Source organism: Pseudomonas sp. R28(2017) (assembly GCF_002112505.1).
Lineage (GTDB): Bacteria > Pseudomonadota > Gammaproteobacteria > Pseudomonadales > Pseudomonadaceae > Aquipseudomonas.
This window is the reverse complement of sequence record NZ_NEHW01000013.1, coordinates 112,470-167,847: the sequence shown is the minus strand read 5'-3', so window position 1 is coordinate 167,847 and position 55,378 is coordinate 112,470. Positions and strand designations below refer to the sequence as shown.

The 55,378-nt window shown below is 61.2% G+C and carries 60 protein-coding genes and 1 tRNA gene (2 of these 61 only partly in view); 50 read left to right on the top strand and 11 right to left on the bottom strand.

The features are described 5' to 3' along the window. From rpoB to bfr, 36 genes are all read left to right on the top strand, one after another. Positions 1-3,028, top strand: the 3' portion of a protein-coding gene (gene rpoB, locus CAF78_RS21860) for a DNA-directed RNA polymerase subunit beta (protein ID WP_085673182.1). Its footprint begins 1,046 nt before the window's first position; 3,028 of the gene's 4,074 nt are visible here — the last part of the coding sequence; its start codon lies beyond the left edge, outside the window; it ends in the stop codon at positions 3,026-3,028. Between the two features lie 64 nt (positions 3,029-3,092). Continuing rightward, a complete protein-coding gene (gene rpoC, locus CAF78_RS21855) occupies positions 3,093-7,292 on the top strand; it encodes a DNA-directed RNA polymerase subunit beta' (protein WP_085673184.1) in 4,200 nt (1,399 codons plus the stop codon). Positions 7,293-7,503: 211 nt separating this feature from the next. After that, the gene (gene rpsL, locus CAF78_RS21850) at positions 7,504-7,875 is read left to right on the top strand and encodes a 30S ribosomal protein S12 (protein ID WP_003255492.1); all 372 of its coding nucleotides are present in this window, start codon (positions 7,504-7,506) and stop codon (positions 7,873-7,875) included. A gap of 106 nt (positions 7,876-7,981) precedes the next feature. Further along, positions 7,982-8,452, top strand: coding sequence for a 30S ribosomal protein S7 (rpsG, locus tag CAF78_RS21845; RefSeq protein WP_003246741.1), 471 nt, complete (start codon positions 7,982-7,984; stop codon positions 8,450-8,452). A 30-nt stretch (positions 8,453-8,482) separates the two neighbouring features. Then, positions 8,483-10,630, top strand: coding sequence for an elongation factor G (fusA, locus tag CAF78_RS21840; protein ID WP_085673186.1), 2,148 nt, complete (start codon positions 8,483-8,485; stop codon positions 10,628-10,630). 27 nt (positions 10,631-10,657) lie between these two features. Next, positions 10,658-11,851 carry an elongation factor Tu gene (gene tuf, locus CAF78_RS21835; RefSeq protein WP_010951775.1) on the top strand — a complete coding sequence of 398 codons (1,194 nt, stop codon included), beginning with the start codon at positions 10,658-10,660 and terminating at the stop codon, positions 11,849-11,851. A 141-nt stretch (positions 11,852-11,992) separates the two neighbouring features. After that, the gene (rpsJ, locus tag CAF78_RS21830) at positions 11,993-12,304 is read left to right on the top strand and encodes a 30S ribosomal protein S10 (protein WP_003186070.1); all 312 of its coding nucleotides are present in this window, start codon (positions 11,993-11,995) and stop codon (positions 12,302-12,304) included. A gap of 80 nt (positions 12,305-12,384) precedes the next feature. Next, complete coding sequence (rplC, locus tag CAF78_RS21825) at positions 12,385-13,020, top strand: 50S ribosomal protein L3 (RefSeq protein WP_027917847.1); 636 nt, start codon at positions 12,385-12,387, stop codon at positions 13,018-13,020. Between the two features lie 12 nt (positions 13,021-13,032). After that, a complete protein-coding gene (gene rplD, locus CAF78_RS21820) occupies positions 13,033-13,635 on the top strand; it encodes a 50S ribosomal protein L4 (RefSeq protein ID WP_060509677.1) in 603 nt (200 codons plus the stop codon). Then, entirely contained in the window at positions 13,632-13,931 is a 300-nt protein-coding gene (gene rplW, locus CAF78_RS21815) for a 50S ribosomal protein L23 (protein ID WP_003255484.1), read from the top strand. The genes rplD and rplW overlap by 4 nt, the downstream gene beginning before the upstream one ends. Positions 13,932-13,945: 14 nt before the next feature. Then, positions 13,946-14,770, top strand: a complete 825-nt coding sequence (gene rplB / locus CAF78_RS21810; RefSeq protein ID WP_003255483.1) for a 50S ribosomal protein L2 — start codon at positions 13,946-13,948, stop codon at positions 14,768-14,770. 16 nt (positions 14,771-14,786) lie between these two features. Continuing rightward, positions 14,787-15,062 (top strand): 30S ribosomal protein S19, encoded by a 276-nt coding sequence (gene rpsS / locus CAF78_RS21805; RefSeq protein ID WP_003255482.1) that lies wholly within the window; start codon positions 14,787-14,789, stop codon positions 15,060-15,062. An 11-nt stretch (positions 15,063-15,073) separates the two neighbouring features. Further along, entirely contained in the window at positions 15,074-15,406 is a 333-nt protein-coding gene (gene rplV, locus CAF78_RS21800) for a 50S ribosomal protein L22 (protein ID WP_003103908.1), read from the top strand. 13 nt (positions 15,407-15,419) lie between these two features. Next, a complete protein-coding gene (rpsC, locus tag CAF78_RS21795) occupies positions 15,420-16,106 on the top strand; it encodes a 30S ribosomal protein S3 (protein ID WP_003255481.1) in 687 nt (228 codons plus the stop codon). Between the two features lie 12 nt (positions 16,107-16,118). Continuing rightward, positions 16,119-16,532, top strand: coding sequence for a 50S ribosomal protein L16 (rplP, locus tag CAF78_RS21790; protein ID WP_003255479.1), 414 nt, complete (start codon positions 16,119-16,121; stop codon positions 16,530-16,532). Beyond that, positions 16,532-16,723 (top strand): 50S ribosomal protein L29, encoded by a 192-nt coding sequence (rpmC, locus tag CAF78_RS21785; RefSeq protein ID WP_002555481.1) that lies wholly within the window; start codon positions 16,532-16,534, stop codon positions 16,721-16,723. The genes rplP and rpmC overlap by 1 nt, the downstream gene beginning before the upstream one ends. A 2-nt stretch (positions 16,724-16,725) precedes the next feature. Next, entirely contained in the window at positions 16,726-16,992 is a 267-nt protein-coding gene (gene rpsQ / locus CAF78_RS21780; RefSeq protein WP_008089812.1) for a 30S ribosomal protein S17, read from the top strand. Positions 16,993-17,015: 23 nt separating this feature from the next. After that, complete coding sequence (gene rplN, locus CAF78_RS21775) at positions 17,016-17,384, top strand: 50S ribosomal protein L14 (protein WP_008089810.1); 369 nt, start codon at positions 17,016-17,018, stop codon at positions 17,382-17,384. Positions 17,385-17,395: 11 nt separating this feature from the next. After that, on the top strand, positions 17,396-17,710 hold the full coding sequence (gene rplX, locus CAF78_RS21770; RefSeq protein WP_003255476.1) for a 50S ribosomal protein L24: 315 nt from the start codon (positions 17,396-17,398) through the stop codon (positions 17,708-17,710). A gap of 20 nt (positions 17,711-17,730) precedes the next feature. Further along, complete coding sequence (gene rplE / locus CAF78_RS21765; protein WP_003255474.1) at positions 17,731-18,270, top strand: 50S ribosomal protein L5; 540 nt, start codon at positions 17,731-17,733, stop codon at positions 18,268-18,270. A 13-nt stretch (positions 18,271-18,283) separates the two neighbouring features. Further along, the gene (gene rpsN, locus CAF78_RS21760) at positions 18,284-18,589 is read left to right on the top strand and encodes a 30S ribosomal protein S14 (protein WP_003255472.1); all 306 of its coding nucleotides are present in this window, start codon (positions 18,284-18,286) and stop codon (positions 18,587-18,589) included. 209 nt (positions 18,590-18,798) lie between these two features. After that, a complete protein-coding gene (gene rpsH / locus CAF78_RS21755) occupies positions 18,799-19,191 on the top strand; it encodes a 30S ribosomal protein S8 (RefSeq protein WP_019097628.1) in 393 nt (130 codons plus the stop codon). 12 nt (positions 19,192-19,203) lie between these two features. Beyond that, entirely contained in the window at positions 19,204-19,737 is a 534-nt protein-coding gene (gene rplF / locus CAF78_RS21750; RefSeq protein ID WP_054887033.1) for a 50S ribosomal protein L6, read from the top strand. Between the two features lie 10 nt (positions 19,738-19,747). Then, complete coding sequence (gene rplR / locus CAF78_RS21745) at positions 19,748-20,098, top strand: 50S ribosomal protein L18 (RefSeq protein ID WP_003255467.1); 351 nt, start codon at positions 19,748-19,750, stop codon at positions 20,096-20,098. Positions 20,099-20,101: 3 nt separating this feature from the next. Next, positions 20,102-20,602: a 30S ribosomal protein S5 gene (gene rpsE / locus CAF78_RS21740; RefSeq protein ID WP_023382626.1), complete on the top strand. Its 501-nt coding sequence runs from the start codon at positions 20,102-20,104 to the stop codon at positions 20,600-20,602. A 2-nt stretch (positions 20,603-20,604) separates the two neighbouring features. After that, complete coding sequence (gene rpmD, locus CAF78_RS21735) at positions 20,605-20,781, top strand: 50S ribosomal protein L30 (protein WP_003255463.1); 177 nt, start codon at positions 20,605-20,607, stop codon at positions 20,779-20,781. Positions 20,782-20,784: 3 nt separating this feature from the next. Beyond that, positions 20,785-21,219 carry a 50S ribosomal protein L15 gene (gene rplO, locus CAF78_RS21730; protein ID WP_023382625.1) on the top strand — a complete coding sequence of 145 codons (435 nt, stop codon included), beginning with the start codon at positions 20,785-20,787 and terminating at the stop codon, positions 21,217-21,219. Further along, positions 21,220-22,551 (top strand): preprotein translocase subunit SecY, encoded by a 1,332-nt coding sequence (gene secY, locus CAF78_RS21725; protein ID WP_085677069.1) that lies wholly within the window; start codon positions 21,220-21,222, stop codon positions 22,549-22,551. A 28-nt stretch (positions 22,552-22,579) separates the two neighbouring features. Then, complete coding sequence (gene rpmJ, locus CAF78_RS21720) at positions 22,580-22,696, top strand: 50S ribosomal protein L36 (protein WP_002555468.1); 117 nt, start codon at positions 22,580-22,582, stop codon at positions 22,694-22,696. A 131-nt stretch (positions 22,697-22,827) separates the two neighbouring features. Then, positions 22,828-23,184 carry a 30S ribosomal protein S13 gene (rpsM, locus tag CAF78_RS21715; protein WP_003255457.1) on the top strand — a complete coding sequence of 119 codons (357 nt, stop codon included), beginning with the start codon at positions 22,828-22,830 and terminating at the stop codon, positions 23,182-23,184. 18 nt (positions 23,185-23,202) lie between these two features. Then, positions 23,203-23,592, top strand: coding sequence for a 30S ribosomal protein S11 (gene rpsK / locus CAF78_RS21710; RefSeq protein ID WP_003255454.1), 390 nt, complete (start codon positions 23,203-23,205; stop codon positions 23,590-23,592). Between the two features lie 15 nt (positions 23,593-23,607). After that, a complete protein-coding gene (gene rpsD / locus CAF78_RS21705; protein WP_027917844.1) occupies positions 23,608-24,228 on the top strand; it encodes a 30S ribosomal protein S4 in 621 nt (206 codons plus the stop codon). 22 nt (positions 24,229-24,250) lie between these two features. Continuing rightward, the gene (gene rpoA, locus CAF78_RS21700) at positions 24,251-25,252 is read left to right on the top strand and encodes a DNA-directed RNA polymerase subunit alpha (RefSeq protein WP_003255452.1); all 1,002 of its coding nucleotides are present in this window, start codon (positions 24,251-24,253) and stop codon (positions 25,250-25,252) included. Positions 25,253-25,294: 42 nt separating this feature from the next. Beyond that, positions 25,295-25,681, top strand: a complete 387-nt coding sequence (rplQ, locus tag CAF78_RS21695; protein ID WP_003255451.1) for a 50S ribosomal protein L17 — start codon at positions 25,295-25,297, stop codon at positions 25,679-25,681. Positions 25,682-25,853: 172 nt separating this feature from the next. Further along, positions 25,854-27,293, top strand: a complete 1,440-nt coding sequence (locus tag CAF78_RS21690; protein WP_085677070.1) for a catalase — start codon at positions 25,854-25,856, stop codon at positions 27,291-27,293. A 163-nt stretch (positions 27,294-27,456) separates the two neighbouring features. Continuing rightward, positions 27,457-27,921 (top strand): bacterioferritin, encoded by a 465-nt coding sequence (gene bfr, locus CAF78_RS21685; protein ID WP_003257116.1) that lies wholly within the window; start codon positions 27,457-27,459, stop codon positions 27,919-27,921. A 72-nt stretch (positions 27,922-27,993) separates the two neighbouring features. Here bfr and uvrA read toward each other — a convergent pair whose 3' ends face one another. After that, the gene (gene uvrA, locus CAF78_RS21680; protein WP_085677071.1) at positions 27,994-30,828 is read right to left on the bottom strand and encodes an excinuclease ABC subunit UvrA; all 2,835 of its coding nucleotides are present in this window, start codon (positions 30,826-30,828) and stop codon (positions 27,994-27,996) included. A gap of 129 nt (positions 30,829-30,957) precedes the next feature. Here uvrA and CAF78_RS21675 point away from each other — a divergent pair, with 129 nt between their 5' ends. The 9 genes from CAF78_RS21675 (at position 30,958) to CAF78_RS21630 (ending at position 42,486) form a co-directional block, all read left to right on the top strand. Then, complete coding sequence (locus tag CAF78_RS21675; protein ID WP_085677072.1) at positions 30,958-32,352, top strand: MFS transporter; 1,395 nt, start codon at positions 30,958-30,960, stop codon at positions 32,350-32,352. A 9-nt stretch (positions 32,353-32,361) separates the two neighbouring features. Further along, positions 32,362-32,904, top strand: a complete 543-nt coding sequence (locus tag CAF78_RS21670) for a single-stranded DNA-binding protein (RefSeq protein ID WP_085677073.1) — start codon at positions 32,362-32,364, stop codon at positions 32,902-32,904. A 374-nt stretch (positions 32,905-33,278) separates the two neighbouring features. Next, entirely contained in the window at positions 33,279-36,347 is a 3,069-nt protein-coding gene (fdnG, locus tag CAF78_RS21660; protein ID WP_139831425.1) for a formate dehydrogenase-N subunit alpha, read from the top strand. Then, positions 36,347-37,297 carry a formate dehydrogenase subunit beta gene (fdxH, locus tag CAF78_RS21655; RefSeq protein WP_079226352.1) on the top strand — a complete coding sequence of 317 codons (951 nt, stop codon included), beginning with the start codon at positions 36,347-36,349 and terminating at the stop codon, positions 37,295-37,297. The genes fdnG and fdxH overlap by 1 nt, the downstream gene beginning before the upstream one ends. After that, the gene (locus tag CAF78_RS21650; RefSeq protein WP_085677076.1) at positions 37,294-37,950 is read left to right on the top strand and encodes a formate dehydrogenase subunit gamma; all 657 of its coding nucleotides are present in this window, start codon (positions 37,294-37,296) and stop codon (positions 37,948-37,950) included. Before fdxH ends, CAF78_RS21650 begins: the two co-directional genes overlap by 4 nt. 4 nt (positions 37,951-37,954) lie before the next feature. After that, on the top strand, positions 37,955-38,875 hold the full coding sequence (gene fdhE, locus CAF78_RS21645) for a formate dehydrogenase accessory protein FdhE (protein ID WP_085677077.1): 921 nt from the start codon (positions 37,955-37,957) through the stop codon (positions 38,873-38,875). Positions 38,876-39,037: 162 nt separating this feature from the next. Continuing rightward, positions 39,038-40,465: an L-seryl-tRNA(Sec) selenium transferase gene (gene selA, locus CAF78_RS21640; RefSeq protein ID WP_085677078.1), complete on the top strand. Its 1,428-nt coding sequence runs from the start codon at positions 39,038-39,040 to the stop codon at positions 40,463-40,465. Next, positions 40,462-42,384 (top strand): selenocysteine-specific translation elongation factor, encoded by a 1,923-nt coding sequence (gene selB, locus CAF78_RS21635; protein WP_085677244.1) that lies wholly within the window; start codon positions 40,462-40,464, stop codon positions 42,382-42,384. The genes selA and selB overlap by 4 nt, the downstream gene beginning before the upstream one ends. 6 nt (positions 42,385-42,390) lie before the next feature. After that, positions 42,391-42,486, top strand: a tRNA-Sec gene (locus tag CAF78_RS21630). Positions 42,487-42,554: 68 nt separating this feature from the next. On the opposite strand, the gene CAF78_RS21625 is transcribed toward CAF78_RS21630, so the two are convergent. Both CAF78_RS21625 and CAF78_RS21620 read right to left on the bottom strand, forming a co-directional pair. Beyond that, positions 42,555-43,541, bottom strand: a complete 987-nt coding sequence (locus CAF78_RS21625; RefSeq protein WP_085677079.1) for an asparaginase — start codon at positions 43,539-43,541, stop codon at positions 42,555-42,557. A gap of 72 nt (positions 43,542-43,613) precedes the next feature. After that, positions 43,614-45,056 (bottom strand): sodium:alanine symporter family protein, encoded by a 1,443-nt coding sequence (locus tag CAF78_RS21620; RefSeq protein ID WP_085677080.1) that lies wholly within the window; start codon positions 45,054-45,056, stop codon positions 43,614-43,616. A 179-nt stretch (positions 45,057-45,235) separates the two neighbouring features. Between CAF78_RS21620 and CAF78_RS21615 the strand changes: the two genes are divergently transcribed. After that, positions 45,236-46,045 (top strand): helix-turn-helix transcriptional regulator, encoded by an 810-nt coding sequence (locus CAF78_RS21615; RefSeq protein ID WP_085677081.1) that lies wholly within the window; start codon positions 45,236-45,238, stop codon positions 46,043-46,045. 5 nt (positions 46,046-46,050) lie between these two features. Here CAF78_RS21615 and CAF78_RS21610 read toward each other — a convergent pair whose 3' ends face one another. Then, positions 46,051-46,689, bottom strand: a complete 639-nt coding sequence (locus CAF78_RS21610; RefSeq protein ID WP_085677082.1) for a TSUP family transporter — start codon at positions 46,687-46,689, stop codon at positions 46,051-46,053. 92 nt (positions 46,690-46,781) lie between these two features. On the opposite strand from CAF78_RS21610, the gene CAF78_RS21605 reads away from it, so the two are divergent. Continuing rightward, positions 46,782-47,666 (top strand): sugar nucleotide-binding protein, encoded by an 885-nt coding sequence (locus tag CAF78_RS21605; protein ID WP_054886538.1) that lies wholly within the window; start codon positions 46,782-46,784, stop codon positions 47,664-47,666. Further along, positions 47,659-48,591 carry an NAD-dependent epimerase/dehydratase family protein gene (locus CAF78_RS21600; RefSeq protein WP_085677083.1) on the top strand — a complete coding sequence of 311 codons (933 nt, stop codon included), beginning with the start codon at positions 47,659-47,661 and terminating at the stop codon, positions 48,589-48,591. The genes CAF78_RS21605 and CAF78_RS21600 overlap by 8 nt, the downstream gene beginning before the upstream one ends. 30 nt (positions 48,592-48,621) lie before the next feature. Here the strand turns inward: CAF78_RS21600 and CAF78_RS21595 are convergent, their stop codons facing one another. Beyond that, on the bottom strand, positions 48,622-49,065 hold the full coding sequence (locus tag CAF78_RS21595) for a helix-turn-helix domain-containing protein (RefSeq protein WP_085677084.1): 444 nt from the start codon (positions 49,063-49,065) through the stop codon (positions 48,622-48,624). Positions 49,066-49,126: 61 nt separating this feature from the next. On the opposite strand from CAF78_RS21595, the gene CAF78_RS21590 reads away from it, so the two are divergent. Next, complete coding sequence (locus CAF78_RS21590) at positions 49,127-50,362, top strand: MFS transporter (protein WP_371856912.1); 1,236 nt, start codon at positions 49,127-49,129, stop codon at positions 50,360-50,362. On the opposite strand, the gene CAF78_RS21585 is transcribed toward CAF78_RS21590, so the two are convergent. The 5 genes from CAF78_RS21585 to CAF78_RS21565 form a co-directional block, all read right to left on the bottom strand. After that, positions 50,350-51,033, bottom strand: a complete 684-nt coding sequence (locus CAF78_RS21585) for an OmpW family protein (RefSeq protein WP_054886541.1) — start codon at positions 51,031-51,033, stop codon at positions 50,350-50,352. The genes CAF78_RS21590 and CAF78_RS21585 overlap by 13 nt on opposite strands. Before the next feature lie 109 nt (positions 51,034-51,142). Next, a complete protein-coding gene (locus CAF78_RS21580; RefSeq protein ID WP_256573932.1) occupies positions 51,143-51,760 on the bottom strand; it encodes a DUF3299 domain-containing protein in 618 nt (205 codons plus the stop codon). Between the two features lie 10 nt (positions 51,761-51,770). Beyond that, entirely contained in the window at positions 51,771-53,036 is a 1,266-nt protein-coding gene (locus tag CAF78_RS21575; RefSeq protein WP_085677087.1) for an ABC transporter permease, read from the bottom strand. Continuing rightward, positions 53,036-53,746: an ABC transporter ATP-binding protein gene (locus tag CAF78_RS21570; RefSeq protein ID WP_085677088.1), complete on the bottom strand. Its 711-nt coding sequence runs from the start codon at positions 53,744-53,746 to the stop codon at positions 53,036-53,038. Before CAF78_RS21570 ends, CAF78_RS21575 begins: the two co-directional genes overlap by 1 nt. A 1-nt stretch (position 53,747) precedes the next feature. Then, the gene (locus CAF78_RS21565; protein WP_085677089.1) at positions 53,748-54,323 is read right to left on the bottom strand and encodes a DUF2796 domain-containing protein; all 576 of its coding nucleotides are present in this window, start codon (positions 54,321-54,323) and stop codon (positions 53,748-53,750) included. A gap of 133 nt (positions 54,324-54,456) precedes the next feature. Between CAF78_RS21565 and CAF78_RS21560 the strand changes: the two genes are divergently transcribed. Next, positions 54,457-54,795 (top strand): hypothetical protein, encoded by a 339-nt coding sequence (locus tag CAF78_RS21560; RefSeq protein ID WP_085677090.1) that lies wholly within the window; start codon positions 54,457-54,459, stop codon positions 54,793-54,795. A gap of 132 nt (positions 54,796-54,927) precedes the next feature. Here CAF78_RS21560 and trxA read toward each other — a convergent pair whose 3' ends face one another. Beyond that, positions 54,928-55,378, bottom strand: partial view of a thioredoxin gene (trxA, locus tag CAF78_RS21555; RefSeq protein ID WP_085677091.1) — the 3' portion only. 434 nt of this gene lie beyond the right edge of the window; only the last 451 of its 885 coding nucleotides appear in the window; its start codon lies beyond the right edge, outside the window; it ends in the stop codon at positions 54,928-54,930.

The window sequence follows — 55,378 nt, the reverse complement described above, 5'->3', positions numbered from 1 at the left end:
TCCGTTCATCTCGGATACCCTGAAGATCGACACCACCAGCAACCAGCTGGAAGCCCTGGTCGAGATCTACCGCATGATGCGTCCAGGCGAGCCGCCGACCAAGGATGCTGCCGAGACCCTGTTCAACAACCTGTTCTTCAGCGCCGAGCGTTACGACCTGTCCGCCGTAGGCCGCATGAAGTTCAACCGTCGTATCGGTCGTACCGAGATCGAAGGTTCGGGCGTGCTGAGCAAGGAAGACATCGTCGAGGTTCTGAAGACCCTGGTCGATATCCGTAACGGCAAAGGCATCGTCGACGACATCGACCACCTGGGTAACCGTCGCGTTCGTTGCGTTGGCGAGATGGCCGAGAACCAGTTCCGCGTTGGCCTGGTACGTGTTGAGCGTGCGGTCAAGGAACGTCTGTCGATGGCCGAAAGCGAAGGCCTGATGCCGCAAGACCTGATCAACGCCAAGCCGGTAGCGGCCGCGGTGAAAGAGTTCTTCGGTTCCAGCCAGCTCTCGCAGTTCATGGACCAGAACAACCCGCTCTCCGAGATCACCCACAAGCGCCGTGTCTCCGCACTCGGCCCTGGTGGTCTGACCCGTGAGCGCGCCGGCTTCGAAGTCCGTGACGTACACCCGACCCACTACGGCCGCGTGTGCCCGATCGAGACCCCTGAAGGTCCGAACATCGGTCTGATCAACTCCCTGGCAGCCTATGCCCGCACCAACCAGTACGGCTTCCTGGAAAGCCCGTACCGCGTGGTGAAGGAAGGCGTGGTCAGCGACGACATCGTGTTCCTGTCGGCCATCGAAGAAGCCGATCACGTGATCGCTCAGGCTTCGGCCGCGATGAACGACAAGAAGCAGCTGATCGATGAGCTGGTAGCGGTTCGTCACCTGAACGAATTCACCGTCAAGGCGCCGGAAGACGTCACCCTGATGGACGTTTCGCCGAAGCAGGTTGTTTCCGTCGCTGCGTCGCTGATTCCGTTCCTCGAGCACGACGACGCCAACCGTGCATTGATGGGTTCGAACATGCAGCGTCAGGCTGTACCTACCCTGCGTGCCGACAAGCCGCTGGTCGGTACCGGCATGGAGCGCAACGTTGCCCGTGACTCCGGTGTCTGCGTGGTTGCTCGCCGCGGTGGTGTGATCGACTCGGTCGACGCCAGCCGTATCGTCGTTCGCGTTGCCGATGACGAAGTCGAGACCGGTGAAGCCGGTGTGGATATCTACAACCTGACCAAGTACACCCGTTCCAACCAGAACACCTGCATCAACCAGCGTCCGCTGGTAAGCAAGGGTGACAAGGTTCAGCGTGGCGACATCATGGCCGACGGCCCGTCCACCGACATGGGTGAACTGGCACTGGGTCAGAACATGCGCATCGCGTTCATGGCGTGGAACGGCTTCAACTTCGAAGACTCCATCTGCCTGTCCGAGCGTGTGGTTCAGGAAGACCGCTTCACCACCATCCACATCCAGGAACTGACCTGTGTGGCGCGTGACACCAAGCTTGGCCCAGAGGAAATCACTGCGGACATCCCGAACGTGGGTGAAGCCGCACTGAACAAGCTGGACGAAGCCGGTATCGTCTACGTGGGTGCCGAAGTCGGCGCTGGCGACATCCTGGTCGGCAAGGTCACGCCAAAAGGCGAAACCCAGCTGACTCCGGAAGAAAAACTGCTGCGCGCAATCTTCGGTGAGAAGGCCAGCGACGTTAAGGACACCTCCCTGCGCGTGCCGACCGGCACCAAGGGTACCGTCATCGACGTACAGGTCTTCACTCGTGATGGCGTCGAGCGCGACAGCCGCGCCCTGTCCATCGAGAAGATGCAGCTGGACGAGATCCGCAAGGACCTCAACGAAGAGTTCCGCATCGTCGAAGGTGCAACCTTCGAGCGTCTGCGTGCAGCCCTGAACGGCCAGGTGGTCGACGGTGGTGCGGGCCTGAAGAAAGGCACCGTGATCACTGACGAAGTGCTGGACGGTCTGGAGCACGGCCAGTGGTTCAAACTGCGCATGGCCGAAGATGCACTGAACGAGCAGCTGGAAAAGGCTCAGCAGTACATCGTCGATCGCCGTCGCCTGCTGGACGACAAGTTCGAAGACAAGAAGCGCAAGCTGCAGCAGGGCGATGACCTGGCTCCGGGCGTACTGAAGATCGTCAAGGTCTACCTGGCAATCCGCCGTCGCATCCAGCCGGGTGACAAGATGGCCGGTCGTCACGGTAACAAGGGTGTCGTCTCGGTGATCATGCCGGTCGAAGACATGCCGCACGACGCCAACGGTACTCCGGTCGACGTCGTACTGAACCCGCTGGGCGTACCTTCGCGTATGAACGTCGGTCAGATCCTCGAAACCCACCTGGGCCTCGCGGCCAAGGGTCTGGGCGAGAAGATCGACCGCATGATCGAAGAGCAGCGTAAAGCCGCTGAACTGCGCACCTTCCTCACCGAGATCTACAACGAGATCGGTGGTCGTCAGGAGAACCTGGAAGAGTTCACCGACGAAGAGATCATCGCCCTGGCGAACAACCTGAAGAAAGGCGTGCCGATGGCCACCCCAGTCTTCGACGGTGCCAAGGAGCGTGAGATCAAGGCCATGCTGAAACTGGCAGACCTGCCAGAAAGCGGCCAGATGGTGCTGTTCGACGGCCGTACCGGCAACAAGTTCGAGCGTCCTGTGACCGTTGGTTACATGTACATGCTCAAGCTGAACCACTTGGTGGACGACAAGATGCACGCGCGTTCCACTGGTTCCTACAGCCTGGTTACCCAGCAGCCGCTGGGTGGTAAGGCGCAGTTCGGTGGTCAGCGTTTCGGGGAGATGGAAGTGTGGGCGCTGGAAGCATACGGCGCGGCATACACCCTGCAAGAAATGCTCACAGTGAAGTCGGACGACGTGAACGGCCGTACCAAGATGTACAAGAACATCGTGGATGGCGATCACCGTATGGAGCCGGGCATGCCCGAGTCCTTCAACGTGTTGATCAAAGAGATCCGTTCGCTCGGTATCGATATCGATCTGGAAACCGAATAACACGTGACGCGAAGGGGAGTGGGGCAGGTAATGCCCGCTCCCTGCTCCGCCAGGAGGAAAGGCCTTGAAAGACCTACTGAATTTGCTGAAAAACCAGGGTCAAGTCGAAGAGTTCGACGCCATCCGCATCGGTCTGGCGTCGCCTGAAATGATCCGTTCGTGGTCGTTCGGTGAAGTTAAGAAGCCGGAAACCATCAACTACCGTACGTTCAAGCCTGAGCGTGACGGCCTGTTCTGCGCCAAGATCTTTGGCCCAGTCAAGGACTACGAGTGCCTGTGCGGCAAGTACAAGCGCCTCAAGCACCGCGGCGTGATCTGCGAGAAGTGCGGCGTTGAAGTTGCCCTGGCCAAGGTTCGTCGTGAGCGCATGGCGCACATCGAACTGGCCTCGCCGGTTGCCCACATCTGGTTCCTGAAGTCGCTGCCGTCCCGTATCGGCCTGCTGATGGACATGACCCTGCGTGACATCGAGCGCGTGCTCTACTTCGAGAGCTACGTGGTGATCGACCCGGGCATGACCACCCTCGAGAAGGGTCAGCTGCTGAACGACGAGCAGTACTTCGAAGCGCTGGAAGAGTTCGGTGACGACTTCGACGCCCGCATGGGTGCCGAGGCTGTCCGCGAGCTGCTGCACGCTATCGACCTGGAGCACGAGATCGGCCGCCTGCGCGAAGAGATTCCGCAGACCAACTCGGAAACCAAGATCAAGAAGCTGTCCAAGCGCCTGAAGCTGATGGAAGCTTTCCAGGGCTCGGGCAACCTGCCTGAGTGGATGGTCCTGACCGTCCTGCCAGTGCTGCCGCCGGACCTGCGTCCACTGGTACCGCTGGATGGTGGCCGCTTCGCGACCTCCGACCTGAACGACCTGTATCGTCGGGTGATCAACCGTAACAACCGTCTGAAGCGCCTGCTCGATCTGTCGGCGCCGGACATCATCGTGCGCAACGAAAAGCGCATGCTGCAGGAAGCGGTCGACGCCCTGCTGGACAACGGCCGTCGCGGTCGCGCCATCACTGGCTCGAACAAGCGTCCGCTGAAGTCGCTGGCCGACATGATCAAAGGTAAGCAAGGTCGCTTCCGTCAGAACCTGCTCGGTAAGCGTGTGGACTACTCCGGCCGTTCGGTAATTACCGTAGGCCCGACCCTGCGTCTGCACCAGTGCGGTCTGCCGAAGAAGATGGCCCTCGAGCTGTTCAAGCCGTTCATTTTCGGCAAGCTGGAAATGCGTGGTCTGGCGACCACTATCAAGGCTGCCAAGAAGATGGTCGAGCGCGAGCTGCCAGAGGTGTGGGACGTGCTCGCCGAGGTGATCCGCGAACACCCCGTGCTGCTCAACCGTGCACCGACCCTGCACCGTCTGGGTATCCAGGCCTTTGAACCGGTACTGATCGAAGGTAAGGCTATCCAGCTGCACCCGCTGGTCTGTGCCGCGTACAACGCCGACTTCGACGGTGACCAGATGGCCGTTCACGTGCCGCTGACGCTGGAAGCCCAGCTCGAAGCGCGCGCGCTGATGATGTCGACCAACAACATCCTGTCGCCAGCCAACGGTGAGCCAATCATCGTTCCGTCGCAGGACGTTGTACTGGGTCTGTACTACATGACCCGTGAAGCCATCAACGCCAAGGGCGAAGGTCGCGTATTCGCCGACCTGCAGGAAGTCGACCGCGTATTCCGCGCCGGCGAAGCTGCCCTGCACGCGAAAATCAAGGTTCGTATCAACGAAACCGTGAAAGAGCGTGACGGTTCGGTGGTCAAGAATACCCGCATCGTCGACACCACCGTCGGCCGTGCGCTGCTGTTCCAGGTTGTTCCGGCAGGCCTGCCGTACGACGTGGTCAACCAGCCGATGAAGAAGAAGGCGATCTCCAAGCTGATCAACCAGTGCTACCGCGTGGTTGGTCTGAAAGAGACCGTTATCTTCGCTGACCAGCTGATGTACACCGGTTTCGCTTACTCGACCATTTCCGGCGTTTCCATCGGTGTTAACGACTTCGTTATCCCGGACGAGAAAGCCCGCATCATCGGTAACGCTACCGATGAAGTGAAGGAAATCGAGAGCCAGTACGCTTCCGGCCTGGTAACCCAGGGCGAGAAGTACAACAAGGTCATCGACTTGTGGTCGAAGGCGAACGACGAAGTGTCCAAGGCGATGATGGCCAACCTCTCGAAAGAGAAGGTCATCGACCGCGACGGCAACGAAGTCGACCAAGAGTCCTTCAACTCGATGTACATGATGGCTGACTCGGGTGCGCGGGGTTCCGCAGCCCAGATCCGTCAGCTGGCCGGTATGCGTGGCCTGATGGCCAAGCCGGACGGCTCGATCATCGAGACGCCGATCACCGCGAACTTCCGTGAAGGTCTGAGCGTACTCCAGTACTTCATCTCGACCCACGGTGCTCGTAAGGGTCTTGCGGATACCGCACTGAAGACTGCGAACTCCGGTTACCTGACCCGTCGTCTGGTAGACGTTGCACAAGACTTGGTCGTGACCGAGATCGACTGCGGCACCGACCAGGGCCTGCTGATGACTCCGCACATCGAAGGCGGCGACGTTGTAGAGCCGCTGGGTGAGCGTGTACTGGGCCGTGTCATCGCCCGTGACGTGTTCAAGCCAGGCACCGAGGACGTCATCGTTCCGGCCGGTACCCTGGTCGACGAGCAGTGGGTCGAGTTCATCGAGCTGAACAGCATCGACGAAGTGATCGTGCGTTCGCCGATCAACTGCGAAACCCGCTTCGGTATCTGCGCCAAGTGCTACGGCCGTGACCTGGCTCGTGGTCACCAGGTGAACATCGGTGAAGCTGTCGGCGTTATCGCTGCACAGTCGATCGGTGAGCCGGGTACCCAGCTGACCATGCGTACCTTCCACATCGGTGGTGCTGCAAGCCGTACCTCGGCTGCCGACAGCGTCCAGGTGAAAAACGGCGGTATGGTGCGTCTGCACAACCTGAAGCAGGTCGAGCGTGCCGACGGTAACCTGGTTGCCGTATCGCGTTCCGGCGAGCTGGCCATTGCCGACGAATTCGGCCGTGAGCGTGAGCGCTACAAGCTGCCTTACGGTGCGGTGATTTCGGTCAAGGAAGGTGACAAGGTCGAAGCTGGCGCCATCGTCGCCAAGTGGGACCCGCACACCCACCCGATCGTTACCGAACTGAAAGGTACCGTGACCTTCGTGGGCATGGAAGAAAACATCACCATCAAGCGTCAGACCGATGAGCTGACCGGCTTGACCAACATTGAAGTGCTGGACGTCAAGGATCGCCCTGCCGCAGGCAAGGAAATCCGTCCGGCCATCAAGATGGTCGACGCCGCTGGCAAGGACCTGTACCTGCCAGGTACCGATGTACCTGCCCAGTACTTCCTGCCGGCCAACGCCCTCGTTGGTGTGGCTGACGGTGCCCAGATCGGTGTTGGTGACGTTATCGCGCGTATCCCGCAAGAAACGTCGAAGACCCGTGACATCACCGGTGGTCTGCCGCGCGTTGCCGACCTGTTCGAAGCGCGCCGTCCGAAAGAAGCCTCGATTCTGGCTGAAGTCAGCGGCACCATCGCGTTCGGTAAAGAGACCAAGGGCAAGCGTCGTCTGGTCATCACTCCGACCGACGGTAGCGATCCGTACGAAGAGCTGATTCCGAAGTGGCGCCACCTGAACGTCTTCGAAGGCGAACAGGTAAACCGCGGCGAAGTTATCTCCGACGGCCCGAGCGATCCGCACGACATCCTGCGTCTGCTGGGTGTGAGCGCGCTGGCGAAGTACATCGTCAACGAGATCCAGGACGTTTACCGTCTGCAAGGCGTTAAGATCAACGACAAGCACATCGAGACCATCCTGCGTCAGATGCTGCGCAAGGTCGAGATCGCCGAGTCGGGTGACTCCAGCTTCATCAAGGGCGACCAGATGGAACTGACCCAGGTGCTGATGGAAAACGAGCGCCTGGCAGGGGAAGACAAGTTCATCTCCAAGTTCACCCGCGTGCTGCTGGGTATCACCAAGGCCTCGCTGTCCACCGAATCGTTCATCTCGGCGGCTTCCTTCCAGGAAACCACCCGCGTACTGACCGAAGCGGCGGTAACCGGCAAGCGCGATTACCTGCGCGGCCTGAAAGAGAACGTGGTCGTGGGTCGTCTGATCCCGGCCGGTACTGGTCTGGCCTACCACAGCGAGCGCAAGCGTCGCCGTGATGCCGACAAACCGCTGCGTGTGAGCGCCAGTGAGGTGGAAGCCGCACTGACCGAAGCGCTGAACTCCAGCGGCAACTAAGTACAGGGCAGGGCCCCGGCAAGCCTCGAACGGCCATCGGTGACATGAAATGTTGCCGATGATCGGGCGAGGAGGGCCGGGGCCTCGTCTTGACTGGGTGCAAGATCCTCCGTAGACTTTTGTACCCTTAAATTTGGTGAGGCTCCGTCTCGCCAATTTTTGGCTTTCTTGCAAGACAATAGAGTCGCAAGACAATCAGTGGAGCTAGTAGATGGCAACTATCAACCAGCTGGTACGTCAGCCGCGTAAGCGTTCGGTCGAGAAGTCCGACGTTCCTGCGCTGCAGAACTGCCCGCAGCGTCGTGGCGTGTGCACCCGCGTGTACACCACCACGCCGAAAAAACCTAACTCGGCACTGCGTAAAGTATGCCGTGTGCGTCTGACCAACGGTTTCGAGGTTTCCTCGTACATCGGTGGTGAAGGCCACAACCTGCAAGAGCACAGCGTCGTCCTGATCCGTGGCGGCCGTGTAAAAGACTTGCCAGGTGTTCGTTACCACACCGTTCGCGGCTCTCTGGATACTTCGGGCGTTAAAGGCCGTAACCAGGGTCGTTCGAAATACGGTACCAAGCGTCCGAAGTAATCGGCCGTTTGCAGACATCCATTTTTTTGAGTCGATAAGAGTAAGGTCGGGCAGGGGTCGAAGACCCACGTCCCGGGCTAACCTGAAGACCGTTTGAGGGCTTATCATGCCAAGACGTCGTGTAGCAGCAAAACGTGAGATCCTTGACGATCCGAAGTACGGATCCCAGATCCTCGCCAAGTTCATGAACCACGTGATGGAAAGCGGCAAGAAGGCCGTAGCCGAGCGCATCGTTTACGGTGCCCTGGATACCGTCAAAGCACGCAAGAACAGCGACCCCCTGGAAATCTTCGAGAAAGCTCTCGACGCCATCGCTCCGCTGGTCGAAGTAAAGTCCCGCCGTGTCGGCGGTGCCACTTACCAGGTTCCGGTTGAAGTTCGTCCATCCCGTCGTAACGCTCTGGCAATGCGCTGGCTCGTAGACTACGCCCGCAAGCGCGGCGAGAAGTCGATGGCTCTGCGCCTGGCCGGCGAACTGCTGGATGCTGCCGAAGGCAAAGGTGCTGCAGTCAAGAAGCGTGAAGACGTGCACCGTATGGCTGAAGCCAACAAAGCGTTCTCGCACTACCGCTTCTAATTCAAGCATCAATCATTTTGCGAGGGCTTTATGGCTCGTACTACAGCAATTAACCGCTACCGTAACATCGGTATCTGCGCCCACGTTGACGCGGGCAAGACTACCACTACCGAGCGGATCCTGTTCTACACAGGTCTGAGCCACAAGATGGGCGAGGTGCATGACGGCGCCGCGACCACCGACTGGATGGTGCAGGAGCAGGAGCGCGGTATCACCATTACCTCCGCTGCCGTTACCACCTTCTGGAAAGGTTCCCGTGGTCAGTACGACAACTACCGCGTAAACGTCATCGATACCCCCGGCCACGTTGACTTCACCATTGAAGTAGAGCGTTCGCTGCGTGTACTCGACGGCGCGGTCGTTGTGTTCTGCGGTACTTCCGGCGTTGAGCCACAGTCCGAAACCGTATGGCGTCAGGCCAACAAGTACGGCGTTCCACGTGTTGTCTACGTGAACAAGATGGACCGTGCCGGTGCCAACTTCCTGCGCGTTGTCGGCCAGATCAAGAACCGCCTGGGTCACACCCCGGTTCCGGTCCAGCTGGCGATCGGTGCTGAAGACGACTTCCAGGGTCAGGTTGACCTGATCAAGATGAAAGCCATCTACTGGAACGATGACGACAAAGGCACTACCTACCGCGAAGAAGAAATTCCTGCGGATATGGTCGACCTGGCTAACGAATGGCGCAACAACATGGTTGAAGCCGCCGCCGAAGCCAGCGAAGAGCTGATGAACAAGTACCTTGAAGAAGGTGAGCTGACCGTCGAAGAAATCAAGGCAGGCCTGCGCGCGCGCACCCTGGCCAGCGAGATCGTTCCGGCTGTCTGCGGTTCGTCGTTCAAGAACAAGGGCGTTCCCCTGGTTCTCGACGCCGTCATCGACTTCCTGCCTGCTCCGACCGAAATTCCTGCGATCAAGGGTATCCACCCTGATCTGGCCGAAGTGCCGAAGGATGAAGTCAAGCCAGAGCAGTACGACGAGCGTCACGCTGACGACAACGAGCCGTTCTCGGCCCTGGCGTTCAAGATTGCCACCGACCCGTTCGTTGGTACTCTGACCTTCGTCCGCGTTTACTCGGGCTTCCTGACCTCCGGTGACTCCGTCATCAACTCGGTCAAGGGCAAGAAAGAGCGCGTTGGTCGTATGGTGCAGATGCACGCCAACCAGCGTGAAGAAATCAAGGAAGTACGTGCAGGCGACATCGCTGCTCTGATCGGCATGAAGGACGTCACCACCGGTGACACCCTGTGCAACGCCGACAAGCCGATCATCCTCGAGCGTATGGACTTCCCTGAGCCGGTAATTTCGCTCTCCGTAGAGCCGAAAACCAAGGCTGACCAGGAGAAGATGGGTATCGCACTGGGCAAGCTGGCCCAGGAAGACCCGTCGTTCCGCGTCAAGACCGACGAAGAAACCGGCCAGACCATCATCTCCGGTATGGGTGAGCTGCACCTGGACATCCTCGTTGACCGCATGAAGCGCGAGTTCAACGTCGAAGCCAACATCGGTAAGCCGCAGGTTTCGTATCGCGAGAAGATCACCAAGTCCAACGTCGAGATCGAAGGCAAGTTCGTTCGTCAGTCGGGCGGCCGTGGTCAGTTCGGTCACTGCTGGATCCGTTTCTCGGAGCCGGATCAGGACGACAAGGGCAACATCACCGAAGGTCTGGTGTTCGCCAACGAAGTCGTTGGTGGTGTGATTCCTAAGGAATACATCCCTGCGATCCAGAAGGGTATCGAAGAGCAGATGAAAAACGGCGTTGTTGCCGGTTATCCTCTGATCGGCCTGAAGGCCGCGGTATTCGATGGTTCGTACCACGACGTCGACTCCAACGAAATGGCGTTCAAGATCGCCGCTTCGATGGCAACCAAGCAGCTGGCCCAGAAGGGCGGCGGCGTGGTTCTCGAGCCGATCATGAAGGTCGAAGTTGTAACCCCGGAAGACTACCTGGGTGACGTGATGGGTGACCTGAACCGTCGTCGTGGTCTGGTACAAGGTATGGATGAGTCGGTCTCCGGCCGCGTCGTCCGCGCTGAAGTTCCGCTCGGAGAGATGTTCGGTTACGCAACCGACGTTCGTTCCATGTCTCAGGGTCGCGCAAGCTACTCCATGGAATTCTCCAAATACGCCGAAGCTCCGTCGAACATCGTCGAAGCACTCGTTAAAAAACAAGGCTAATCCCCTTTAGGCAAGAGGTTCACTGTCGTGGCTAAAGAAAAATTTGATCGTTCCCTTCCCCACGTTAACGTCGGCACCATCGGCCACGTTGACCACGGTAAGACCACTCTGACCGCAGCTCTGACTCGCGTCTGCTCCGAAGTTTTCGGTTCGGCCGTCGTTGAGTTCGACAAGATCGACTCGGCTCCAGAAGAAAAAGCGCGCGGTATCACCATCAACACCGCTCACGTCGAGTACAACTCGAACATTCGTCACTACGCTCACGTTGACTGCCCAGGTCACGCTGACTACGTGAAGAACATGATCACCGGTGCTGCCCAGATGGACGGCGCGATCCTGGTTTGCTCGGCCGCCGATGGTCCGATGCCACAAACCCGTGAGCACATCCTGCTGTCCCGTCAGGTTGGCGTTCCGTACATCGTGGTCTTCCTGAACAAGGCTGACCTGGTAGACGACGCCGAGCTGCTGGAACTGGTCGAGATGGAGGTTCGCGACCTGCTGTCCACCTACGACTTCCCAGGCGACGACACCCCGATCATCATCGGTTCGGCTCGTATGGCGCTGGAAGGCAAAGACGACAACGAAATGGGCACTACCGCTGTCAAGAAGCTGGTAGAAACTCTGGATGCCTACATCCCTGAGCCAGTTCGTGCCATCGACCAGCCATTCCTGATGCCGATCGAAGACGTATTCTCGATCTCGGGTCGTGGTACCGTTGTTACCGGCCGTATCGAGCGTGGTATCGTCCGCGTTCAGGATCCGCTGGAAATCGTTGGTCTGCGTGACACCACCACCACCACCTGCACCGGTGTTGAGATGTTCCGCAAGCTGCTGGACGAAGGTCGTGCTGGCGAGAACTGCGGCGTTCTGCTGCGTGGTACCAAGCGTGACGACGTTGAGCGTGGCCAGGTTCTGGTCAAGCCAGGTTCGGTCAAGCCGCACACCAAGTTCACCGCAGAAGTCTACGTCCTGTCGAAGGAAGAAGGCGGCCGTCACACTCCGTTCTTCAAAGGCTACCGTCCTCAGTTCTACTTCCGTACCACTGACGTGACCGGTAACTGCGAACTGCCGGAAGGCGTTGAAATGGTAATGCCAGGTGACAACATTCAGATGACTGTTACCCTGATCAAGACCATCGCAATGGAAGACGGTCTGCGCTTCGCTATCCGTGAAGGCGGTCGTACCGTCGGCGCCGGCGTCGTAGCCAAAATCATCGAGTAATCACTCGACCGATTGAAAAAACCCCCGCTCAGCGGGGGTTTTTTTTATTGGGTTGACACTAAATGGGGGCGTCTATAGAATCACGCCTCCTTTTAGCGGGCGTAGTGCGTCCGTTGGGAACAGCCTGGAGTCTGAAATCCAATGCAAAATCAGCAAATCCGTATCAGGTTGAAGGCTTTCGACCATCGCCTGATCGACCAATCCACCCAGGAAATCGTGGAAACCGCGAAACGTACTGGTGCACAAGTGCGTGGTCCAATTCCACTGCCTACCCGCAAAGAGCGTTTCACCGTTCTGGTCTCCCCGCACGTCAACAAAGACGCGCGTGACCAGTACGAGATTCGCACTCATAAGCGTGTTCTGGACATCGTCCAGCCAACGGATAAAACCGTTGACGCGCTGATGAAGCTTGATCTGGCGGCAGGTGTGGAAGTACAGATCAGCCTCGGCTAAGACTTCGGTCTAGTCGTGTAACGCTCTGAAATGGGCGGCCATAGCGGGTGAAAGCCCCGTACACTCATGAGGTTTACAACATGACTATTGGTGTAATCGGTCGCAAGTGCGGTATGACCCGCATTTTCACCGAAGAAGGTGTCTCCATTCCGGTCACGGTCATTGAGATCGAGCCGAATCGTGTCACCCAGTTCAAAACTGAAGAAACCGATGGCTACCGTGCAGTGCAAGTCACTGTCGGCGAGCGTCGTGCTTCGCGTGTGACTGCCGCTCAGGCAGGCCACTTCGCCAAGGCCAACGTTGCCGCTGGTCGCGGTGTCTGGGAGTTCCGTCTTGAAGAAGGCGAGTTCCAGGCTGGCGACTCGATCAAAGCTGAACTCTTCACTGCAGGCCAGCTGGTTGACGTTACTGGTCAGTCCAAAGGTAAAGGCTTCGCCGGTACCATCAAGCGCTGGAACTTCCGTGGCCAGGACAACACCCACGGTAACTCCGTGTCGCACCGTGTCCCAGGTTCCATCGGCCAGTGCCAGACTCCTGGTCGTGTGTTCAAGGGCAAGAAAATGTCCGGTCACATGGGCGCCGAGCGCGTGACTGTTCAGTCCCTGGAAGTAGTTCGCGTAGACGCTGAGCGCAACCTGCTGCTCGTCAAAGGTGCCGTTCCTGGCGCTACTGGCGGCGACGTGGTTGTACGTCCAGCTGTCAAGGCTCGCGGTTAAGGGGATACTGACATGCAACTTAATGTAAATGACGCTCAGGCGATCGAAGTTTCCGAACTGGCTTTCGGTGGCGAATTCAACGAGACGCTGGTACACCAAGCAGTCGTGGCCTACATGGCCGGCGGCCGTCAGGGCACCAAGCAGCAGAAGACCCGTTCCGACGTGGCCGGTGGCGGTAAGCGCCCATGGCGTCAGAAGGGTACTGGCCGTGCTCGTGCTGGTACCACCCGTGGTCCGATCTGGCGTGGCGGTGGTGTAACCTTCGCAGCTCGTCCTCAAGATCACTCGCAGAAGCTCAACAAGAAGATGTACCGCGCAGCCCTGCGCTCCATCCTCGCTGAGCTGGTGCGTAGCGACCGTCTGGTCGTGGTTCAGGACTTCGCTGTTGAAGCGCCGAAAACCAAAGATCTGCTGAACAAGCTGAACGGCATGGGTCTGAGCGACGTACTGATCGTTTCCGACGCTGTTGATCAGAACCTGTACCTGGCTGCTCGCAACCTGCCGCACGTCGATGTACGTGACGTTCAAGGTTCCGACCCGGTCAGTCTGATCGCATACGAGAAGGTGTTGATCACCGTCTCGGCCGTGAAGAAATTCGAGGAGCTGCTGGGATGAACCAGGAACGCGTATTCAAAGTCCTCCTTGGCCCGCACGTTTCCGAGAAGGCTACCGTTCTGGCTGAGAAAAAAGGCCAGTTCGTATTCAAGGTTGCTACCGATGCAACCAAGCTGGAAATCAAGAAAGCTGTCGAAGGCCTGTTCAACGTAAAAGTTGAAAACGTGTCGACTGTTAACGTTCTGGGTAAAACCAAGCGTACCGCACGTGGTCTGGGCAAGCGTAATGACTGGAAGAAGGCGATCGTCTCCCTTCAGCCAGGCCAAGATCTCGATTTCAGCAGCAGTGCTGAGTAAGGAAGGGGTGCATCATGGCAATCGTTAAATGCAAACCGACTTCCCCTGGCCGCCGTTTCGTGGTCAAGGTGGTCAACAAGGAGCTGCACAAAGGCGCTCCTCACGCACCGCTGATCGAGAAAAAATCGAAGTCTGGTGGTCGTAACAACAATGGCCGCATTACCACTCGTCACGTTGGTGGTGGTCACAAGCAGCATTACCGTCTGGTCGACTTCCGTCGCAACGACAAAGATGGCATTCCAGCCACTGTCGAGCGTATCGAATACGATCCGAACCGTACTGCTCACATCGCCCTGCTGTGCTACGCAGACGGTGAGCGTCGCTACATCATCGCCCCTAAAGGCGTGAGCGCTGGCGACCAGCTGATCGCAGGTGCCCTGGCCCCAATCAAGGCCGGTAACTCCCTGCAGCTGCGCAACATTCCAGTAGGTAGCACCATTCACGGCATCGAACTGAAGCCGGGTAAAGGTGCTCAGATCGCACGTTCCGCTGGTGCTTCGGCTCAGCTGATCGCTCGTGAAGGTGTCTACGTGACCCTGCGTCTGCGCTCTGGTGAAATGCGTAAAGTCCTGGCTGAGTGCCGTGCGACCCTGGGCGAAGTCTCGAACTCCGAGCACAGCCTGCGTTCGCTGGGTAAAGCTGGTGCCAAACGCTGGCGCGGCGTTCGCCCAACCGTTCGTGGTGTTGCCATGAACCCGGTTGACCACCCACATGGTGGTGGTGAAGGTCGTACCTCCGGTGGTCGTCATCCGGTATCGCCATGGGGCTTCCCAACCAAGGGTGCGAAGACCCGCGGTAATAAGCGTACCGACAACATGATCGTCCGTCGTCGCAAGTAACTAGAGGGATACGACAGTGCCACGTTCTCTGAAAAAAGGTCCTTTTATCGATCTTCACCTGTTGAAGAAGGTCGAAGTGGCGGTGGAGAAGAACGATCGCAAGCCAGTTAAAACCTGGTCGCGCCGTTCGATGATCCTGCCACAAATGGTCGGTCTGACCATCGCGGTACACAACGGTCGCCAACACGTCCCAGTTCTCGTGAACGAAGACATGGTCGGCCACAAACTGGGCGAGTTCGCCGGTACCCGCACCTACCGCGGGCACGTGGCTGACAAGAAAGCCAAGCGTTAAGGGGTAAGGAAATGGAAGTAGCCGCTAAGTTGTCGGGCGCTCGCATCTCCGCCCAGAAAGCCCGCTTGGTCGCCGACCAGATCCGCGGGAAGAAGGTGGGCGAAGCGCTCAACCTGTTGGCCTTCAGCAGCAAAAAAGCCGCTGAAATCATGAAGAAAGTCCTCGAGTCGGCCGTAGCCAACGCCGAACACAACGAAGGCGCAGACGTTGATGACCTGAAGGTCTCCACCGTCTTCGTCAACGAAGGGCGTTCGCTGAAGCGCATCATGCCACGTGCCAAAGGCCGTGCTGATCGCATCGTCAAGCGGTCTTGCCATATCACTGTCAAGGTTGCGGACAAGTAACGGAGTCGATCAGATGGGTCAGAAAGTACATCCCACTGGCATTCGCCTGGGAATCGTCAAGGAGCACACCTCCGTCTGGTACGCAGACGGTGCTACTTACGCAGATTACCTGTTGAAGGATCTGAAAACGCGTGAGTACCTCCAAGACAAACTAAAAAGCGCGTCCGTAAGCCGTATCGATATTCATCGTCCGGCTCAAACTGCACGCATCACCATCCACACCGCTCGTCCAGGTATCGTTATCGGGAAGAAAGGTGAAGATGTCGAGAAGCTGCGTCAGGACCTGACCAAGCAGATGGGTGTGCCTGTGCACATCAACATCGAAGAGATCCGCAAGCCGGAACTCGACGCTATGCTGGTTGCGCAGAGCGTAGCTCAGCAGCTGGAACGCCGCGTAATGTTCCGTCGCGCCATGAAGCGCGCCGTACAGAACGCCATGCGTATTGGTGCCAAGGGCATCAAGATCCAGGTGAGCGGTCGTCTCGGCGGTGCTGAGATTGCTCGTACCGAGTGGTATCGCGAAGGTCGTGTGCCGCTGCACACCCTGCGTGCCGATATCGACTACAACACCTACGAAGCTCACACCACCTACGGTGTGATCGGTGTGAAGGTTTGGATCTTCAAAGGCGAAGTTATTGGTGGTCGCCAAGAAGAACTGAAACCACAAGCACCAGCGCCTCGTAAAAAAGCTGCTAAGTAAGGGGTACGCCAAATGTTGCAACCAAAGCGTACAAAATTCCGCAAGCAGATGACCGGCCACAACCGTGGTCTGGCACTGCGCGGTAGCAAAGTCAGCTTCGGCGAATTCGCCCTGAAAGCTGTTGCTCGCGGTCGCCTCACCGCCCGCCAGATCGAGTCCGCACGTCGTGCGCTGACCCGTCACGTCAAGCGTGGCGGTAAGATCTGGATCCGTGTGTTCCCGGACAAGCCGATCTCCAAGAAGCCTCTCGAGGTTCGTATGGGTAAAGGTAAGGGTTCCGTGGAGTACTGGGTTGCCCAGATCCAGCCAGGTAAAGTCCTGTACGAGATCGAGGGTGTTTCTGAAGAGCTGGCGCGCGAAGCTTTCGCCCTGGCTGCTGCAAAGCTGCCTCTCGCCACCTCCTTTGTTAAGCGGACGGTGATGTGATGAAAGCGAATGAACTTCGTGAAAAATCTGCACAGCAACTGAATGAGCAACTGCTCGGCTTGCTGCGCGACCAGTTCAATCTGCGTATGCAGAAAGCAACTGGCCAGTTGGGGCAGTCGCACCTGCTCTCGCAAGTTAAGCGTGACATCGCTCGCGTGAAAACTGTGCTTAACCAGCAGGCAGGTAAGTGATCATGGCTGAAGCTGAAAAAACCGTCCGTACGCTGACTGGCCGTGTCGTCAGCGACAAAATGGACAAGACCATCACCGTTCTGATCGAGCGTCGCGTCAAGCACCCGATCTACGGTAAATACGTTAAGCGTTCGACTAAGCTGCACGCGCACGACGAATCCAACCAGTGCAAAATCGGCGACAAGGTTTCCATCCGTGAAACCCGTCCGCTGGCCAAGACCAAGTCCTGGGCACTGGTTGAAGTCCTCGAACGCGCTGTTGAAGTCTAAGGGCTAGGGGTCGGAGAAATTTTATGATTCAGACTCAATCCATGCTCGATGTGGCCGATAACAGCGGCGCTCGTCGCGTCATGTGCATCAAGGTGCTCGGCGGTTCGCACCGCCGTTACGCCGGCATCGGTGACATCATCAAAGTAACCGTCAAGGAAGCAATTCCGCGCGGTAAGGTCAAAAAAGGCCAGGTGATGACTGCTGTTGTCGTCCGTACCCGTCACGGTGTACGTCGCGCTGACGGTTCCATCATTCGTTTCGACGGCAACGCTGCTGTTCTGCTGAACACCAAGCAAGAGCCGATCGGCACTCGCATCTTCGGGCCAGTGACCCGTGAACTTCGTACTGAGAAGTTCATGAAGATCGTCTCGCTCGCCCCTGAAGTGCTGTAAGGAGATCCGACATGCAAAAGATTCGTCGTGACGACGAGATCATCGTGATCGCCGGCAAAGACAAAGGTAAGCGCGGTAAGGTGCTGAAGGTTCTGGCTGATGACCGTCTGGTCATCGGTGGCGTGAACCTGGTCAAGCGTCATACCAAGCCTAACCCGATGGCGGGCGTTCAGGGCGGTATCGTCGAAAAAGAAGCGCCTCTGCACGCTTCCAACGTTGCCATCTTCAACGGCGAAACCAACAAGGCTGACCGCGTTGGTTTCAAAGTAGAAGACGGTAAGAAAATTCGTGTCTTCAAGTCGACCCAAAAAGCGGTTGATGCTTGAACACTGCTAGGTAGAAGACCATGGCACGACTGAAAGAGATTTACCGGAACGAAATCGCTCCTAAGCTTAAGGAAGAACTTAAGCTGTCGAACGTGATGGAAGTTCCGCGCGTTACCAAGATCACCCTGAACATGGGTCTGGGCGAAGCGATCGGCGACAAGAAAGTCATCGAGCACGCTGTTGCCGACCTGGAAAAGATCACCGGTCAAAAGCCGGTCGTGACTTTCGCTCGTAAATCCATCGCGGGCTTCAAAGTCCGTGAAGGATGGCCGATCGGCGTCAAGGTGACCCTGCGTAGCGACAAGATGTACGAATTCCTGGACCGCCTGCTGGCGATCTCCCTGCCTCGGGTACGCGACTTCCGCGGCCTGAATGCCAAGTCCTTCGATGGCCGTGGCAACTACAGCATGGGCGTGAAAGAGCAGATCATCTTCCCGGAAATCGATTACGACAAGATCGATGCTCTGCGCGGTTTGGACATCACCCTGACCACCACTGCTCGTTCGGATGACGAAGGCCGCGCTCTGCTGCGTGCATTCAAATTCCCGTTCCGCAACTGATTGGAGTAGGAAAATGGCCAAGAAGAGCATGAAAAACCGCGAGCTGAAGCGTCAGCTCACGGTAGCCAAGTTCGCTAAGAAGCGTGCTGAGCTGAAAGCGACCATCGTCAACCTGAACGCCTCTCCAGAAGAGCGTTTCGCTGCCGTTGTCGCTCTGCAGAAGCAGCCACGTGATGCTAGCGCTTCGCGCCTGCGCAACCGTTGCCGCCTGACCGGTCGTCCTCACGGTGTATACCGTAAGTTCGGCCTGGGCCGTAACATGCTGCGTCAAGCTGCAATGCGCGGCGACGTACCAGGCCTGGTCAAAGCCTCCTGGTAATCGCTGCAGGCAGGGTCCCGGCGGAAGGGGAGCAATCTTCCGACCGCCGGTGATCTCGTCTACAAACAAGCCCCCTCGTGGGGCTTGTTTCGTTTCTGCCTTGTGTCTAGAATGACCGGCTCACCCGAGCCTGGGTTTTTTACCCTGCCCGTTTGGGTGGTTGTGATAGCCGCAAGGCTAATATTTCTTGTATCAGGAGCATCTAGCCCATGAGTATGCAGGACCCGTTAGCGGACATGCTAACTCGCATCCGTAATGCCCAGATGGCTGAAAAGTCCGTCGTAAGCATGCCTTCCTCCACTCTGAAGGTCGCGGTTGCCAAAGTTCTGAAGGACGAAGGTTACATCGCTGGCTACCAGGTTACTGGTGAAGCCAAGCCTTCCCTGTCGATCGAACTGAAGTACTTCGAAGGCCGTCCGGTCATCGAGGAACTGAAGCGCTCCAGCCGTCCAGGCCTGCGCCAGTACAAGTCCGTCACTGAGCTGCCGAAAGTACGTGGCGGCCTGGGCGTGTCTATTGTCTCCACCAACAAAGGTGTGATGACTGATCGCGCTGCGCGCGCTGCCGGTGTCGGCGGCGAAGTTCTCTGCACAGTGTTCTAAGGGGGGATAGACATGTCTCGCGTCGCTAAGAACCCCGTTAAGCTGCCATCCGGTGTCGAAGTCAAATTCGCCGGTCAGCAGCTTTCGGTGAAGGGTGCCAAAGGCACTCTCGAACTGAACGTTCACTCGTCTGTTGAAGTTACCGAAGAGTCTGGCGAGCTGCGTTTCGTCGCTCGCAATGGTGACCAGCAAGCTCGCGCCATGGCCGGTACTACCCGTGCTCTGGTCAACAACATGGTCCAGGGCGTAAGCCAAGGCTTCGAGCGCAAGCTCCAGCTGGTCGGTGTTGGTTACAAGGCACAGGCCAAAGGCACCGTCCTGAACCTGGCCCTGGGCTTCTCTCACCCAGTGGACTACGAACTGCCAGCCGGCATCACCGCTGAAACGCCTAGCCAGACCGACATCCTGATCAAGGGTATCGACAAGCAGCTGGTAGGTCAGGTGGCCGCTGAAATCCGCGGGTTCCGTCCGCCAGAGCCTTACAAAGGCAAGGGTGTGCGTTACGCGGACGAAGCAGTCCGTCGTAAAGAAGCCAAGAAGAAGTAGGGCCTAGCAAATGACCGACAAAAAAGTTATTCGACTGCGTCGCGCTCGCAAAGCACGCCTCAAGATGCACGAACTCGAAGTCGTGCGCCTGTGCGTGTTCCGCTCCTCGCAGCACATCTACGCCCAGGTCATTTCGGCCGACGGCAGCAAGGTTCTGGCAAGCGCCTCGACCTTGGACAAAGACCTGCGTGATGGTGCCACCGGCAACATCGACGCGGCCACTAAGGTTGGCAAGCTGGTAGCTGAGCGTGCGAAAGCCGCCGGTGTATCTCAAGTTGCCTTTGACCGTTCCGGCTTCAAGTACCATGGCCGCGTCAAAGCGCTGGCTGATGCTGCTCGTGAAGGCGGGCTGGAGTTCTAAGTTATGGCAAATAACGATCAAAAGCGCGACGAAGGCTACATCGAGAAGCTGGTTCAAGTTAACCGCGTAGCCAAAACCGTTAAAGGCGGCCGTATCTTCACCTTCACCGCGCTGACCGTGGTGGGTGATGGCAAGGGTCGCGTTGGTTTCGGCCGTGGCAAATCGCGCGAAGTACCTGCTGCGATCCAGAAAGCCATGGAAGCTGCTCGTCGCAACATGATCCAGGTTGACCTGAAGGGCACCACCCTGCAGTACGCCACCAAGGCTGCCCACGGCGCCTCGAAGGTTTACATGCAGCCTGCCTCGGAAGGTACCGGTATCATCGCCGGCGGCGCAATGCGTGCCGTCCTGGAAGTTGCTGGCGTTCAGAACGTCCTGGCCAAGTGCTACGGTTCGACCAACCCAGTGAACGTGGTTTACGCCACCTTCAAGGGTCTGAAAGCCATGCAATCTCCTGAGTCCATTGCTGCCAAGCGCGGCAAGAGCGTTGAGGAGATCATCTAATCATGGCAACCGTAAAAGTTACGCTGATCAAGAGCGTCTCGGGCCGCCTGCCTAACCACAAACTGTGCGTTAAAGGTCTGGGTCTGCGTCGCATCGGTCACACTGTAGAAGTCCAGGATACTCCCGAGAACCGCGGGATGATCAACAAGGCTTACTACATGCTGAAGGTCGAGGGTTAATCGATGAAACTCAATGATCTGAGTCCAGCGCCGGGTTCCCGTCGCGAGAAGCATCGTCCAGGTCGTGGTATCGGTAGCGGTCTGGGTAAGACTGGCGGCCGTGGCCACAAAGGTCAGACCTCCCGTTCCGGTGGTTCGATCGCTCCTGGCTTCGAAGGCGGTCAACAGCCGCTGCACCGTCGTCTGCCGAAGTTCGGCTTCGTTTCCCTGAAAGCCATGGACCGCGCTGAAGTGCGTCTGTCCGAGCTGGCCAAAGTGGAAGGCGACGTGGTTTCCGTACAGTCCCTGAAAGACGCCAACGTGATTGGCCAGAACGTACAGCGTGTGAAAATCATGCTGTCTGGCGAAGTCACTCGCGCAGTCACCATCAAGGGCATCGCAGCCACCAAGGGTGCGCGTGCGGCTATCGAAGCAGCTGGCGGCAAGTTCGAGGAATAAATGGCTAAGCAAGGTGCTCTCTCTTCGCTCGGTAAGGGCGGGATGTCGGAACTCTGGGCTCGTCTGCGCTTTCTGTTCATGGCGATCATCGTCTATCGGATAGGTGCGCATATCCCGGTTCCCGGCATCAATCCGGACCGTCTGGCGGATCTGTTTCGGCAGAATGAGGGGACCATTCTTAGCTTGTTCAACATGTTTTCCGGTGGCGCGCTCGAGCGCATGAGCATCTTTGCACTGGGGATCATGCCGTACATCTCGGCATCGATCATCATGCAGCTGATGACGGCGGTCAGCCCGCAACTGGAGCAGTTGAAGAAGGAAGGTGAAGCTGGCCGTCGCAAGATCAGCCAGTACACCCGCTACGGCACCGTTATCCTGGCACTGGTTCAAGCCATTGGCATGTCCATTGGCCTGGCCAACCAGGGCGTGGCGTTTTCTGTAGGCCTCGGCTTCTATGTCGTTGCTGTCTCCACCTTCGTGGCAGGCGCGATGTTCATGATGTGGCTGGGTGAGCAGATCACCGAGCGCGGTGTGGGCAACGGTATCTCGATGTTGATCTTCGCAGGTATCGTTGCCGGTCTTCCGAGAGCAATCGGGCAGTCTTTCGAGTCTGCACGCACAGGCGATATCAACATTTTCGCCCTGGTCGCAATCGGTTTGCTTGCAGTAGCGATCATCGGTTTCGTGGTGTTCATTGAGCGTGGTCAGCGTCGTATCGCCGTTCACTACGCCAAGCGTCAGCAGGGCCGCAAGGTCTTCGCCGCGCAGACCAGCCACTTGCCGTTGAAAGTGAACATGGCGGGGGTTATCCCGGCCATTTTCGCGAGCAGCATTCTGCTGTTCCCGGCTTCGCTGGGTGCCTGGTTCGGTCAGTCCGAAGGTATGGGCTGGCTGCAGGACGTCTCGCAGTCGATCGCTCCTGGTCAGCCGTTGAACATTCTGCTGTTTAGTGCAGGGATCATTTTCTTCTGCTTCTTCTACACAGCGCTGATGTTCAACCCGAAAGACGTAGCGGAAAACCTGAAGAAGTCCGGTGCCTTTATTCCGGGTATCCGTCCTGGTGAGCAGTCCGCACGCTACATTGATGGCGTTCTGACTCGTCTGACCATGTTCGGTGCTCTTTACATGATGGCCGTCTGCCTTCTGCCCCAGTTCCTGGTGGTGGCAGCAAATGTGCCGTTCTACCTTGGCGGGACCTCGTTGCTGATTGTGGTAGTGGTTGTGATGGACTTCATGTCCCAAGTACAATCGCACCTCGTTTCGCACCAGTACGAATCCCTGATGAAGAAAGCCAACCTGAAAGGCTACGGTGGCAGCGGTCTGCTGCGCTGATACGCCCCTAAGGTTCGAGGAGTCGGTAATGAAAGTTCGTGCATCGGTGAAAAAGCTGTGCCGTAACTGCAAGATCATCCGTCGCGAAGGCGTCGTACGAGTGATCTGCAGCGCGGAACCGCGTCACAAACAGCGCCAAGGCTGAGTGTGATCTGCGCTTCAAACCCAGCAGCTAGTGTGCTGCTGGGTTGATTATTCGTTTCTACAGCGATATTATCTCGCGCCCTATTTCTTGGCTTCCGGGGCGTAGGTAGCTGTCAATTGGAGTCCCACTGAATGGCCCGTATTGCAGGCGTCAACATTCCAGATAACAAGCATACTGTTATCTCGCTGACCTACATCTATGGTGTCGGTCGCACAACTGCACAGAAGATCTGTGCAGACGCTGGTGTCAACCCAGCCGCAAAGATCAAGGATCTGAGCGACGAGCAAATCGAAACCCTGCGTGGCGAAGTCGCGAAGTTCACCACCGAAGGTGACCTGCGTCGTGACATCAACATGAAGATCAAGCGCTTGATGGACCTGGGTTGCTACCGCGGCCTGCGTCATCGTAAAGGTCTGCCGGTTCGCGGTCAGCGCACCAAGACCAACGCACGCACCCGTAAGGGCCCGCGTAAGCCGATCCGCAAGTAATCGCCCAGGAATATAGACATGGCAAAACCTGCTGCTCGTCCTCGTAAGAAAGTCAAAAAGACAGTGGTTGATGGCATCGCCCACATCCACGCTTCTTTCAACAACACCATCGTGACCATCACCGACCGTCAGGGCAACGCACTGTCCTGGGCTACTTCCGGTGGTTCGGGTTTCCGTGGTTCGCGCAAATCCACCCCGTTCGCAGCCCAGATTGCTGCTGAGCGTGCTGGTCAAGCTGCGCTGGAATATGGTCTGAAGAACCTCGACGTCAACGTCAAGGGTCCAGGTCCAGGTCGTGAATCCGCCGTTCGTGCACTGAACAGCTGCGGCTACAAGATCGCCAGCATCACCGACGTGACGCCTATCCCGCACAACGGGTGCCGTCCGCCGAAGAAGCGTCGCGTGTAATCAGGAGACAGAAGAATGGCACGTTACATTGGTCCAAAATGCAAACTGTCTCGTCGTGAAGGCACCGACCTGTTCCTGAAGAGCGGCGTTCGCGCTCTGGAATCGAAGTGCAACATCGAAGCAGCCCCAGGTATCCACGGCCAGCGCCGTGGCCGTCAGTCCGACTACGGTACCCAGCTGCGCGAGAAACAAAAAGTCCGTCGTATCTACGGTGTTCTGGAGCGTCAGTTCCGCGGTTACTACCAAGCTGCTGCCTCGAAAAAAGGCGCAACCGGTGAGAACCTGCTGCAACTGCTCGAGTGCCGTCTGGATAACGTCGTTTACCGTATGGGCTTCGGCTCGACTCGTTCCGAGTCCCGTCAGCTGGTTTCGCACAAAGCGATCAGCGTCAACGGTAAGACTGTAAACATTCCATCCTACCAAGTTCGTCCGGGTGACGTGGTCGCGGTTCGCGAGAAGTCGCTGAACCAGCTGCGCATTGTTCAAGCCCTTGAACTGTGCGCCCAGCGTGGCCGCGTTGAGTGGGTAGACGTAGATTCCGCTAAGAAGTCGGGCGTTTTCAAGAACGTTCCTGCTCGCGGCGACCTGTCTGCCGACATCAACGAAAACCTGATTGTCGAGCTCTACTCCAAGTAAGGGCTAGAAAATAGGTGCATCCATGCAGATTTCGGTAAATGAGTTCCTGACTCCCCGCCATATTGATGTGCAGGTAGTCAGTCCGACCCGCGCCAAGATTACGCTCGAGCCTCTCGAGCGTGGTTTCGGCCATACCCTGGGCAACGCGCTGCGCCGCATCCTGTTGTCCTCCATGCCTGGCTGTGCAGTAGTCGAGGCCGAGATCGATGGCGTACTCCACGAGTACTCCGCGATCGAAGGTGTTCAGGAAGACGTCATTGAAATCCTGTTGAACCTGAAAGGCCTGGCTATCAAACTGCACGGTCGTGACGAAGTTACGCTGACCTTGTCGAAAAAGGGTTCGGGGGTGGTTACCGCTGCCGATATTCAGCTGGATCACGATGTCGAGATCGTCAACCCCGATCACGTAATCGCGAACCTGGCGTCCAACGGCGCCCTGAACATGAAGCTCACTGTAGCTCGTGGTCGCGGTTACGAGCCGGCTGACTCCCGTCAAACCGACGAAGACGAAAGCCGTAGCATTGGCCGTCTCCAGCTGGACGCTTCGTTCAGCCCGGTGCGTCGTATCGCCTATGTGGTCGAGAACGCCCGTGTTGAACAGCGTACCAACCTGGACAAGCTGGTCATTGATCTGGAAACCAACGGCACCCTGGATCCTGAAGAGGCTATCCGCCGCGCTGCGACCATCCTGCAACAGCAGCTGGCCGCGTTCGTCGACCTCAAAGGTGACAGCGAGCCTGTCGTAGTCGAGCAGGAAGACGAGATCGATCCGATCCTGCTGCGCCCGGTTGACGACCTGGAACTGACTGTACGTTCGGCCAACTGCCTCAAGGCGGAGAACATCTACTACATCGGCGACCTGATTCAGCGTACCGAAGTAGAGCTGTTGAAGACTCCTAACCTGGGCAAGAAGTCCCTGACTGAAATCAAGGACGTCCTGGCCTCTCGTGGTCTGTCTCTCGGCATGCGCCTCGACAACTGGCCGCCTGCAAGTCTTAAGAAAGACGACAAGGCGACCGCCTGATCGTCGTAATCACCGAACGTAGTGTTTGGTAAGGAATGAATCATGCGTCATCGTAAAAGTGGACGTCACCTGAGCCGTACCAGCTCTCACCGCAAGGCTATGTTCCAGAACATGGCAGTGTCGCTGATCGAGCACGAGCTGATCAAAACCACCCTGCCGAAAGCCAAGGAACTGCGCCGCGTTGCCGAGCCGCTGATCACCCTGGCCAAGGAAGACAGCGTTGCTAACCGTCGTCTGGCCTTCGACCGTACCCGTTCGAAGTCCGCTGTTGGCAAACTGTTCAACGACCTGGGCAAGCGTTACGCCACCCGTCAGGGCGGCTACCTGCGCATCCTGAAGTGCGGTTTCCGCGCTGGCGACAACGCGCCTATGGCGTACGTCGAGCTGGTTGATCGTCCGGTCGGCGGTGCTGTAGAAGCTGCTGAGTAAGACGTTCTGTCTGCTTCAAAAAACCGGGCCTAGTGCCCGGTTTTTTGTGTCTGCAGGTATTGTTTATTTCTATTGATACAAGTCATGTAATGAATTTGTTCTGAAGCTACCGCTCGTCGATACTCCTTCTCAAGCCGTTTCGCCGGCACTCGAAGACCGATAAGGAGAGCCCATGAGCAAGATTCTCACCACCGCCAGCGGTGCACCTGTAGCCGACAACCAGAATTCCCGTTCCGCCGGCCCACGCGGCCCGCTGCTGCTCGATGACTTCCACCTGATCGAGAAGCTCGCCCACTTCAATCGCGAGAACATCCCTGAGCGCCGTGTACACGCCAAAGGCTCGGGTGCCTACGGCACATTCACCGTTACCCGCGACATCACCTCCTACACCAGCGCCAAGCTGTTCGCGCAGGTCGGCAAGCAGACCGAGACCTTCCTGCGCTTCTCGACAGTCGGCGGCGAGCGCGGCTCGGCGGATACCGAGCGTGACCCCCGTGGCTTTGCGGTGAAGTTCTACACCGAGGAAGGCAACTGGGACATCGTTGGCAACAATACGCCGGTGTTCTTCATCCGCGACCCGCTCAAGTTCCCGGATTTCATCCACACCCAGAAGCGCCACCCGCAAACCAACCTGAAGAACGCCCAGATGATGTGGGACTTCTGGTCGCACTCGCCCGAGGCGCTGCACCAGGTCACCATCCTGTTCTCCGACCGTGGTATCCCGGACGGCTACCGGCACATGCACGGCTTCGGTAGCCACACCTACAGCCTGATCAATGCCCAAGGCGAGCGCACCTGGGTCAAATGGCACTTCAAGACCCAGCAAGGCATCAAGAACCTGGCACCGGCCGACGCCGCACGCCTGGCCGGCACCGACCCGGACTACGCCCAGCGTGACCTGTTCGAGGCCATCGAGCGTGGTGACTTCCCGCGCTGGACCGTGTGCATCCAGGTGATGACTGAGGCCGAGGCGGCCAACCGCGACGAAAACCCGTTCGACGTGACCAAGACCTGGTCGCAGAAGGATTACCCGCTGATCGAAGTCGGTGTGCTGGAGCTCAACCGTAATCCCCTTAACTACTTCGCCGAAGTGGAACAGGCGGCGTTTGGCCCGAGCAACATGGTCCCAGGGGTCGGCCTGTCGCCTGACCGCATGCTGCAGGGTCGCGTCTTCGCTTACGCGGATGCGCATCGCTACCGTGTGGGCACCAATCACCAGCAACTGCCGGTGAACGCCCCGCGCAGCACGGTCAACAGCTACCAGCGCGATGGTTCGATGGCCATGGGCGGCTACGGCAGCGCGCCGAACTACGAGCCAAACAGCTACGCCGATGCGCCGAAACAGTCGCCACGCCACGCGGAGCCTGCACTGGCCCTGAGCGGCGCCGCAGATCGCCACGATCATCGTGAGGACAATGACTACTACAGCCACGCCGGTGCGTTGTTCCGCCTGATGAGCGACGAACAGAAGGCACTGCTGATCAGCAACATTGCCGGCACCATGGCGGGGGTCAGCCAAGACGTGATCGAGCGCCAGTTGCAGTACTTCTTCAAGGCCGACCCGGCCTACGGCGAAGGCATCGCCAAGGCGTTGGGCATGAATCTCGCCTAAGTCGAAGTGATAAGAAGAACCGCCCTCATTTGGGCGGTTTTTCAATGAATATCACTACTGTTTAACCGATTTTTTGCTTCTAATTGCGCGTTTTTCAGTGACCGCGCGCAAAAGCTGGTTCACACTATGTGCATTAGCCGTTTTCACAGGGAGAAGCAGGGCGATGCAAGGTCACCCGGACGTAATCAACTACCTCGTCACGTTGCTGAAGGGCGAACTGGCCGCACGCGACCAGTACTTCATTCACTCGCGCATGTACGAAGACTGGGGCTTGTCCAAGCTCTACGAGCGTATCAACCACGAGATGGAAGAAGAGACGCAGCACGCCGATGCCCTGATGCGCCGTATCCTCATGCTCGAAGGCACTCCCGACATGCGCGCGGACGACCTGGAAGTGGGCAGCACCGTGCCGGAAATGATCGAGGCCGACCTCAAGCTTGAGTACAAGGTGCGTGGCGCGCTGTGCAAAGGCATCGAGCTGTGCGAATTGCACAAGGACTACATCAGCCGCGACATCCTGCGCGCGCAGCTGGCCGACACCGAAGAAGATCACACCTACTGGCTGGAGAAGCAGCAGGGCCTGATCAAGGCCATCGGCCTGGAGAACTACCTGCAGTCGCAGATGTAAGTTATCCACAGCTTCACGAAAAAGCCCCTGGCACTTACGGTACCAGGGGCTTTTCCATGTCACCGGCAGCCGTCAGGCCCGGTCACGCTCCAGCAATGGCTTGAGGTAGTGCCCGGTATACGACTGCTTCATCTTGGTCAGCTCTTCCGGCGTACCGCATGCAATGATCTGCCCGCCCTTGGAACCGCCTTCCGGCCCGAGGTCCACCAGCCAGTCGGCAGTCTTGATCACATCCAGGTTGTGCTCGATCACCACTACGGTGTTGCCGTGGTCACGCAGGCGGTGCAGAACGTCCAGCAACTGCTGGATGTCGGCGAAGTGCAGGCCTGTGGTCGGCTCGTCGAGAATGTACAAGGTCTTGCCGGTATCGCGCTTGGACAACTCGCGCGACAGCTTCACCCGTTGCGCCTCACCACCAGACAGGGTGGTCGCCGACTGCCCCAGCTTGATGTACGACAGCCCCACGTCCATCAGCGTTTGCAGCTTGCGCGCCAGCGCCGGTACCGCATCGAAGAACTCACGGGCATCCTCGATGGTCATTTCCAGCACCTCGTGGATGTTCTTGCCCTTGTACTTGATCTCCAGGGTTTCGCGGTTGTAGCGCTTGCTCTTGCACACGTCGCAGGGCACGTAGATGTCCGGCAGGAAGTGCATTTCCACCTTGATCAGGCCATCGCCCTGGCAGGCCTCGCAACGGCCACCCTTGACGTTGAACGAAAAACGCCCCGGGCCGTAGCCGCGCGAACGCGATTCCGGCACGCCGGAGAACAGCTCGCGGATCGGCGTGAAGATGCCGGTGTAGGTTGCCGGGTTCGAGCGCGGCGTGCGGCCGATCGGGCTCTGGTCGATGTCCACCACCTTGTCCAGATGCTGCAGGCCGTCCATGCTGCTGTGCGGCGCGGCTTCCAGGCTGGTCGCACCATTGAGGGCGGTGGCGGCGAGGGGGAACAGGGTATTGTTGATCAGCGTCGACTTGCCCGAGCCGGACACTCCGGTCACACAGGTCAGCAGGCCGATCGGCACTTCCAGGTCGACGTTCTGCAGGTTGTTGCCACGCGCGCCCTTGAGCTTGAGCTGCAACTTCTTGTTGCGCGGGGTGCGCTGGGCCGGCACAACGATCTTCTTGCGCCCGGACAGGTACTTGCCAGTCAATGAGTCAGGGTGGTCCATGACCTCCTGCGGCGAGCCCTCGGCAACGATCTGGCCACCGTGCACACCCGCACCCGGGCCGATGTCGACCACGTAGTCGGCCAGGCGGATGGCGTCCTCGTCGTGCTCCACCACGATCACGGTGTTGCCCAGGTCGCGCAGGTGGTTGAGGGTGGCCAGCAGGCGGTCATTGTCGCGTTGATGAAGACCGATGGACGGTTCATCGAGGATGTACATCACCCCGACCAGGCCGGCGCCGATCTGGCTGGCCAGGCGAATACGCTGGGCTTCGCCACCCGACAGGGTATCGGCGCTGCGGTCCAGGGTCAGGTAGTCCAGGCCCACGTTGACCAAAAACTGCAGGCGCTCGCAGATTTCCTTGAGGATCTTCGCCGCGATCTCGCCGCGTCGGCCGGTCAGGGTCAGCTCGCCAAAGTAGTTGCTGGCTTCGCCGATCGGCAGGTTGGTCACCGCCGGCAGGGTCTTCTCGCCAACCCATACATGGCGCGCCTCGCGGCGCAGGCGGGTGCCACGGCAATCCGGGCAGGGCTGGGTGCCGAGGAACTTGGCCAGCTCCTCACGTACGGTGGCCGATTCGGTCTCGCGGTAGCGGCGCTCCAGGTTCGGCACGATGCCTTCGAACGGGTGCGAGCGCTTGACGATGTCGCCGCGGTCGTTGAGGTACTTGAAGTCGACGCTCTGCTTGCCGCTGCCCTGCAGGATCACCTTCTGGTGCTCGGCCGACAGTTCGCCGAACGGCTCCTCCAGGCTGAAGCCGTAGTGCGCGGCCAGCGAGCCGAGCATCTGGAAGTAGTACACGTTGCGCCGGTCCCAGCCGCGAATCGCCCCTTCGGCCAGGGTCAGCTCGCTGTTGACCAGGCGCTTGGTGTCGAAGAACTGCTTCACCCCCAGGCCGTCACAGGTCGGGCAGGCACCGGCCGGGTTGTTGAAGGAGAACAGCTTCGGCTCCAGCTCGCTGATCGCGTGGCCGCACACCGGGCAGGCGAAGCGTGCGGAGAAGATCATCTCTTCGCCGGGCTCGTCATCCATGGGGGCCACCAGAGCGATGCCGTCGGCCAGCTTCAGCGCGGTCTCGAACGATTCGGCCAGGCGCTGCTGCAGGTCGGCACGGACCTTGAAGCGGTCCACCACCACATCGATGCTGTGCTTTTTCTGCTTGTCCAGCTTAGGCAGTTCGTCGAGCTCATAGAGCTTGCCGTTGACCCGCGCACGGACGAAGCCCTGGGCGCGCAGCTCGTCGAACACCGCCAGGTGCTCGCCCTTGCGCTCGCGCACCACCGGCGCCAGCAGCATCAGCTTGCTGCCTTCCGGGCGCTCCAACACCAGGTCGACCATCTGGCTGATCGTTTGCGCCTCCAGCGGAATGTCGTGGTCCGGGCAGCGCGGCGTACCGACGCGGGCATACAGCAGGCGCAGGTAGTCGTAGATCTCGGTGATGGTGCCGACCGTGGAGCGCGGGTTGTGCGAGGTCGACTTCTGCTCGATGGAAATGGCCGGCGACAAGCCTTCGATGGTGTCGACGTCGGGTTTTTCCATCATCGACAGAAACTGCCGGGCATAGGCCGACAACGACTCCACGTAACGGCGCTGGCCTTCGGCATAGAGGGTGTCGAACGCCAGGGACGACTTGCCGGATCCGGACAGGCCGGTGATCACGATCAGCTTGTCCCGCGGCAGGGTCAGGTCGATGTTCTTCAGGTTGTGGGTACGCGCCCCACGAATCAGGATCTTGTCCACTGCGGCCTCGCTCGGCGGGCATAAACAAGGAAGTATACGGCGCGCTGCCAGTACGCGGCAAAGCGTCGCGTAGATGCCGTCAAGCTGTCGGACTGATAGAATCGCCGCCGGTTCACACGAGGTTTATCCATGCACGACACCCACAACGAGCGCATGAGCAGCGGCGAAACCCGCGCTGCTGGCGGCCTGGCCCTGGTCTTTGCCTTTCGTATGCTGGGCATGTTCATGGTCTTGCCGGTGCTGGCCACCTACGGCATGGACCTGGCCGGCGCCACGCCCGCGCTGATCGGCCTGGCCATTGGCGCCTATGGCCTGACCCAGGCAGTATTGCAGATCCCGTTCGGGATGATTTCCGACCGCATCGGCCGTCGCCCGGTGATTTACCTGGGGCTGGTGGTCTTCGCCCTGGGCAGCGTATTGGCGGCCCAGGCCGACTCCATCTGGGGCGTGATCGCCGGGCGGATCCTGCAGGGCGCCGGGGCGATTTCCGCTGCGGTCATGGCACTGTTGTCCGACCTGACCCGCGAGCAGCACCGGACCAAGGCCATGGCCATGATCGGCATGAGCATCGGTTTGTCGTTCGCCGTGGCCATGGTTGTCGGCCCATTGCTCACAAGTGCCTTTGGTTTGTCAGGATTGTTTCTGGCCACTGCAGGACTTGCCCTGGTCGGCATCCTGCTGATCGCCTTCGTCGTGCCCAACACCCACAGTATTTTGCAGCACCGCGAATCCGGTGTGGCGCGCCAGGCCATCGGCCCGACCCTGCGCCATCCGGACCTTCTGCGCCTGGACGTGGGTATCTTCATCCTCCACGCCATCCTCATGGCCAGCTTCGTCGCACTGCCGCTGGCCTTCGTCGAGCGCGGCGGCCTGCCGAAAGAGCAGCACTGGTGGGTGTACCTGACCGCGTTGTTCATCTCATTTTTTGCAATGGTCCCGTTCATCATCTACGGCGAAAAAAAGCGCAAGATGAAACGTGTCCTGGCCGGAGCGGTCAGTGTCCTGCTGCTGACGGAAGTGTTCTTCTGGCAGTGGGCTGACGGTTTGCGCGGACTGGTGATTGGCACCGTGGTATTCTTTACCGCATTCAACCTGCTGGAGGCCTCGTTGCCTTCGCTGGTGAGCAAGGTGTCGCCTGCTGGTGGCAAGGGGACGGCGATGGGGGTGTACTCCACCAGCCAGTTCCTCGGCGCTGCCTTGGGAGGCATCCTGGGTGGCTGGCTGTTCCAGCACGGCGGGCTGAACTTGGTGTTCCTCGGTTGCGCAATCTTGTGTGCCATCTGGTTGGTCGTCGCCTTGCGCATGAACGAGCCACCCTATGTGACCAGCCTGCGCATGCCGCTGACGCCAGAGGCCGTTCGGGAAGCCGGCTTGACCGAGCGCCTGATGGCCGTGCCGGGTGTGACCGACGCCGTGGTGGTGGCAGACGAATCCGCCATCTATATCAAACTGGATACGAAAATTTTGGACCGTGCGACCCTCGAGCGACTGGTGAATCCAGCCTCTTCGGCGTGCGAAGCCTAGGAGAACGTTATGGCCCGTGGGGTTAACAAAGTCATTCTGGTCGGCACCTGTGGCCAGGATCCCGAAGTCCGCTACCTGCCCAACGGTAACGCCGTGACCAACCTGAGCCTGGCCACCAGCGAGCAGTGGACCGACAAGCAGTCGGGCCAGAAGGTCGAGCGTACCGAGTGGCACCGTGTGTCGCTGTTCGGCAAGGTTGCCGAAATCGCCGGCGAGTACCTGCGCAAAGGTTCGCAGTGCTACATCGAAGGCAAGCTGCAGACCCGCGAGTGGGAAAAGGACGGCATCAAGCGCTACACCACCGAGATCATCGTCGACATCAACGGCACCATGCAGCTGCTCGGCGGCCGTCCGCAGGGCCAGCAGCAGGGCGGCGATCCGTACAACCAGGGTGGCGGCAACTACGGTGGCGGCCAGCAGCAACAGTACAACCAGGCCCCGCCACGCCAGCAGGCCCAGCGCCCGCAGCAGCAACAGCGCCCGGCGCCGCAGCAGCCTGCGCCGCAGCCAGCGGCTGACTTTGACAGCTTTGATGACGATATTCCGTTCTGATTGAGCGGTTAGGCGTCTAGCTAGACCAGAAACCCAGGGCAGTTGCTCTGGGTTTTTTTATGGCTGGTGTGCCTGCCAGAAGAGAAGGTGAGGGCTGCCAGGTGCTCGCCACAACATGTTTGGCGCCTGTGAGATCGAGCGCCGCCGCGCGGGCGGCGCTCGGTCTCACAGGCGCCATAGAACCCGAGACATGCACCCGGCAGCTCCAACGCAACCCCCAGACACAATCAATCCCCACACCCCTGACCCATGTCATCGCACCTTCTCGTTTCTTGACTAGTCTTACCTATTGGCAGCCATCAAAAAGCCGCCACCGTGACTACCAAGAGGCGCCGGCCATGTTCCGTGCGTCCAAACCTGATCAGGAGTGCACGATGGATCTCAACCGTCGGCAGTTCTTCAAGGTCGCCGCTGTCGGCCTTGGAGGTTCGAGCCTGGCGGCGTTGGGCATGGTCCCGACGCCGGCCTTCGCCGAGCAGGTGCGTCACTTCAAGCTGGCGCACACGAAGGAAACCCGCAACACCTGCCCCTACTGCTCGGTCGGCTGCGGCCTGATCATGTACAGCCAGGGTGATGCGGGCAAAAACGTCAAACAGAACATCATCCACATCGAAGGCGACGCCGATCACCCGGTCAACCGCGGCACCCTGTGCCCGAAAGGTGCCGGCCTGCTCGACTTTATCCACAGCCCCAGCCGCCTCAAGTACCCAGAGATGCGCAAGCCGGGCAGCAATGAGTGGGTGCGGGTCAGCTGGGACGAGGCGCTGGACCGCGTCGCCGACCTGATGAAAAAGGACCGCGACGCCAACTTCATCGAGAAGAACGCCCAGGGGCAAACCGTCAACCGCTGGCTTACCACCGGTTTCCTCGCTGCTTCCGCCGCCTCCAGCGAGGCCGGCTACCTGACCCACAAGGTCGTCCGCGCAACAGGCATGCTGGGGTTCGACAACCAGGCACGTGTCTGACATGGCCCGACGGTGGCAAGTCTTGCCCCGACGTACGGCCGTGGCGCCATGACCAACCATTGGTCCGATATCGCCAACGCGAATCTGGTCCTGGTGATGGGTGGCAACGCAGCAGAAGCGCACCCGTGCGGCTTCAAATGGGTGACCGAAGCCAAGGCGCACAACCAGGCGCGGCTGATCGTGGTCGACCCGCGGTTTACCCGTACCGCCTCGGTGGCGGACTACTACGCGCCGATCCGTACCGGTACCGACATCGCCTTCATGGGCGGGCTGATCAATTACCTGCTGAGCACCGACAAGATCCAGCACGAGTACGTGCGCAACTACACCGACGTGTCGTTCATCGTCAAAGAGAACTATGGCTTCGAGGACGGGCTGTTCAGCGGCTACGACGAGGCCAAGCGCGTGTACGCGGATAAATCCGGCTGGGGTTACGAGCTGGGCGAGGACGGCTTCGCCAAGGTCGACCCGACCTTGCAGCACCCGCGCTGCGTGTTCCAGTTGATGAAACAGCACTACAGCCGCTACACCCCGGAGCTGGCGAGCATGACCTGCGGCATGCCGCAGGACGCCATGATGAAGGTCTGGGAAGAGATCGCCACCTGCTCGGTACCGGGCAAGACCATGACGATCCTCTACGCGCTCGGCTGGACGCAGCATTCCATCGGCGCGCAGATCATCCGCAGTGCGGCCATGGTCCAGCTGCTGCTGGGCAACGTCGGCATGCCGGGTGGCGGGGTCAACGCCTTGCGCGGGCACTCCAACATCCAGGGCCTGACCGATCTGGGCCTGCTGTCCAACTCGCTGCCGGGCTACCTGACCCTGGCCGGCGACGCCGAGCAGGACTACGCCACCTACATCGACAAGCGTGCGTCGAAGCCGCTGCGCCCAGGGCAACTGTCGTACTGGCAGAACTACGGCAAGTTCCACGTCAGCCTGATGAAGGCCTGGTACGGGCCGAACGCAACCGCGGAAAACAACTGGGGCTATGACTGGCTGCCCAAGCTCGACGTGCCGGCCTACGACGTGCTGCGCATGTTCGAGATGATGAGCCAGGGCAAGGTCAATGGTTACATGTGCCAGGGCTTCAACCCGATCGCCGCGTTGCCGGACAAGAACCGCGTCACTGCGGCCCTCGGCAAGCTCAAGTGGCTGGTGATCATGGACCCGCTGGCCACCGAAACCTCGGAGTTCTGGCGCAATGCCGGGCCGTTCAACGACGTCGACACGGCCAATATCCAGACCGAGGTGATCCGCCTGCCCACCACCTGTTTCGCCGAGGAGGACGGTTCGCTGGTCAACAGCAGCCGCTGGCTGCAGTGGCACTGGAAGGGCGCTGACGGCCCGGGCGAGACCCGCACCGACGTGCAGATCATGAGCGAGTTGTTCATTCGCCTGCGCAAGCGCTACCAGGCCGAGGGCGGCGCCTATCCCGACGCCATGATGAACATCCACTGGCCGTACAAGATCCCTGAAGAGCCATCGCCTGAGGAGCTGGCCAAGGAGATGAACGGCTGGGCAGTCACCGACCTCACCGACGCCACCGGTGCCACGCTCAAGGCCGGCCAGCAATTGTCTGGCTTCGGTCAGCTGAAGGACGACGGCAGCACCGCGTCTGGCTGCTGGATTTTCGCCGGCTGTTGGACCGAGCAGGGCAACCAGATGGCCCGCCGTGACAACAGCGACCCGTACGGCATGCACCAGGTGCAGAACTGGGCCTGGGCCTGGCCGGCCAACCGCCGCATCCTCTACAACCGTGCGTCCAGCGACCCGCAAGGCAAACCGTGGGACCCGGAGAAGAAGCGCCTGGTGTGGTGGAACGGCAAGGCCTGGACCGGCACCGACGTGCCCGACTTCAAGGTCGACTCGCCGCCTGAAGCGGGGATGAACCCCTTCATCATGAACCCCGAAGGCGTGGCGCGGTTCTTCGCCATCGACAAGATGGCCGAAGGCCCGTTCCCCGAGCACTACGAGCCGTTCGAGACGCCGATTGGCATCAACCCGCTGCATCCGCAGAACAAGAAGGCCACCAGCAACCCGGCCGGGCGGATCTTTGATTCGGTGTGGGACACCCTCGGCAAGCACGACGAGTTCCCCTATGCGGCGACCACCTACCGGCTGACCGAGCACTTCCACTTCTGGAGCAAGCACTGCCGCCTCAACGCCATCGCCCAGCCCGAGCAGTTCGTCGAGATCGGCGAGGTGCTGGCGAACGAGAAAGGCATCAAGGCGGGTGACCGGGTGCGGGTGTCGAGCAAGCGTGGGCACATCGATGCGGTGGCCGTGGTGACCAAGCGGATTCGCCCGCTGCAGGTCAACAACCAGACCGTCCACCAGATCGGCATCCCGCTGCACTGGGGCTTCACCGGGACCACGCGGCATGGCTACCTGACCAACACCCTGGTGCCGTTCCTCGGTGACGGTAACACCCAGACGCCGGAGTCCAAGTCGTTCCTCGTCAAAGTGGAGAAACTCTGATGGCCAGCCAAGACATCATCGCCCGCTCGGCCACCACCACCGTTCCGCCCTCGGTACGCCAGCTGGAGGAGGTCGCCAAGCTGATCGACACCACCAAGTGCATCGGCTGCAAGGCCTGCCAGGTGGCGTGTTCCGAGTGGAACGAACTGCGTGACGAGGTCGGCCACAACCACGGCACCTACGACAACCCCCAGGACCTCACCGCCGAGACCTGGACCCTGATGCGCTTCACCGAGCACGAGCGCGACGACGGCAACCTGGAGTGGCTGATCCGCAAGGACGGCTGCATGCACTGCGCCGACCCAGGTTGCCTGAAGGCATGCCCGAGCCCGGGGGCGATCATCAAGCACGCCAACGGCATCGTCGACTTCAACCAGGACCACTGCATCGGTTGCGGCTACTGCATCACCGGCTGCCCGTTCAACATCCCGCGCATCTCGCAGAAGGACCACAAGGCGTACAAGTGCACCCTGTGTTCCGACCGCGTAAGCGTGGGCCTGGAACCCGCTTGCGTGAAGACCTGCCCGACCGGGGCGATCGTGTTCGGCAGCAAGGACGAGATGAAAGTGCATGCCGCCGAGCGCATCGTCGACCTCAAGTCGCGCGGTTACGACAAGGCCGGGCTGTACGACCCGGACGGCGTCGGCGGCACCCACGTGATGTATGTGCTGCACCATGCCGACACGCCCAAGCTGTACGCCGGCCTGCCGGACCAGCCGGTGATCAGCCCGCTGGTGGGGTTGTGGAAGGGCTTCACCAAACCGCTGGCGCTGCTGGCCATGGGCGCCGCGGTGCTGGCCGGGTTCTTCCACTACGTGCGGGTGGGGCCACAGCGGGTGGAAGAGGACGAACACCCCACACCGCCGGACGAAAGCGTGCATCAGGTCGACCCGTCGGTGCATGTCTATGACCCGACCAAGCCCGGTGGGCAAGGGGAGCAGCGGCCATGAACGACAACAAACCCATCCTGCGCTACAACGCCAACGAACGGACCAACCACTGGATCGTCGCGATCCTGTTCATGACGGCGGGGCTCTCCGGGCTGGCGCTGTTCCACCCGGCACTGTTCTGGCTCAGCCATCTGTTCGGCGGCGGGCCGTGGACGCGCATCCTGCACCCGTTCCTGGGCGTGGCGATGTTCGTGTTCTTCCTCGGCTTGGTGTTCCGTTTCTGGCGCGCCAACTTCATCACCGCCAACGACCGCCTCTGGCTGCGCCGCGTGGACCGGGTGATGCTGAACAAGGAGGAGGGCGTACCGCCGATCGGCAAATACAACGCCGGGCAGAAGCTGCTGTTCTGGACCCTGTTGGCGTGCATGCTGGTGCTGCTGCTCAGCGGCGTGGTGATCTGGCGCGCGTATTTCAGCCACCTGTTCGGCATCGAGGTCATTCGCCTGTCGGCGCTGGCCCATGCCCTGGCGGCGTTCGTGCTGATCCTCAGCATCATCGTGCACATCTACGCCGGCATCTGGATCAAGGGCTCGGTCGGCGCCATGCTGCATGGCTGGGTCAGCCGCGCCTGGGCACGCAAGCACCATGAGCTGTGGTACCGCGAAGTGACCGGCGACAAGACCCCGGGCAATCACGGACGCAAAGAAGGATGAACGCTTGAGCACGATACTCGAACCAGGGCAGATCGAAGCGTCGGCGGTGATGCCGCCGTTTCTGCATCTGCCGCCTGCCAACCTGTTTGCACTGCGCGCCGAGCGCCTGGACCACCTGGCCGAAGGCAACGCCCTGGGTGATTACCTGCGCCTGATCGCACAGCTGTGCCGCGTCCAGCAGCAGCTTGTGGATAACCCTCCCGGCGGCTTGCCTGTGGCCGAAGAGCGGCAGTGCCTGTGCATAAGTCATGGCCTGCCACCGCTGGCAGCTGACAGCCTGGTGCGTGAGGGGCCGTGGCTGGTCTGGTTGCAGGCCTTGCTCATGCACTTCGACAGCGAGGCCAACGGCGCGCTGGGCGAGGCGCTGCAAACCCTGCGCGACAGTGACGACAGCGAACGAAAAGGCTGGGGTATCGCTTTGCTTGGCGGGCAGTACGATGCGCTGCCAGCGGCGCTGGTGCCATTCATTGGCGCCGCCCTGCAGGCCGCCTGGTCGAGCTGGTTGCTGGCGCTGCCGGCCCCTGAACTCAAGCCCGCCGGTAGTCTGGCGCAGTGCCCGGCCTGCGGTTCGCCGGCGATGGCCGGCGTGGTACGTAACCGTGGCAAGCACAACGGGTTGCGTTACCTGGCCTGTTCGCTGTGTGCTTGCGAGTGGCATGTGGTGCGGGTCAAGTGTGTGTATTGCGAGTCGAGCAAGGACTTGCGTTACACCAGCCTCGAAGACGATCGACATGCGCCGGGCAAGGCGCCGCTACGGGCCGAATGTTGCCCGGGGTGCGAGAGTTACCTGAAGCAGAATTATCTGGAAAACGATGCGGCGGCCGAGCCGCTGGCCGACGACCTGGCCAGCCTGGCGCTGGATATCCGCCTGGACGAGGAGGGCTTCCATCGCCTGGCACCCAACCTGATGCTCGCACCTGGATAGTAGGGGAGTGTCTACACTGTAATACCGAGTCGCCTGCTTCGCGGGTAAACCCGCTCCCACTAACAACTGGGCAGGCGCCCAGACCTGTGGAGAACCCTGTGGGAGCGGGCTTGCCCGCGAAAAGGGCAGAACAGACAACGGATCAGTCCAAGGTAGTACTGCATGTCTTCCAGCCTCGCCAGCGACACCCCACGCCTGCCCTCCATCGACACGCTTCTGCGCCACCCGGCATGCCTGCCGCTGGTCGACCGCCATGGCCGCGACGCCGTACTGGCCACCCTCAGGCAATTGCTCGACGACCTGCGCGCCCCGGCCCTCAGCGGCGAACTCGGCAGTGCCGAGCTGGCCCCGGAAATCCTCCTCGGCCGTACCGGCGAACGCCTTGCCATCCAGCAGCGCAGCCAGGTCCGCCGCGTGTTCAACCTCACCGGCACCGTGCTGCACACCAACCTCGGCCGCGCGCTGCTGCCCGAAGAGGCCGTCGAGGCCATGCAGACTGCCGCCCGCTACCCGCTCAACCTTGAATTCGACCTGGCCACCGGCAAGCGTGGTGACCGTGACGACCTGATCGAAGGCCTGATCCGCGAGCTGACCGGCGCCGAGGCCGTCACCGTGGTCAACAACAACGCAGCTGCCGTGCTGCTGGCGCTCAACAGCCTGGGCGCGCGCAAGGAGGGCATCATCTCCCGTGGCGAACTGATCGAGATCGGCGGCGCCTTCCGCATCCCCGACATCATGGCCCGTGCCGGGGTGAAGTTGCACGAGATCGGCACCACCAACCGTACCCACGCCCGTGACTATGAAGCGGCCATCGGCCCGCGCACCGGCCTGCTGATGCGCGTGCACTGCAGCAACTACAGCATCCAGGGGTTCACTCATCAGGTCCCGACGGCCGATCTGGCGCGTATCGCCCACCAGCATGAACTGCCACTGCTCGAAGACCTCGGCAGCGGCAGCCTGCTCGACCTCACCCGCTGGGGCCTGCCCGCCGAACCGACGGTGCGCCAGGCACTGGCCGATGGCGCCGATATTGTCACTTTCAGCGGCGACAAGCTGCTGGGCGGCCCCCAGGCCGGGATCATCGTCGGCCGCAAGGAACTGATCGCCAGGATCAAGAAAAACCCGCTCAAGCGCGCATTGCGCGTCGACAAGATCACCCTCGCCGCACTGGAGGCGGTGCTGGCGCTGTACCGCAACCCCGACCGCCTGGCCGAGCGCTTGCCGAGCCTGCGCCTGCTCACCCGCAGCCGGGCCGAGATCCAGGCCCAGGCCGAGCGCCTGGCCCCCGCACTCAAGGCGCACCTGGGCGAGCAATGGCAGGTCAGTGTCGAGCCGGCGCTGGGCATGATCGGCAGTGGCAGCCAGCCGGTGGCGCGCCTGCCGAGTGCTGCGTTGTGCCTGCGCCCGCAGGTGTCGAAGAAACTGCGCGGGCGCAGCCTGCATGTGCTGGAGCGGGCCTTGCGCGATTTGCCGGTGCCGGTGCTCGGGCGCATCGATGACGACGCCCTGTGGCTCGACCTGCGCCAGCTCGACGATGAGGCCCAGTGGCTGGCGCAGCTGCCAGCCTTGCAACTGGGGCCCGTGCAGTGATCGTCGGCACCGCCGGCCACATCGACCACGGCAAGACCGCGCTGCTTCAGGCCCTCACCGGGCAGGCCGGCGACCAGCGCCAGGAAGAGCGCGCCCGCGGCATGACCATCGACCTCGGCTACCGCTACGCGGCGCTGGCCGAAGGGGCGGCGTTGACCGGGTTCATCGATGTGCCGGGCCATGAGCGGTTTATCCACAACATGCTGGCTGGCGCCCATGGCATCGACCTGGTGCTGCTTGTGGTGGCCGCCGATGACGGAGTGATGCCGCAGACCCGCGAGCACCTGGCGATCATCGAGCTGCTGGGTATTCCCCAGGCGCTGGTGGCGATCAGCAAATGTGATCGTGTCGAGCCCGCACGGCTGGCAGAGGTGCAGGCGCAGGTCAGCGCGTTGCTGGCTGAGGGGCCTTATGCCAAGGCACGGCAATTCCCCGTGTCGAGCATCACCGGGCAGGGTATCGACGTGTTGCGCCGGGCCTTGCTGGAAGCCGAAGTGCGGGTGCGCCAGCGCAGCGTGCGCGGTGGCTTTCGCCTGGCGGTCGATCGCGCCTTCGCCGTCACTGGCGCCGGGGTAGTCGTGACCGGCACGGCGCTGGCCGGGCGCGTTAGTGCGGGCGATACGTTGTTGCTGGGCAAGGCCGGCAAGCCGGTGCGGGTGCGTGGCCTGCACGCACAGAACCAGGTTGCCTTGGTGGCCGAGGCCGGCCAGCGGGTGGCGCTGAACATCGCCGCCGAACGCCTGACGGTAGAGCAGGTGCACCGAGGCGACTGGCTGGTGCCCGAATGGCTGCATGCGCCCAGCGTGCGGGTGGATATCGAACTTTGCCTGCTACCCGGGGAAACCCGCGTTTTCGAGCATTTCAGCGCGGTTCACGTGCACCTCGGCACCCAGGATGTAACGGCCCGCGTGGCCTTGCTCGAAGGTGAAACCCTGGCTGCCGGCCAGCGCATGTTTGCCCAGTTGCTGCTCAATGCGCCGTTGCAGGCGGTTCACGGTGACCGCCTGGTGTTGCGAGACCAGCGTGCCCAGCGAACCCTCGGCGGTGGCACGGTACTCGACCCGTTCGCGCCGAGTCGGCAGCGCCGCAGCGAAGAACGCTTGCGCCAATTGCAGGTGCTGCGTGATGCAGATGGCCTGGAGCAGGCACTGCCGGCCTTGCTCACCCGTGCGCTCGGTGGTCTCGACCCGCAGCGCCTGGAGCGCCAGTTCAATCGCCAGCGCGAAACCTGGCTATTGCCCGATGATGTGCAGGTGGTGGCCACGCGCCAGGGGCCGCTGCTGTTTGCGAAAAGCCAATGGCAGGCACTGAGGCATGAACTGCTGGCGCAGCTGGCGCGGTTCCATGAACAGGAGCCCGACCAGCTCGGCCCGGACCGCGACCGCCTGCGCCGCTTCGCCGCTTTGCCGCTGGAGCGCCCTGCGTTTGTCAGCCTGCTCGATGAGCTGCTCAATGATCAGGTGATAGCCAGCAGCGGGCCGTGGCTGCATCTGCCCGATCACACCGTGCAGTTGAGCGCCGCCGACAGCGCGCTGTGGGCGAGGCTGCAGCCGAAGTTGCTGGCCGGGCAATTTGACCCGCCCTGGGTCAGGACCTTGGCCACTGAAGAAAACTGTGCGGAGGCGGATGTGCGCTTGCTGTTGCGCAAGCTGGCCCGGTTGGGCCTGGTGCATCAGGTGGTGCGCGACCTGTTCTACCCTGAAGTGACGCTACGGCGCATGGCAGAGCTGCTGCTGGGGCAGGCTGGCGAGACGCCGATAGTGCAGGTTGCCGCGTTTCGCGATATGTTGGGCATCGGTCGCAAGCGCAGTGTGCAGATTCTCGAATACTTCGACCGTCTTGGCCTGACCCGGAGGGTGGCCGACCAGCGTTACATCCGCGCCGACAGCGCCCTGGCCCAGCAGCAGGCCAGGCACTGAGTTCAAGGAAGGCAATCGCGCCCGGTGGCGCGGCCGGGCTTCAAACCCGGTTGGGGACGGCAGCCGTTCCCGGGCAGGTTCGACTCCCGCTGCCTTCCGCCACTTTTACTGCCATGCAGGGCCTTTGTGGGAGCGGGCTTGACCCGCGAAGAGGCCCTGACAGGCGATAGTCAGGCTCGTTCTCCGCACAGGTCCAGAGCAAACCAACGCTCTGCTTCATTTACATCCAGCCCCGCCCCCAGCAGCGCAAACATCTTGCCCAGCGCCGCCTCGCGGGTCATGCCGCCACCACTGACCAGCCCGGCGCCGCGCAAGCGGTTCCCCGCCGCATAGGTGTCGAACACCACCGACCCTTCCGGGCACTGGCTGATGGCAGCCAGCAGCACGCCACGCTGGCGCGCTGCACGCAGCACCTCCAGCAAAGCCTGGTCATCCGACGGCCCGGTACCGCTGCCATAGCACTCCAGCAGCAACCCTTGCACGCCGCTGTCGAGCAGTGCCTTCAGGTGCCCGGCCTGAAGGCCCGGGAACACCGGCATCACCGCCAGGTTGACCGGCTGGCGCTGCTGGCGATAGCTCAGGGCGGCAGGCAACTCGGCGGCGCGCTCGCCTTCACGATGGCGCGGCAGCGCGGCGAAGGCGTCGAAAGCCTCGCTGCGCAGCTTCGAAGTCCGGCAGCCATGCAGCAGCTGGCCGTGGAAGTACAGCTGCACGCCATCTTCCAGGCCCTGTTCGACCTGGCGCAGGGCGCCGCACAGGTTGCCCCAGGCGTCGCTGCCCGGTGCCCCGGCCGGCAGCATCGAGCCGGTCAGCAGCACCGGCACCGCCAGGCCCAGCAGCAGGAACGACAGCGCCGCAGCGCTGTAGGCCAGGCTGTCGGTGCCATGCAGCACCAGCACGCCGTCATGGCCGGCGTCCACTGCCGCGACGATGGCATCGCGCATCGCCAGCCAGTTGTGCTGCTGCATGTTGGCGCTATCGAGCAGCGGGTTCATTTCCTGCAGCGTCCACTGCACCTGGGGCGCATCGGTCAGCTGGGCGAGGTGTTCGCGCATCCGCGCATCGAAACCACCGGCCGGCGCCAGGCCTTCGGCGGTTTCGAGCATGCCGATGGTGCCACCGGTGTAGAGGACGAGGAGATTCTTGACTGCACGCATGGAAAGCATCCGAAGCGGTGAGCGGAGGTAGAGCAGCCGCCCGCGAACGGGGCGGCTGGGCAGGGCAGGATATCAGCGCTGCGGCTGAGCTTGGCCGACTGCTTTGTCAGTGGCTGTTTCCACCTGTGGATTGGCAGGCCAGGCGTTGCGGTCCAGGTCCAGGTCGGCGAACTTCGACGAGTCGAACACCGGCTGCTGGATGCCTGCCTTGCGCTGGTCGTCGTAGTCGCGCATCACCCGCAGGCCGACCTTGAACAGCAGGGCCAGGGCCACCAGGTTGACGAAGGCCAGGCAGGTCATGGTGATGTCGGCGAAGGCGAACACGGTCGACAGGTCCTGCATCGAACCCCACACCACCAGCGCCAGTACCAGGGCGCGGAAGCCCAGCAGCACAATGCGGTTGCGGCTGAGGAACTGCAGGCTGTTCTCGCCCAGGTAGTAGTTGTAGAGGATGCAGGTGAACACGAACAGCGACAGCGCCACGCTGACGAACAGGCGGCCCCAGTCACCGACCACGGCAGCCAGCGAGTTCTGGGTGAGGACGATGCCGTCACCTTCGAAGCCTGGGGTGTAGAAGCCCGACAGCAGGATCAGCAGCGCGGTGCAGGTGCAGATCACGAAGGTGTCGAGGAACACGCTGAAGGCCTGGACCACGCCCTGGGCGCCCGGGTGCTTCACCGCAGCCACGGCAGCCACGTTCGGCGCACTGCCCAGGCCTGCTTCGTTGGCGAACACGCCACGCTTCACGCCCATGACGATGGCGCTGCCGAGCAGGCCGCCGAACGCCGGGTCGAGGCCGAAGGCGCTCTTGAAGATGGTTTCCAGCATGGCCGGCACGTGTTCGATCTGGGTGCCGATCACGTACAGGGTCACGCCGATGTAGGCCAGGGTCTTGATCGGTACCAGCAGGTCCGAGACTGCCGCGATGCGCTTGATGCCACCGAGGAAGGTGATGGCCAGCAGCACGGCCAGGACGATGCCGGTGTGGCGCGGGTCGAAGGCAAAGGCGTTCTGCAGCGAGTGGGTCACGGTGTACGACTGCAGGCCGATGAAGGCGAAGCCGTAGGTGACCAGCAGCAGGATCGAGAACACGATGGCCATGCTTTTGCGCTTCAGGCCGTGCTGAATGTAGTAGGCCGGGCCGCCACGGTACAGGCCGTCGCCGTCGGCGCGCTTGTAGACCTGGGCCAGGGTGCATTCGAAGAAGCTGCTGGCCATGCCGACCAGGGCAGTGACCCACATCCAGAACACCGCGCCTGGGCCACCCAGGGTCACGGCGATACCGACACCGGCGATGTTACCGGCGCCAACGCGGCCGGCGAGGCTCAGCATCAGGGCCTGGAAGGAGCTCAGCTGGCCTGCCTGGCCACGCAGCGATTCCTTGAACACGGCGAACATGTGGCCAAAGTGGCGGAACTGGACGAACCGCGAACGGATGGTGAAGTAACCGCCGAGACCGACGATCAGCACGATGAGGAGTTTCCCGGAAAGGAAATCGTTGAGTGCTTCGAGCATTGGAAAATGACCTCGATTCTTATTCTTCGCATGGAATGAACAGCGGACGGCAGGCGCAGCGCTATTCGTTGGGGCGCATGGTTGGCCATGACAAGAGTGGTTACAATTTCGCGGGTTGCTCTGATTTGGTGCGACTTGATGCTAGACTGGCATCATTCGCGTCACCTGAGTCTTCTGTCATGAGCGATCATTTCGCTACCAACCTCAAACTGGCTTGCAGCCACTACCGCTCTATCTCGGAAGTTTGCCGCCAGCTCTCGATCAACCGCGCGCAGTTCAACAAGTACCTGAGCGGCCAGAGTCGCCCGACGCCTTTCAACCTCAAGCGCATCGGTGATTTCTTTGGTGTCGAGGATTACGAGCTGAACCTGCCGGCCGAACAGTTCGCCCGCTTGATCGGCGCGCGCGTATCGACCGTCACCGACCAGCCCGGCGATCCGATCAGCGAACTGTTCCGCCCGCTGCACGACCACGCTGGCAACCTGTCGCGCTATTGCGGTTATTACTTCGAGTATTCCAACTGCATGTCGGTACCCGGCACCATCCTGGTGTCGCTGGTACACCTGTGGGAGGAGCGTGGCCGCTTCATGTTCGAGCGCCAGGAACGCCAGGAGCGCTCCAGCGCCACCGACCAGCATGCGGAGGTGCGCTGCCGCTACCTGGGCGCGGCGTTCCAGTTGCAGGACCGGATGTTCCTCATCGATTACGAGTCGCTGACTTTCAACGAGATGAGCCAGACCATTCTCATCCCCAGCTTCAAGAGCCGTATCACCCGCCTCAATGGCCTGAAGGCCGGGGTGTCCAGCGGCGACAGGCGCAACCCGGCTTGCACCCGCGTGGTGTGGGAATACCTGGGCGAGGAGATCAACCGCATCAATGCCTATCGCCAGGTCAGGCTGTACCGGCCGGATGATCCACGGATCGATGATGATGTGCGCCAGCGGTTGAGCGTGGGGCCGTTGCGTAACAGCCTGTTCGAGATTGAGTGAAATATTTAGCGCAGCGCTGTGTAAGCGCGCAGCCATTCACCTATCGGATGACCATCACCCAGCAACAACTTCATCGCCATCAGGCAACACACCGTGATCAATAGTGGTTTGACCAGTTGCGGACCGAAGTAGAGGGCACAACGAGCGCCGAGTTGAGCGCCGAGGATGGCGCAGGCTGCCATGGCCAGTGCCAAAGGCCATATGATGACCCCACCGAAGGCAAATACCGACAACGCTCCAAGGTTGCAGGATGCATTTAGCAGTTTGCTGCGACAGATTGCCTGCATGAGGTGCTGCCCCAGCAGCAATGTGAAGGCGACCATGAAGAATGAACCGGTACCTGGGCCAAAAATGCCGTCATAGAAACCAATCCCAGGAGCAACCACGAGCGCAAAGTAGAAATACGACAGCCGCCGCTTGCGGTCCTGATCCTCGAGCTTGGGGCTGAGTGCAAAGTAGGCAGCGACCGTTATCAGTAAAAACGGCACAGTTGCTTCCAGAACCGCTCTGTCGAGCAAGCTGATCGACAAGGCGCCTGCAAAGATATGGGAGCTATTTAGGCAATTATTTTTGATATTGGATGCAGGACTTGGCCAGTCGAAGGCGTAGGAATTTTCCTGCGAGGTGGTGGCTCTGAGGCGCATTAGTAGTAGCGAACCCTAGGGTTGGACTTCCCCGCCCGGAAACCGCAAAATGGCCCTTTCCCTCAATCAACCTGTTCGGATCTGCTGACTCTATGCGTATGCGCCTGATGCTGTTGGGTGGTGGCAATGCCCTCGGGCAAGCGCTGATCCGTCTCGGGGCCGAGGAGGACATCGCATTCCTGGCACCGCGCCCGCCGGAGAACGGCTGGGCCCCGGCCAGCCTCACTCAGCTGCTTGACGATCATCGCCCCGATGCATTGGTCAACCTGGCCTACTACTTCGACTGGTTCCAGGCCGAGTCGGTCAGCGACCAGCGCCTGGCCCAGCAGGAGCGGGCGGTGGAGCGGCTGGCGGAGTTGTGCCAGCACCACCAGATCACCCTGGTTCAGCCTTCCAGCTACCGGGTGTTCGACGGTTCGCGGGCCACGGCCTACAGCGAAAAGGACGAACCGGTGCCGCTGGGCCAGCGTGGTCAGGCCCTGTGGCGTATCGAGCAGAGCGTGCGCGCGGCGTGCCCGCAGCATGTGCTGCTGCGCTTCGGCTGGTTGCTGGACGAGAGCATCGACGGGGCGCTGGGGCGCTTCCTGACCCGCGCCGAGCAACCCCAGGAGCTGCTGCTGGCCGACGACCGCCGTGGCAACCCGACGCCGGTTGACGATGCTGCGCGGGTGATCCTGTCGGTGCTCAAGCAGCTTGATTGCAGTGCACCGCTGTGGGGCACCTACCATTACGCCGGCAACGAGGCGACCACGCCGCTGGCGCTGGGCCAGGCGATCCTCAGCGAGGCCGGGCAGTACCGCCAGCTGGCAGTGCAGGCGCCGACCGCGCAGGCCCACGCCGCTCGGCCGGATGCCAGCGAGGAGCCGCAGCACGCGGTACTGGCCTGCAAGAAAATTCTTCACACTTTCGGTATCAAGCCGCGTGCCTGGCGCGCGGGCTTGCCGCCACTACTGGATCGATTCTACCGCCATGGCTGATGCCCCCATCCTGATCACCGGCGGCGCCGGCTTCATTGGCTCCCACCTGTGCGATGCGTTGCTGGCCAAGGGTTATGCCGTACGTATTCTCGACGACCTGTCCACCGGCAAGCGCGACAACCTGCAACTGGGCAACCCGCGCCTCGAGTTGATCGAAGGCGATGTCGCCGACGCCGCGCTGGTTCAGCGTGCCGCCGCCGGTTGCCGCGCCGTGGTCCACCTGGCTGCGGTGGCGTCGGTGCAGGCGTCGGTCGAAGACCCGGTGAAGACCCACCAGAGCAACTTCATCGGCACCCTCAACGTGGCCGAGGCCATGCGCGTGCATGGTGTGCGCCGCGTGCTGTTTGCCTCGAGCGCGGCGGTGTACGGCAACAATGGCGAAGGCGAGTCGATTGCCGAGGACACGCCCAAGGCGCCGCTGACGCCCTACGCCGTGGACAAGCTGGCCAGCGAGCAGTACCTGGACTTCTACCGTCGCCAGCATGGCCTGGAGCCGGTGGTGTTCCGCTTCTTCAACATCTTCGGCCCGCGCCAGGACCCTTCCTCGCCGTATTCCGGGGTGATCAGCATCTTCAGCGAGCGGGCGGTCCAAGGCTTGCCGATCACTGTGTTCGGTGATGGCGAGCAGACCCGTGACTTCCTCTACGTCGGCGACCTGGTGCAGGTGATGGTGCAAGCGCTGGAGCAGACGCAGGTGGAAGAGGGCGCGGTGAACGTCGGCCTGAACCAGGCGACTTCGCTGAACCAGATGCTCAAGGCGCTGGAGCAGGTGGTGGGCAGCTTGCCAACGATCAGTTATGGGCAGGCGCGCTCGGGTGACATTCGCCATTCGCGGGCGAATAACCAGCGGTTGCTGGCGCGTTTCGATTTTCCGCAGGCGACCCCGATGGTCGAGGGGTTGGCCAAGCTGCTCGGCAAGGCTTGAGATTGCTGGGGCCGCAAGGCGGCCCCTGCATCATGTATGCCGTACAACCTTGCGCAGGCAATCCTCCGCCGCCAGTAGCCGGCCATCCTCGGCCCGCACCTGCAGAATCCCGACTGGCCGCCCCTTGGTACTGTCCACCAACTCAGACCGCGCTTCCCCCGCCTCGAACAGAAACCGTTCCCCCCACTGGCGCAACCCCACCACGATCGGAAACACCGAGCGCCCTTTCTCGGTCAGCACATATTCCTTGTAGGCACTGCCATCCGACGCCGGCTGCAACGCCAGCAACCCACTCTCCACCAGCAGCTTCAGCCGTGAGGCGAGGATGTTCTTCGCCAGCCCCAGGTTCTTCTGGAACTCGCTGAAACGGCGCAGGCCATCGAAGGCATCGCGCAGGATCATCAGCGCCCAACGGTCACCCAGTACTTCCAGCGCCCGGGCTACGGGGCATTGAGCGTTCACTTCATCGAGCATTGGCAGCACCTGCTTGGTTGATCTGGTTGCAGATTAAAACCACATTTGTTAAATAGCCACCATGTGGTTTCAATTTGAAACCAGGTGCAAAGGAGTGAGCCCGATGAATCGCTGGATAACCCTGTTGCTTGCCGCCACTTGTGCCATGGCCGTGGCCACGGTCTATTTCGCTCAACCTTTGCTCGAATCGATAGCCAGCGACTTGGGCGTGGCGCAGCAGCAGATCGGTTGGGTGGTCGGTGCGACTCAGGCGGGTTATGCCCTTGGGCTGATCCTGCTCGTGCCCCTTGGCGATCTGATCGAGCGCAAACGCCTGCTGCTTGGGCAACTGCTGATTTGCGCACTGGCCCTGATCGGTGTTGGCCTGGCGCAGGAATGGCTGGTAATGCTGGCCACCCTGGCCCTGGTCGGGCTGATGGCGGTCATGGTGCAAGTGATGGTCGCCCACGCCGCCACCCTCGCCAGCCCGGCCAGTCAGGGCCAGGCGGTGGGCACGGTCACCAGCGGGGTGGTGCTGGGTATTCTGCTGGCGCGTCTGGTTTCAGGTGCGCTCGCCGACCTGGCCGGATGGCGAACTGTGTACTTCGTGTCGGCGGCTGTGCTCATGCTGATGGCCATGGTGCTCTGGCGCTGGCTGCCTGCGAGCCGGGTACCCGCGCAACGGCCAGGCTACCTGCAACTGATCAGCTCGTTGTTCACCTTGTATCGACGCGATCGCCAGCTGCGCCGGCGCGGGTTGTTCGCGCTGCTGATCTTCGCTGCGTTCAGCGTGCTGTGGAGTGCGATGGTGCTACCCCTGAGTGCACTTCCGATCGCACTCAGCCATACCGAAATCGGCCTGTTCGGCCTGGCTGGTATCGCCGGCACCCTGGCGGCGTCGCGGGCCGGGCGGCTGGCTGATCGAGGGCTGGGCGAGCGCACCACCGGCCTGGCGCTGGCCGTGTTGACGCTGTCATGGCTGCCGACAGCCTTCGTCGGGCAATCGCTGACGGCGTTCGTGCTGGGCGTGCTGATGCTGGATTTCGCCGTGCAGGCGGTGCATGTCACCAACCAGAGTCTGCTGCTGGCAGGGCGTGGCGCGATGGCCAGTCGCTTGATCGGCGCCTACATGTGCTGCTACTCGATCGGTAGCGGCCTGGGCGCAGTGCTGGCGAGCTGGGTGTATGCGCGCTGGGGCTGGACGGCGGTCTGTGGACTGGGGATGTTGATCAGTGCGTTGGCGCTGGGGTACTGGTCGTGGGGGCAACGGGAAAGGGCGGCCGAAGCCGCCCTGCCGTGTTCAGGTCAGAACTTGTAGCCAAGGCCGACCATGTACACCCAAGGGTCGACATCGACGTCGACCTTGGTCTTGCTGTAGCCCAATGCGGTCGGGCCGTTGACGCTGGCCTTGGTGTCGATGTCGACGTACCAGACCGAGGCGTTCACCAGCAGGTTGTCGGTGATCATGTAGTCCATGCCCAACTGGCCGGCGATACCGACCGAATCCTGCAGCTTGAGGTTGCTGAAGCCCTGTTGCTTGCGCTCGCTGGTCAGGTCTTCGTCGAAGAACAGGGTGTAGTTGATGCCGACGCCGGCGTACGGCTGGAACTTGGAGTTCGGCTCCATCGGGTAGTACTGCACGGACAGGGTCGGTGGCAGCTGTTTGATGTCGGCCAGCTTGCCGTCCAGCCCGCCACCGAGCCCTTTGACGCCGACGCTGTGCTTGAACGGGGTCGCCGCCAGCAGCTCCAGGCCGATGTGGTCGGTGAGCATGTAGGCGAAGGTCAGGCCCAACTGAGTGTCGCTGTCCAGGGTCGCCTTGGTGCCCGACACCTTGTTGCCGTCGAATTTCAGGTCGCCGCTGCTTTCGTTCGGGGCAGTGGTGATGGCACCGGCACGGACGATGACATCACCCGCCTGGTGGGCGTGGGCAACAGGGGCGGCGAGCGCAAGGGCCACAAGCGAGGCACCGAGCAAGGACTTGTTCATGGAAGCTCCCAAAGGACGTGAGTAAACGAGTAGTCCAATGGTACGGATGCGTCTGAAGCGAAAGTTTGACCCAGCTCAAAGAAGCGTCGTCACGAATTCGAAACAGTTCTCACTTGAGAACATAAGCGTATATTTTCTCCGCTTCCATCTGGTATCCGGCGTCGGCCAATTCGCTGCTGGAGGCTCTAACCTGCATATTTCCCTCGATCCAGTAAGGCTGGTAGAGGTCCTCCACGCGCACACCCATTTCGCTGAAGATATGCACGATCTGGTTCGACGGCGGGGGTGGCACATGGATGCAGGCGCCATAGTAAGGCACCAGCAAGAACTCTGTGGTGCGGCCTTCTTCACTGACCTCAAGTGGCACGATATAGCCCGGGATCTTGACCTGCTCGCCGTCCAGGCTTTTCACCACCGGGGCATCGGGCGCCTGCTGGCGTGCCGGCGGGGCCGATTCGGCCGACAGCGCATTGCTCAGCTGCGACATGTCGTGCAGCGGTGCCAGTTGTGGCGGGATGACCGGCGCGCCTTCGGGGATGAGCGCAGGCCAATCCAGCTCGCGGGGCTCCGAGGCCCAGGCAGGTAATGCCAGCGAGAGCAGCACTACCAGCAAAAGTTGGGCGGCCTGTCCCGGCCCTTTCGCGGGCGAGCCCGCTCCCACAGGGTTTGGCGCGCTCCTTGTGGGAGCGGGCTTGCCCGCGAAAAGGGCGGTGAGGTCTCGGATCATTGCAAAGCTCTCAGAGGTGAATGGACAGGCCATCGGCCAGCGATTGCCGATAGGCGCGCCAGGCCGGCACGCTGCCCATCAGCAACGCCGCGCCAAGGATGATGGCCAGCAGCGTCCACTCATGGGGGCTGGGCAAGGTCAGGGGCAGGTACAGGCCGTAGTTGGCCTGAACGTAGCCTTGCGCCAGGGCGATCCCCGCATACAGCAGCCCAAGACCCGCCGCAATGCCCGCAACCGCCAGCGCCAGCGCTTCGAGCACCAGCAGCCCGGCGATATGCCACGGCCGCGCACCCACCGAGCGCAGGATCGCCATCTCCCGGCGGCGTTCGTTGAGGCTGGTGAGGATCGCCGTGAGCATGCCGATCAGGCCGGTCAGCACCACGAACACCGACACCACGAACAACGCCTGTTCGGCGGTTCCCATCAGGCTCCACAGCTCCTGCAGGGCAACCCCGGGCAGGATCGCCAGCAACGGCTCGCTGCGGTACTCGTTGATCTCGCGCTGCAGGCTGAAGGTGGCGATCTTGTTGTTCAGGCCGAGCATGAACGCGGTGATGGCTGCTGGCTGCAGGTCCATGGTCCGCGCCTGGTCGGCACTGATGCGCCCGGCACCACGGGCCGGCACGCCGTTTTGCCAGTCGACGTGGATGGCTTCCATGCCGGCGAGGCTGATGTGCAGGGTGCGGTCGACCGGCGTGCCGGTGCGCTTGAGCACGCCGACCACGGTGAACGGCTTGTCGTCATGCTTGACCAGGCTGATCGCGGCGATACCGTGCGCCAGTACCAGCTTGTCGCCCAGCTTGTAGTGCAGCGCGTCGGCCACTTCGGCACCGAGCACCACTTCGAACGGGTCGCTGGCGAATTCACGGCCCTGGCTCAGTTGCAGATGCTGCTTGCGGCCGTACTGGTAATGGCTGAAGTAATCGGTGGTGGTCCCCATCACCCGGTAGCCACGGTGCGAGTCACCCAGCGAGATCGGGATCGCCCACTTGACCCGTGGGTCCTGGGCATAGTGCTGGAAGCTGTCCCAGCGGATGTTGTTGGTGGCGTTGCCGATGCGAAATACCGAATACAGCAGCAGGTTCACCGAGCCCGAGCGGGCGCCGACGATCAGGTCGGTACCGCTGATGGTGCTGGCGAAGCTGGCGCGGGCTTCGGTGCGTACGCGCTCGACGGCCAGCAGCAGGCATACCGACAGGGCGATGGCGAAGGCCGTGAGAAAGGCGGTGAAACGGCGGTTGGCCAGGCTGGCCAGGGCAAGGCGAAGCAGGTACATCAGGCCTCCCGGGGCTTGGCGGCGCGGTTGAGTTCGGCCAGGGACAGGTGCCGGTCGAACAGCGGTGCCAGGCTCTGGTCATGGCTGACGAACAACAGGCTGGAACCGGCCGTACGGCATTCGTCGAACAGCAGGCGGATGAAGGCTTCGCGGGTATCGGCATCCAGCGCCGAGGTCGGCTCGTCGGCAATCACCAGTTCGGGCTGGCCGATCAGCGCGCGTGCAGCCGCGACGCGCTGCTGCTGGCCGATCGACAGGCTGTCGGCACGCCTTGCGAGCAGCGCCGGGTCACCCAGGCCCAGGTGCGCCAGCAGCACGCTGGCGGCCTGATCGACGCTGCCGTGGCGCTGACGGGCACGTTCGGCGCGGCTGCGCGAAAAGCGGCACGGCAGTTCGACGTTTTCGCGCACCGAAAGGAACGGTAGCAAGTTGAACTGCTGGAAGATGTAGCCGGTGTGGTCCACCCGGAAGCGGTCACGCGCACCCTGGCCTAGCACGGCGAGGTCCTGCCCGAGCAGCTGGATACGGCCCTGACCTGGGCGGTTGACCCCACCGAGCAAGCCCAGCAGGGTGGTCTTGCCACTGCCACTGGGGCCCTTGAGGAACAGTGCTTCACCGGCCTCCAGGCGCAGTGCCGGGATATCCAGCAGTGGCGCCTGGCCGGGCCAGGCGAACACCAGGTCCTGCAGCTCAATCAACGGCTGGCGCATTTCAGAACGCGACCACGGCCTTGGCGGGCGAGGTCTCGACGCCTTTCTGGCCATTCGGGCCAATCAGTTGCACGTTGATTTTCTGGGTGGCCGGGAAGGCCTTGTACAGTGGGGTGAGGTCGATTTGGGCGAGTTTATCCGGGGTGGCGCAGGTCAGCTGGTAGTGGGCATTGATGTCGCTGTGCACATGGCCCTTCTCGTGTTCGTCACCATCGTCGTCAGCCTTGGCCGGGTCGCCGAACAGCGGGCTCTCCAGTTCTTGCTGATCCTCCTTGCAGCCTGCGGCCGAGGCCAGGGCGAACAGCTTCAGCGGCTGTTCGAGCTGCTGGCGTACCGCGGCAACCTTGGCCTTGTCGGCATCGCTGCTGGCGGCATGTTCGAAGCCGACCAGGTTCATCGCCGGGCTGTCCAGCTCCAGCTCCAGGGTGTTGCCGTCGAGCACCGCGTTGAGCTTGGCCACGCCATGTTCGTGGGCACCGAGGGTGCCGTGGGCGTGATCATGGTCATGTTCGTCGTGGGCATGGGCCACGGCCAGGGGCAGCAGGGCGAAGGGCAAGGCGAGCAGCAGACGACGCATGGACGACTCCAGGGAGATGCTGGGGAAATTGTGGTTATGTTATAACAACTTCTCTACGGCCCGCCAGCCTGGGTGGCGCAGGTTTCATGTTGCGGTAGCATGGCTGCATTGACTTGAGCTCAAGGAATGCATCGTGAGAATTCGTGGACAGATTGGCGACTGGCCGGTGGACCTGACCATCGAGTTGGAACCGCAGGAGTGGGCGCAGTTGGGGCGGCAGATCGAGGTGCCAGTGGCTGAGCCGGTGGCTGCAGCGGCAGCGGCGCCGCGCCAGGACGATGGGCAGTGGCATGCCGCACGTGAGGTGTTGCGCCTGGCAGGGCAGATGAACGGGCCAGAATTGCTGGACCGGCTGGAAGGACTTGCCGGGAGTACCGCAGCAGGCAAGCGGTTGCTGGTGCGCTTGCGCCACAGCAGCGAGGTGAAGGTGGAAAGTGGCGTGGATGCGCCGGTGTATCACTGGGTGGGGTGAGGTTGCCTATGCGGGCCTCTTCGCGGGCAAGCCCGCTCCCACAGGTACTGCACAGCTCTCAGGCCTTGCGCGATCCCTGTGGGAGCGGGCGCGCCCGCGAACGAGGGCAAAGCCCTCGCAACGGGCTTCAGGTCAGAACATGGCCGAAGACAGCCGACGGCGGTAAACCCCCACCAGCGGATGGTCACTGCCCAGCAGCTCGAACACCTGCAGCATCGCCTTCTGCGGCAAGCCGTTCTCATACCCGCGATTACGCTGGAACAGCTTCAGCAATCCTTCCAGTGCCGCTTCATACTGCTGGCGCGCCAGCTGCTGAATGCTCAACTGGTAAGCCGCCTCATCATCCTGCGGGTCCTGCGCCAGGCGGCTCTTCAGGTCGGCGACTTCCGGCAGGCTGGCGGCCTGGCGCAGGAAGGTCAGCTGCGCCTTGGCACCGGCCAGCGCGGCCTTGTGCTCGTCGGTCTTGACCGCGTCCAGCACCACCTGGGCTTCACCCAGCTCGCCGCGCTCGGCCAGGCAGCGGGCATAGAGGATCAATGCCTCGGCATTGCTGTTGTCTTCACCCAGCAGCGCTTGCAGCGCC

Excerpts from the sequence above, each read along its gene's own strand:
- rpsL (WP_003255492.1), top strand. The coding sequence starts at position 7,504 with ATGGCAACTATCAACCAGCTGGTACGTCAGCCGCGTAAGCGTTCGGTC.
- rpsG (WP_003246741.1), top strand. The coding sequence starts at position 7,982 with ATGCCAAGACGTCGTGTAGCAGCAAAACGTGAGATCCTTGACGATCCG.
- fusA (WP_085673186.1), top strand. The coding sequence starts at position 8,483 with ATGGCTCGTACTACAGCAATTAACCGCTACCGTAACATCGGTATCTGC.
- rpsJ (WP_003186070.1), top strand. The coding sequence starts at position 11,993 with ATGCAAAATCAGCAAATCCGTATCAGGTTGAAGGCTTTCGACCATCGC.
- rplC (WP_027917847.1), top strand. The coding sequence starts at position 12,385 with ATGACTATTGGTGTAATCGGTCGCAAGTGCGGTATGACCCGCATTTTC.
- rplD (WP_060509677.1), top strand. The coding sequence starts at position 13,033 with ATGCAACTTAATGTAAATGACGCTCAGGCGATCGAAGTTTCCGAACTG.
- rplW (WP_003255484.1), top strand. The coding sequence starts at position 13,632 with ATGAACCAGGAACGCGTATTCAAAGTCCTCCTTGGCCCGCACGTTTCC.
- rplB (WP_003255483.1), top strand. The coding sequence starts at position 13,946 with ATGGCAATCGTTAAATGCAAACCGACTTCCCCTGGCCGCCGTTTCGTG.
- rplV (WP_003103908.1), top strand. The coding sequence starts at position 15,074 with ATGGAAGTAGCCGCTAAGTTGTCGGGCGCTCGCATCTCCGCCCAGAAA.
- rpsC (WP_003255481.1), top strand. The coding sequence starts at position 15,420 with ATGGGTCAGAAAGTACATCCCACTGGCATTCGCCTGGGAATCGTCAAG.
- rplP (WP_003255479.1), top strand. The coding sequence starts at position 16,119 with ATGTTGCAACCAAAGCGTACAAAATTCCGCAAGCAGATGACCGGCCAC.
- rpmC (WP_002555481.1), top strand. The coding sequence starts at position 16,532 with ATGAAAGCGAATGAACTTCGTGAAAAATCTGCACAGCAACTGAATGAG.
- rpsQ (WP_008089812.1), top strand. The coding sequence starts at position 16,726 with ATGGCTGAAGCTGAAAAAACCGTCCGTACGCTGACTGGCCGTGTCGTC.
- rplN (WP_008089810.1), top strand. The coding sequence starts at position 17,016 with ATGATTCAGACTCAATCCATGCTCGATGTGGCCGATAACAGCGGCGCT.
- rplX (WP_003255476.1), top strand. The coding sequence starts at position 17,396 with ATGCAAAAGATTCGTCGTGACGACGAGATCATCGTGATCGCCGGCAAA.
- rplE (WP_003255474.1), top strand. The coding sequence starts at position 17,731 with ATGGCACGACTGAAAGAGATTTACCGGAACGAAATCGCTCCTAAGCTT.
- rpsN (WP_003255472.1), top strand. The coding sequence starts at position 18,284 with ATGGCCAAGAAGAGCATGAAAAACCGCGAGCTGAAGCGTCAGCTCACG.
- rpsH (WP_019097628.1), top strand. The coding sequence starts at position 18,799 with ATGAGTATGCAGGACCCGTTAGCGGACATGCTAACTCGCATCCGTAAT.
- rplF (WP_054887033.1), top strand. The coding sequence starts at position 19,204 with ATGTCTCGCGTCGCTAAGAACCCCGTTAAGCTGCCATCCGGTGTCGAA.
- rplR (WP_003255467.1), top strand. The coding sequence starts at position 19,748 with ATGACCGACAAAAAAGTTATTCGACTGCGTCGCGCTCGCAAAGCACGC.
- rpsE (WP_023382626.1), top strand. The coding sequence starts at position 20,102 with ATGGCAAATAACGATCAAAAGCGCGACGAAGGCTACATCGAGAAGCTG.
- rpmD (WP_003255463.1), top strand. The coding sequence starts at position 20,605 with ATGGCAACCGTAAAAGTTACGCTGATCAAGAGCGTCTCGGGCCGCCTG.
- rplO (WP_023382625.1), top strand. The coding sequence starts at position 20,785 with ATGAAACTCAATGATCTGAGTCCAGCGCCGGGTTCCCGTCGCGAGAAG.
- secY (WP_085677069.1), top strand. The coding sequence starts at position 21,220 with ATGGCTAAGCAAGGTGCTCTCTCTTCGCTCGGTAAGGGCGGGATGTCG.
- rpmJ (WP_002555468.1), top strand. The coding sequence starts at position 22,580 with ATGAAAGTTCGTGCATCGGTGAAAAAGCTGTGCCGTAACTGCAAGATC.
- rpsM (WP_003255457.1), top strand. The coding sequence starts at position 22,828 with ATGGCCCGTATTGCAGGCGTCAACATTCCAGATAACAAGCATACTGTT.
- rpsK (WP_003255454.1), top strand. The coding sequence starts at position 23,203 with ATGGCAAAACCTGCTGCTCGTCCTCGTAAGAAAGTCAAAAAGACAGTG.
- rpsD (WP_027917844.1), top strand. The coding sequence starts at position 23,608 with ATGGCACGTTACATTGGTCCAAAATGCAAACTGTCTCGTCGTGAAGGC.
- rpoA (WP_003255452.1), top strand. The coding sequence starts at position 24,251 with ATGCAGATTTCGGTAAATGAGTTCCTGACTCCCCGCCATATTGATGTG.
- rplQ (WP_003255451.1), top strand. The coding sequence starts at position 25,295 with ATGCGTCATCGTAAAAGTGGACGTCACCTGAGCCGTACCAGCTCTCAC.
- CAF78_RS21690 (WP_085677070.1), top strand. The coding sequence starts at position 25,854 with ATGAGCAAGATTCTCACCACCGCCAGCGGTGCACCTGTAGCCGACAAC.
- bfr (WP_003257116.1), top strand. The coding sequence starts at position 27,457 with ATGCAAGGTCACCCGGACGTAATCAACTACCTCGTCACGTTGCTGAAG.
- CAF78_RS21675 (WP_085677072.1), top strand. The coding sequence starts at position 30,958 with ATGCACGACACCCACAACGAGCGCATGAGCAGCGGCGAAACCCGCGCT.
- CAF78_RS21670 (WP_085677073.1), top strand. The coding sequence starts at position 32,362 with ATGGCCCGTGGGGTTAACAAAGTCATTCTGGTCGGCACCTGTGGCCAG.
- fdxH (WP_079226352.1), top strand. The coding sequence starts at position 36,347 with ATGGCCAGCCAAGACATCATCGCCCGCTCGGCCACCACCACCGTTCCG.
- CAF78_RS21650 (WP_085677076.1), top strand. The coding sequence starts at position 37,294 with ATGAACGACAACAAACCCATCCTGCGCTACAACGCCAACGAACGGACC.
- selA (WP_085677078.1), top strand. The coding sequence starts at position 39,038 with ATGTCTTCCAGCCTCGCCAGCGACACCCCACGCCTGCCCTCCATCGAC.
- CAF78_RS21625 (WP_085677079.1), bottom strand. The coding sequence starts at position 43,541 with ATGCGTGCAGTCAAGAATCTCCTCGTCCTCTACACCGGTGGCACCATC.
- CAF78_RS21620 (WP_085677080.1), bottom strand. The coding sequence starts at position 45,056 with ATGCTCGAAGCACTCAACGATTTCCTTTCCGGGAAACTCCTCATCGTG.
- CAF78_RS21615 (WP_085677081.1), top strand. The coding sequence starts at position 45,236 with ATGAGCGATCATTTCGCTACCAACCTCAAACTGGCTTGCAGCCACTAC.
- CAF78_RS21610 (WP_085677082.1), bottom strand. The coding sequence starts at position 46,689 with ATGCGCCTCAGAGCCACCACCTCGCAGGAAAATTCCTACGCCTTCGAC.
- CAF78_RS21605 (WP_054886538.1), top strand. The coding sequence starts at position 46,782 with ATGCGTATGCGCCTGATGCTGTTGGGTGGTGGCAATGCCCTCGGGCAA.
- CAF78_RS21600 (WP_085677083.1), top strand. The coding sequence starts at position 47,659 with ATGGCTGATGCCCCCATCCTGATCACCGGCGGCGCCGGCTTCATTGGC.
- CAF78_RS21595 (WP_085677084.1), bottom strand. The coding sequence starts at position 49,065 with ATGCTCGATGAAGTGAACGCTCAATGCCCCGTAGCCCGGGCGCTGGAA.
- CAF78_RS21590 (WP_371856912.1), top strand. The coding sequence starts at position 49,127 with ATGTGGTTTCAATTTGAAACCAGGTGCAAAGGAGTGAGCCCGATGAAT.
- CAF78_RS21585 (WP_054886541.1), bottom strand. The coding sequence starts at position 51,033 with ATGAACAAGTCCTTGCTCGGTGCCTCGCTTGTGGCCCTTGCGCTCGCC.
- CAF78_RS21580 (WP_256573932.1), bottom strand. The coding sequence starts at position 51,760 with ATGATCCGAGACCTCACCGCCCTTTTCGCGGGCAAGCCCGCTCCCACA.
- CAF78_RS21575 (WP_085677087.1), bottom strand. The coding sequence starts at position 53,036 with ATGTACCTGCTTCGCCTTGCCCTGGCCAGCCTGGCCAACCGCCGTTTC.
- CAF78_RS21570 (WP_085677088.1), bottom strand. The coding sequence starts at position 53,746 with ATGCGCCAGCCGTTGATTGAGCTGCAGGACCTGGTGTTCGCCTGGCCC.
- CAF78_RS21565 (WP_085677089.1), bottom strand. The coding sequence starts at position 54,323 with ATGCGTCGTCTGCTGCTCGCCTTGCCCTTCGCCCTGCTGCCCCTGGCC.